Source organism: Kitasatospora sp. NPDC005856 (genome assembly GCF_040629945.1).
Lineage (GTDB): Bacteria > Actinomycetota > Actinomycetes > Streptomycetales > Streptomycetaceae > Kitasatospora.
This window is the reverse complement of sequence record NZ_JBEXWT010000030.1, coordinates 1-57671: the sequence shown is the minus strand read 5'-3', so window position 1 is coordinate 57671 and position 57671 is coordinate 1. Positions and strand designations below refer to the sequence as shown.

General features: G+C 74.7%; 45 protein-coding genes and 1 tRNA gene (1 of these 46 running past the window's edge). 30 read left to right on the top strand and 16 right to left on the bottom strand.

All coding sequences use genetic code 11. From position 1 onward, the window contains the following. From ABZ449_RS19725 to ABZ449_RS19705, 5 genes are all read right to left on the bottom strand, one after another. On the bottom strand, positions 1-23 hold the beginning of the coding sequence (locus tag ABZ449_RS19725) for a phage holin family protein (RefSeq protein ID WP_360347287.1). 454 nt of this gene lie to the left of the window's left edge; the window shows 23 of its 477 coding nt (coding positions 1-23); the start codon lies at positions 21-23; the stop codon falls past the left edge of the window. A gap of 188 nt (positions 24-211) precedes the next feature. Continuing rightward, entirely contained in the window at positions 212-1618 is a 1407-nt protein-coding gene (nhaA, locus tag ABZ449_RS19720) for a Na+/H+ antiporter NhaA (RefSeq protein ID WP_360347285.1), read from the bottom strand. Between the two features lie 429 nt (positions 1619-2047). Further along, complete coding sequence (gene acs / locus ABZ449_RS19715; protein ID WP_360347283.1) at positions 2048-4012, bottom strand: acetate--CoA ligase; 1965 nt, start codon at positions 4010-4012, stop codon at positions 2048-2050. A 242-nt stretch (positions 4013-4254) separates the two neighbouring features. Next, a complete protein-coding gene (locus ABZ449_RS19710) occupies positions 4255-6687 on the bottom strand; it encodes a bifunctional SulP family inorganic anion transporter/carbonic anhydrase (RefSeq protein ID WP_360347281.1) in 2433 nt (810 codons plus the stop codon). A 482-nt stretch (positions 6688-7169) separates the two neighbouring features. After that, positions 7170-8177, bottom strand: a complete 1008-nt coding sequence (locus ABZ449_RS19705; protein ID WP_360347279.1) for an ATP-binding protein — start codon at positions 8175-8177, stop codon at positions 7170-7172. A gap of 217 nt (positions 8178-8394) precedes the next feature. Between ABZ449_RS19705 and ABZ449_RS19700 the strand changes: the two genes are divergently transcribed. Beyond that, on the top strand, positions 8395-9285 hold the full coding sequence (locus tag ABZ449_RS19700; RefSeq protein WP_360347277.1) for an oxidoreductase: 891 nt from the start codon (positions 8395-8397) through the stop codon (positions 9283-9285). Positions 9286-9696: 411 nt separating this feature from the next. Here ABZ449_RS19700 and ABZ449_RS19695 read toward each other — a convergent pair whose 3' ends face one another. Further along, positions 9697-10494, bottom strand: coding sequence for an HAD-IB family hydrolase (locus ABZ449_RS19695; protein ID WP_360347353.1), 798 nt, complete (start codon positions 10492-10494; stop codon positions 9697-9699). Positions 10495-11317: 823 nt separating this feature from the next. On the opposite strand from ABZ449_RS19695, the gene ssd reads away from it, so the two are divergent. The 6 genes from ssd to ABZ449_RS19665 all read left to right on the top strand — a co-directional run bounded on the left by ssd (position 11318) and on the right by ABZ449_RS19665 (position 17240). Then, entirely contained in the window at positions 11318-12442 is a 1125-nt protein-coding gene (gene ssd, locus ABZ449_RS19690) for a septum site-determining protein Ssd (protein ID WP_360347275.1), read from the top strand. Continuing rightward, a complete protein-coding gene (locus ABZ449_RS19685) occupies positions 12442-13788 on the top strand; it encodes a TadA family conjugal transfer-associated ATPase (protein ID WP_360347273.1) in 1347 nt (448 codons plus the stop codon). The genes ssd and ABZ449_RS19685 overlap by 1 nt, the downstream gene beginning before the upstream one ends. Positions 13789-13930: 142 nt before the next feature. After that, positions 13931-15739, top strand: a complete 1809-nt coding sequence (locus tag ABZ449_RS19680; RefSeq protein ID WP_360347271.1) for a type II secretion system F family protein — start codon at positions 13931-13933, stop codon at positions 15737-15739. Positions 15740-15863: 124 nt separating this feature from the next. Further along, on the top strand, positions 15864-16064 hold the full coding sequence (locus ABZ449_RS19675; protein WP_360347351.1) for a DUF4244 domain-containing protein: 201 nt from the start codon (positions 15864-15866) through the stop codon (positions 16062-16064). Between the two features lie 268 nt (positions 16065-16332). Next, the gene (locus tag ABZ449_RS19670) at positions 16333-16695 is read left to right on the top strand and encodes a TadE family type IV pilus minor pilin (protein WP_360347269.1); all 363 of its coding nucleotides are present in this window, start codon (positions 16333-16335) and stop codon (positions 16693-16695) included. Then, complete coding sequence (locus ABZ449_RS19665; RefSeq protein WP_360347267.1) at positions 16683-17240, top strand: Rv3654c family TadE-like protein; 558 nt, start codon at positions 16683-16685, stop codon at positions 17238-17240. Before ABZ449_RS19670 ends, ABZ449_RS19665 begins: the two co-directional genes overlap by 13 nt. Here ABZ449_RS19665 and ABZ449_RS19660 read toward each other — a convergent pair. Next, the gene (locus ABZ449_RS19660; RefSeq protein WP_360347265.1) at positions 17235-19667 is read right to left on the bottom strand and encodes a DEAD/DEAH box helicase; all 2433 of its coding nucleotides are present in this window, start codon (positions 19665-19667) and stop codon (positions 17235-17237) included. The genes ABZ449_RS19665 and ABZ449_RS19660 overlap by 6 nt on opposite strands. A gap of 222 nt (positions 19668-19889) precedes the next feature. Between ABZ449_RS19660 and bldG the strand changes: the two genes are divergently transcribed. The 15 genes from bldG (at position 19890) to ABZ449_RS19585 (ending at position 40500) form a co-directional block, all read left to right on the top strand. Then, positions 19890-20231: an anti-sigma factor antagonist BldG gene (gene bldG / locus ABZ449_RS19655; protein WP_030240921.1), complete on the top strand. Its 342-nt coding sequence runs from the start codon at positions 19890-19892 to the stop codon at positions 20229-20231. 160 nt (positions 20232-20391) lie between these two features. Beyond that, entirely contained in the window at positions 20392-20811 is a 420-nt protein-coding gene (locus tag ABZ449_RS19650; RefSeq protein ID WP_360347263.1) for an ATP-binding protein, read from the top strand. A gap of 211 nt (positions 20812-21022) precedes the next feature. Further along, positions 21023-21823 carry a hypothetical protein gene (locus ABZ449_RS19645; RefSeq protein ID WP_360347261.1) on the top strand — a complete coding sequence of 267 codons (801 nt, stop codon included), beginning with the start codon at positions 21023-21025 and terminating at the stop codon, positions 21821-21823. A gap of 473 nt (positions 21824-22296) precedes the next feature. Beyond that, complete coding sequence (locus ABZ449_RS19640; protein WP_360347259.1) at positions 22297-23829, top strand: methyltransferase; 1533 nt, start codon at positions 22297-22299, stop codon at positions 23827-23829. Between the two features lie 322 nt (positions 23830-24151). Further along, positions 24152-24610 carry a DUF3592 domain-containing protein gene (locus ABZ449_RS19635; protein ID WP_360347257.1) on the top strand — a complete coding sequence of 153 codons (459 nt, stop codon included), beginning with the start codon at positions 24152-24154 and terminating at the stop codon, positions 24608-24610. A 362-nt stretch (positions 24611-24972) separates the two neighbouring features. Beyond that, positions 24973-27873 carry a type I DNA topoisomerase gene (topA, locus tag ABZ449_RS19630; RefSeq protein ID WP_360347255.1) on the top strand — a complete coding sequence of 967 codons (2901 nt, stop codon included), beginning with the start codon at positions 24973-24975 and terminating at the stop codon, positions 27871-27873. Positions 27874-28030: 157 nt separating this feature from the next. Beyond that, entirely contained in the window at positions 28031-31573 is a 3543-nt protein-coding gene (tmk, locus tag ABZ449_RS19625; protein ID WP_360347253.1) for a dTMP kinase, read from the top strand. Between the two features lie 273 nt (positions 31574-31846). After that, positions 31847-33058 carry a DNA polymerase III subunit delta' gene (locus tag ABZ449_RS19620; RefSeq protein WP_360347349.1) on the top strand — a complete coding sequence of 404 codons (1212 nt, stop codon included), beginning with the start codon at positions 31847-31849 and terminating at the stop codon, positions 33056-33058. A 291-nt stretch (positions 33059-33349) separates the two neighbouring features. Beyond that, on the top strand, positions 33350-34555 hold the full coding sequence (locus tag ABZ449_RS19615; RefSeq protein ID WP_360347251.1) for a hypothetical protein: 1206 nt from the start codon (positions 33350-33352) through the stop codon (positions 34553-34555). 152 nt (positions 34556-34707) lie between these two features. Further along, on the top strand, positions 34708-36414 hold the full coding sequence (locus ABZ449_RS19610; protein ID WP_360347249.1) for an alpha/beta hydrolase: 1707 nt from the start codon (positions 34708-34710) through the stop codon (positions 36412-36414). A gap of 107 nt (positions 36415-36521) precedes the next feature. Further along, positions 36522-37172: a leucine efflux protein LeuE gene (leuE, locus tag ABZ449_RS19605; protein WP_360347247.1), complete on the top strand. Its 651-nt coding sequence runs from the start codon at positions 36522-36524 to the stop codon at positions 37170-37172. 80 nt (positions 37173-37252) lie between these two features. Further along, positions 37253-37326: transfer RNA gene (locus ABZ449_RS19600), tRNA-Thr, on the top strand. Between the two features lie 284 nt (positions 37327-37610). After that, positions 37611-37994 (top strand): hypothetical protein, encoded by a 384-nt coding sequence (locus ABZ449_RS19595; protein ID WP_360347245.1) that lies wholly within the window; start codon positions 37611-37613, stop codon positions 37992-37994. An 11-nt stretch (positions 37995-38005) separates the two neighbouring features. Beyond that, entirely contained in the window at positions 38006-38908 is a 903-nt protein-coding gene (locus ABZ449_RS19590; protein WP_360347243.1) for an ABC transporter ATP-binding protein, read from the top strand. Further along, positions 38905-40500, top strand: a complete 1596-nt coding sequence (locus tag ABZ449_RS19585) for a hypothetical protein (protein WP_360347241.1) — start codon at positions 38905-38907, stop codon at positions 40498-40500. The genes ABZ449_RS19590 and ABZ449_RS19585 overlap by 4 nt, the downstream gene beginning before the upstream one ends. 136 nt (positions 40501-40636) lie before the next feature. On the opposite strand, the gene ABZ449_RS19580 is transcribed toward ABZ449_RS19585, so the two are convergent. The 3 genes from ABZ449_RS19580 to ABZ449_RS19570 form a co-directional block, all read right to left on the bottom strand. Next, a complete protein-coding gene (locus ABZ449_RS19580) occupies positions 40637-41209 on the bottom strand; it encodes a TrmH family RNA methyltransferase (RefSeq protein ID WP_360347239.1) in 573 nt (190 codons plus the stop codon). Continuing rightward, positions 41206-41850, bottom strand: coding sequence for a methyltransferase (locus ABZ449_RS19575; protein WP_360347237.1), 645 nt, complete (start codon positions 41848-41850; stop codon positions 41206-41208). Before ABZ449_RS19575 ends, ABZ449_RS19580 begins: the two co-directional genes overlap by 4 nt. Positions 41851-42024: 174 nt before the next feature. Continuing rightward, the gene (locus ABZ449_RS19570) at positions 42025-42531 is read right to left on the bottom strand and encodes a carboxymuconolactone decarboxylase family protein (protein WP_360347235.1); all 507 of its coding nucleotides are present in this window, start codon (positions 42529-42531) and stop codon (positions 42025-42027) included. Between the two features lie 212 nt (positions 42532-42743). Here ABZ449_RS19570 and ABZ449_RS19565 point away from each other — a divergent pair, with 212 nt between their 5' ends. Beyond that, positions 42744-42944 carry a hypothetical protein gene (locus ABZ449_RS19565; RefSeq protein ID WP_360347233.1) on the top strand — a complete coding sequence of 67 codons (201 nt, stop codon included), beginning with the start codon at positions 42744-42746 and terminating at the stop codon, positions 42942-42944. An 80-nt stretch (positions 42945-43024) separates the two neighbouring features. On the opposite strand, the gene ABZ449_RS19560 is transcribed toward ABZ449_RS19565, so the two are convergent. Then, positions 43025-45820, bottom strand: coding sequence for a lysylphosphatidylglycerol synthase domain-containing protein (locus tag ABZ449_RS19560; protein ID WP_360347231.1), 2796 nt, complete (start codon positions 45818-45820; stop codon positions 43025-43027). A 66-nt stretch (positions 45821-45886) separates the two neighbouring features. Continuing rightward, entirely contained in the window at positions 45887-46648 is a 762-nt protein-coding gene (locus ABZ449_RS19555; RefSeq protein ID WP_360347229.1) for an SDR family oxidoreductase, read from the bottom strand. A gap of 332 nt (positions 46649-46980) precedes the next feature. Here ABZ449_RS19555 and ABZ449_RS19550 point away from each other — a divergent pair, with 332 nt between their 5' ends. The 5 genes from ABZ449_RS19550 (at position 46981) to ABZ449_RS19530 (ending at position 51466) form a co-directional block, all read left to right on the top strand. After that, entirely contained in the window at positions 46981-47247 is a 267-nt protein-coding gene (locus ABZ449_RS19550; protein WP_360347227.1) for a UBP-type zinc finger domain-containing protein, read from the top strand. Between the two features lie 258 nt (positions 47248-47505). Then, positions 47506-47778: a hypothetical protein gene (locus tag ABZ449_RS19545; RefSeq protein ID WP_360347225.1), complete on the top strand. Its 273-nt coding sequence runs from the start codon at positions 47506-47508 to the stop codon at positions 47776-47778. A 296-nt stretch (positions 47779-48074) separates the two neighbouring features. Next, complete coding sequence (locus tag ABZ449_RS19540; protein WP_360347223.1) at positions 48075-49346, top strand: serine hydrolase domain-containing protein; 1272 nt, start codon at positions 48075-48077, stop codon at positions 49344-49346. Positions 49347-49474: 128 nt separating this feature from the next. After that, entirely contained in the window at positions 49475-50581 is a 1107-nt protein-coding gene (locus ABZ449_RS19535; RefSeq protein ID WP_360347221.1) for a sigma-70 family RNA polymerase sigma factor, read from the top strand. Between the two features lie 393 nt (positions 50582-50974). Then, positions 50975-51466: an NUDIX hydrolase gene (locus ABZ449_RS19530; RefSeq protein ID WP_360347219.1), complete on the top strand. Its 492-nt coding sequence runs from the start codon at positions 50975-50977 to the stop codon at positions 51464-51466. 55 nt (positions 51467-51521) lie between these two features. Here ABZ449_RS19530 and ABZ449_RS19525 read toward each other — a convergent pair whose 3' ends face one another. The 4 genes from ABZ449_RS19525 to ABZ449_RS19510 all read right to left on the bottom strand — a co-directional run bounded on the left by ABZ449_RS19525 (position 51522) and on the right by ABZ449_RS19510 (position 54995). Continuing rightward, complete coding sequence (locus ABZ449_RS19525; protein ID WP_360347217.1) at positions 51522-52280, bottom strand: Clp protease N-terminal domain-containing protein; 759 nt, start codon at positions 52278-52280, stop codon at positions 51522-51524. A gap of 109 nt (positions 52281-52389) precedes the next feature. Further along, entirely contained in the window at positions 52390-53133 is a 744-nt protein-coding gene (locus ABZ449_RS19520; protein ID WP_360347215.1) for a tyrosine-protein phosphatase, read from the bottom strand. A 175-nt stretch (positions 53134-53308) separates the two neighbouring features. Next, positions 53309-54091 carry a VC0807 family protein gene (locus ABZ449_RS19515; RefSeq protein WP_360347213.1) on the bottom strand — a complete coding sequence of 261 codons (783 nt, stop codon included), beginning with the start codon at positions 54089-54091 and terminating at the stop codon, positions 53309-53311. A gap of 157 nt (positions 54092-54248) precedes the next feature. Next, positions 54249-54995: a hypothetical protein gene (locus tag ABZ449_RS19510; RefSeq protein ID WP_360347211.1), complete on the bottom strand. Its 747-nt coding sequence runs from the start codon at positions 54993-54995 to the stop codon at positions 54249-54251. Positions 54996-55517: 522 nt separating this feature from the next. On the opposite strand from ABZ449_RS19510, the gene ABZ449_RS19505 reads away from it, so the two are divergent. Next, positions 55518-56333 (top strand): RNA polymerase sigma factor, encoded by an 816-nt coding sequence (locus tag ABZ449_RS19505; protein ID WP_360347347.1) that lies wholly within the window; start codon positions 55518-55520, stop codon positions 56331-56333. After that, positions 56330-57397 (top strand): hypothetical protein, encoded by a 1068-nt coding sequence (locus ABZ449_RS19500; protein WP_360347209.1) that lies wholly within the window; start codon positions 56330-56332, stop codon positions 57395-57397. Before ABZ449_RS19505 ends, ABZ449_RS19500 begins: the two co-directional genes overlap by 4 nt. Positions 57398-57671: the final 274 nt, after the last annotated feature.

Genomic DNA, 57671 nt, shown 5'->3' with positions numbered 1-57671 from the left:
GGGTCTGCGGCTCCTGCGGGCATCAGCGGTTCTCCTCTGCGGCTGTGCGGCGTGACGCCGCCGCGGGTGTGCGGTTCCGGGGCCGGTGGGGGGTCCGGAGGCGTCTGTGGGTTGTCGACAGCTCAGAATCATGCCTCTACCGGTCAGTCGGACACCACTCCGGGGCCCCGGCGGAGGGATGTGTCCCGGCCATCGGGGGCGCTCCGGAGCCTCAGCCGGGGTGTCCGGGCCGCCCCTGGCGGCCGGTGCCGGAGCCGCGCTCCTCGCCGGTCGTGGGGCGGGCCGACTCTCCGGCCCTCGCCTGCCAGGCCGGGTCGTCCTCCTGGTAGATGTCGGGGATGCCGTCCCCGTCCACGTCCCGGTCCTCCTCCTCGCACAGCTCGCGGTAGTGCCGGTTGCGCAGCTTCAGCAGGACGGTGGCGACCACCGCGGCGAGCACCGAGCCGACCAGCACCGCCGTCTTGGCCCGGGCGGCGAGCGCCGGGTCGTCCGGGAAGGCCAGCTCGCTGATCAGCAGCGAGACGGTGAAACCTATGCCCGCGAGCACCGAGACCGCGACCATGTCGGCCCACTTGAGCCGCGGGTTCAGTTCGGCCCTGGTGAACCGGGCGGTCAGCCAGGCGCCGCCGAACACGCCCACCGACTTGCCGACCAGCAGGCCGATCACGATGCCCAGCGGGGCGGCCTGGGTGAACACCTCGCGCAGCTTCGGGCCGGAGACGGCCACTCCGGCCGAGAACAGCGCGAACAGCGGTACGGCGAGACCGGCCGAGAGCGGGCGGACCAGGTGCTCGATGTGCTCGCCGGGGGAGTGCTGCTCGTCGCCCTCCCGGTGGCAGCGCAGCATCAGGCCCATCGCGACGCCCGCCACCGTGGCGTGGATGCCGCTCTCGTGCATCAGCGCCCAGGTCACGAAGGCCAACGGCACGAAGAGGTACCAGCCGTGGACGCCGCGCCGGTGCAGGAACCAGAACAGCGCCAGCCCGACGAAGGCGAGGCCGAGCGCCCAGAACTTGATGCCGTGGCTGTAGAAGATCGCGATGATCAGGATCGCGATCAGGTCGTCGACCACCGCCAGGGTGAGCAGGAAGGCGCGCAGCGCGGACGGCAGGTGGCTGCCGACCACGGCCAGCACGCCGAGCGCGAAGGCGATGTCGGTGGCGGTCGGGATCGCCCAGCCGCCGAGGTGCCCGCCGCTGCCGGAGTTCACCAGGGCGTAGAGGATCGCGGGCAGCGCCACCCCGCAGACGGCGGCGACCACGGGCAGCAGCGCGGCACTGGGCGTGCGCAGCTCACCCGCGACGAACTCGCGCTTGAGCTCGATCCCGGCGACGAAGAAGAAGATCGCCAGCAGGCCGTCCTGGGCCCAGGTGGCCAGGGACAGGTGGAGGTGGAGCGGGGCGGAGGGGCCGACGGTGTAGTCGAGCACGCTCTGGTAGGCCTGCGGCCAGACGTTGGCCCAGATCAGCGCGATGACGGCGGCGCCCAGCAGCAGCACGCCGCCGACCGTCTCGGTGCGCAGGGCGTCGGTGATGAAGGTGCGCTCGGGCAGTGACAGCCGGCCGAGGAACTGCCGGCGGCGGGTCGTCGGCTCGTGGACGGGCGGCTGGTCGGTCACGCGGGACCTCCTGGGGCTGGGAGCGGCAACGGATGCACGGGTGGTGCAGTTGCCGACCAGACTTCCCGGCGCGCCCTGTGACGCCCGCGACTCCCGTCAGGGATCTTGATGCGTCCTTAGCAGTCTAGCGGGACGGTTGGGTGACATCCGGATTGTCCTAACAAAGGACTTAATCCCTGCGGGCCGGTTCCGCACTCCGGAGGAGCAGCGGCCCCGTACTCGAACGGCGCCGACAGCGGCTCGACGCCCGGATGGCGGCCGACGAAACGGCTGTGCCCAGGGCGGTGATCACCGCCCTGGGCACAGCCGTCGTCTCAGTGGCGCTCAGCCGTTGCCGGCGCCGTGGGCTCGGCCGTTGTCAGTTCTGTGGGCTCAACGGTTGCCGGTGTTGTGGGTTCAGCTGTTGCCGTTGCCGTTGCCGTTGTGGGCTCAGCCGTTGCCGTTGCTGTTGTCCGGGGAGGGCAGCTGGGCCTGGATCTGACTCATGACGGTGCTGTCGGCCAGGGTGGTGGTGTCGCCGACCTCGCGGCCCTCGGCGATGTCGCGCAGCAGGCGGCGCATGATCTTGCCGGAGCGGGTCTTCGGGAGTTCGCCGACGACCTTGATCTGCTTGGGCTTGGCGATCGGGCCGAGGGTGCGGCCGACGTGCGCGCGCAGTTCCTCGACCAGTTCGGGGCTCTCGGTGATGCCGCCGCGCAGGATCACGAAGGCGACGATGGCCTGGCCGGTGGTGGCGTCGGTCGCGCCGACCACGGCGGACTCGGCCACCGAGGGGTGGCCGACCAGGGCCGACTCGACCTCGGTGGTGGAGATGTTGTGGCCCGAGACGAGCATGACGTCGTCCACCCGGCCGAGCAGCCAGATGTCTCCGTCGTCGTCCTTCTTGGCGCCGTCGCCGGCGAAGTAGCGGCCTTCGAAGCGCGACCAGTAGGTGTCGATGTAGCGCTGGTCGTCGCCCCAGATGGTGCGGAGCATGGAGGGCCAGGGCTCGGTGAGCACCAGGTAGCCGCCGGAGCCGTTCGGCACCTCGACGGCGTTGTCGTCCACCACGGTGGCCGCGATGCCCGGCAGGGCGCGCTGGGCCGAGCCCGGCTTGGTCTCGGTGACGCCCGGCAGCGGGCTGATCATGATGGCGCCGGTCTCGGTCTGCCACCAGGTGTCCACGATCGGGCACGTGCCGGCGCCGATGTGCTCGCGGTACCAGATCCAGGCCTCGGGGTTGATCGGCTCGCCGACGCTGCCCAGCACCCGCAGACTGGACAGGTCGAACTTGGCGGGGATGTCGTCGCCCCACTTCATGAAGGTGCGGATCGCGGTCGGTGCCGTGTAGAGGATCGTCACGCCGTACTTCTGGACGATCTCCCAGAACCGGCCCTGGTGCGGGGTGTCCGGGGTGCCCTCGTAGATGACCTGGGTGGCGCCGTTGGAGAGCGGGCCGTAGACGATGTACGAGTGGCCGGTGACCCAGCCGATGTCGGCGGTGCACCAGTAGACGTCGGTCTCCGGCTTGAGGTCGAAGACCGCGTGGTGGGTGTAGCTGGCCTGGGTGAGGTAGCCGCCCGAGGTGTGCAGGATGCCCTTGGGCTTACCGGTGGTGCCCGAGGTGTAGAGGATGAACAGCGGGTGCTCGGCGTCGTGCGCCTCGGGGGTGTGCTCGGTGGACTGGCGCGCGGTGATCTCGTGCCACCAGACGTCGCGGCCCTCGGTCCACGGGATGTCCTGTTCGGTGCGGCGGACCACCAGGACGTGCTCGACGCCGTCGACCTTGGTGAGCGCCTCGTCGATGGCCGGCTTCAGGGCGGAGGGCTTGCCGCGGCGGTAGCCGCCGTCGGCGGTGATGACCAGCTTGGCCTGGGCGTCCTGGATGCGGGAGGCGACGGCGTCGGAGGAGAAGCCGCCGAAGACCACCGAGTGGGTGGCGCCGACCCGGGCGCAGGCGAGCATCGCGATGACCGCCTCGGCGATCATCGGCAGGTAGACGGCGACCCGGTCGCCCTTGCGGACGCCGAGTTCCAGCAGGGCGTTGGCCGCCTGCGAGACCTCGTCCTTGAGCTGGGCGTAGGTGATCGAGCGGCCGTCGCCGGGCTCGCCCTCGAAGTGGATCGCGACCCGGTCGCCCAGGCCGTTCTCCACGTGGCGGTCGACGCAGTTGTACGCGACGTTGAGCTTGCCGTCGGCGAACCACTTGGCGAAGGGAGGGTTGGACCAGTCGAGGGTCTCGGTCGGCTCGACGGCCCAGGTGAGGCGGCGGGCCTGCTCGGCCCAGAAGCCCAGACGGTCCTCGGAGGCCTGCGCGTACGCGGCCGCGGTGACGTTGGCGGCTGCGGCGAGCTCTGTCGGCGGGGCGAAGCGCCGCTCCTCCTTGAGCAGGTTGGCCAGGCTCTCGTTGCTCAACGCGCACTCCTCATCGAGTCATGATCGGGGGCGTTCCCGTGCGTGGGGATTGTCCCGTGTGTCCCAGCGCACAGCTCACCAGGCGAACGGGGCAGTTGACAAGAGGCTCCTGGGAATTGGTGTAGACCTTTGACCGATGGCCGACCGGTCCCCCGCGCGGTCCGCAGGGTGGGACCGGACGGCCGTTCGGGGGAGGGTGGGCCCGTGCCCCGGCCCGCCCGGCGGGGACACGGACCCGGCTCTCAGGCGGCCAGCCGGGGGCCCTCCTCGCTGCCCTCGGCCGGAACCCGATCTCCCTCCCTCACCCGTTCGGCCGATGCTGTGTTCGGCTGGACATCGGGGCCGGTTGCGAGGGGGGCATCGGCGTGGTGTTCGATTCCGTTCGTCCGCTTGCCGGTGCGGGCCTCGACCGGGCTGAACGTCCCGGCGGCCCGGTCCAGGACGTAGGCCTGGGCCGTCGCGAAGTCGAAGTACATCCCGACCAGCCGCAGGGTGTCCTCCTCGACCCGGCGCTCCACCGCCGGGTTCGCCATCAACTGGTCCAGCTGCTGAACCACGTTGGTGATGCAGAGCTGCTCCACGACGTCCACCGCGGGCCGGGTGGCGAACTCCGCCGGGGCCCGTCGGAGCCGGTCCAGCGAGCCGCGGCCGTTGCGCAACCAGCGGGCCAGCGGGGTGGGCGGCCCGGGGCGCTCGTGCACGCCGTCCAGCAGGGCCTGCATCGCGCCGCAGCCGGAGTGGCCGCAGACCGTGATCGAGCGGACCTCCAGCACCTCCACCGCGTACTGCACCGCGGCGGCCACCGAGTCGTCCGCCGCTCCGGGTTCGTGCGGGGCGGGCACCAGGTTGCCCACGTTGCGCACGGTGAACAGGTCACCGGGACCGCTGTTGGTGATCATGCTGGTGACCATCCGGGAGTCCGCGCAGGTCAGGAAGAGCTGGGAGGGCGTCTGCCCCTCGCGCGCCAGCCTGGCGAGTTCCGGCCTGATCAGCGGGGCGGTGTGCAGTTGGAACACCCGGACGCCGTCCAGCAGCCGGCCGTGCGGGTCCTCCTGCTGCTCGATGCAGTGGTGGCCGACCCAGGGCGTCCAGGCCCGGCAGCGGTGCGGGCTCGCCGAACTGCCCGCGCGCACGGTGCCGTCCGGGTCGAGCACCTCGTCGTCCTGGCGGCGCGTCACCATCGAGACCCGGCCGCCCGCGTCCTGGTGCCCGGCCCGCCAGGTGTGCAGCGTCTCGTAGGCGGCGTGGTCCAGGAAGGAGCCGTCGTGGACCACCGTGACCTCGGCCCCGGTGGGAACTCCCGCCAGCGCCCGGCTGAGCCGGGGCACGGCGGTGAAGGTGAGCGGCCCGTGCGTCTGGACGGTGACCGTGCCGTCGGGGCCGCTCTCCACGTCCACGTGGGCGCGGGTCAGCCGGTAGAGGGCGAGCAGTATGGCGGTGCCGGCGCCGATCGCGACGCCCCACAGCACGCCGGCGGCCACCACACCGAGCACGGTGATCAGGTAGACGGGGAACTCGCGGTGCCGGTGCACCTTGCGGATGTGCGCGAAGCTCACCATCTGCAGTCCGACCACCAGCACCAGCGCGCCGAGCGCGGCCAGCGGGATGTGGCGCAGCCCGCCGGTCAGCGCCAGCGCGGCGGCCAGCACCCAGACGCCGTGCAGCACCGAGGCCCACCTGGTCCGGCCGCCGGCCCGCACGTTGGCGGTGCTGCGCACCGCGCCCCCGGCCACCGGCAGCCCGCCGACCAGTCCGCTCACCAGGTTGGCGAGGCCCTGGCCGCGCAGTTCGCGGTCGAGGTCGCCGGTGCGCCGGGACATCCGGTCGATCGCGACGGCGGACAGCAGCGACTCCACGCTGGCCACGGCGGTGATGGTGAGGACGGCGGCGATCAGCCCGAGGACCGGGCCGTGCGGCAGGGCGGGCAGGAGCGACTGCGGCCGCCAGGCGGGCAGCTCGATGTGGGCGAGCCGCAGGTCCAGGGCGAACACGAGTGCGGTGGCCAGCGCGATCCCGGCCAGTGGCGCGGGCACCCTGGCCAGCCGGCCGCCGAACTCGCCGGCACGGCCGGGGAGTCGGCCGAGCCTGGGCCAGCCGACCAGGACGGCCACGGTCACCGCGCCGGCCAGCACCGCGGGTGGGTGCGGGCCCGCCAACTGGCGGGGCAGGGCCAGGATGTCGGCGATCGCGGAGCTCTGCGGGGAGCCGCCGAGGACGACGTGGAGCTGCGCGATGGCGATGGTGATCCCGACACCGGCCAGCATGCCGTGCACGATCGCGGGCGAGACGGCGAGTGCCGTCCGGGCCACCCGGCGTGCGCCGAGCAGGAGTTGGAGTAGGCCGGCGGCCATGGTGATGGCGCAGGTGGCCTGCCAGCCGTACCGGGCGATCAGCCCGGTGGTGACCACCGTCAGTGCCGCCGAGGGGCCGCTGACCTGGAGCGGTGTGCCGCCGAACAGCCCGACCACGATCCCGCCCACGGCCGCGGCGGCCAGACCGGCGGTGAGCGGGGCGCCGGTGGCGAGCGCGATGCCGAGGGAGAACGGCACGGCGATGAGGAAGACCACCAGGGACGCGGAGAGGTCCTGGGCCCACCGGACCCGGGGGCTCTGGCCCGGCGGCGCGTGGTCGGTGGTGTCGGAGGCGATGGGGGCACTGGAGATGTCGAGGGGCATGGTCTTCCCGTCTGTCCGGGGGAACGAACGCAGTCAGGTCCGGTGGTGGGTCCGGGGTGGGGCTCCGGGGCGGATCGGCTGTCGTGGGTCGCGACGGTGTGGCGGGATGGCGTGGGCGCGGCGGGGGAGTGCGGGTGTTACCGGCCGGCGTTGACCATCAGGCCCGCCAGGGCTCCGGGCGAGGTGCGGGACGTCTCACCGGGGGCCGCCGGGCGAACCATCAAGACTCGGTAAACCGAGGGTAATGAAAGCTTTGCACAGCGTGGTTCCGGGAGGGAAGCGGAAAACCCCCTGATTCACCCCAATGGGTGGTGGTCGAACGGTCGGGAATCTGCTGGTGGCAGCGGGCGCGGCATCCTCCGGCCCGCAGGCCGGGCCGGGGGCCGGGGTGGGGGCCGGGGTGGGCACGGGCAGGGCATGGCGAACGGGCCGCGGCCTCCCGGATGGGGAGGCCGCGGCCCGTTCGGCTGCGGTGGTGCGGGTCAGGCGTGGGCGCCCGCCGGGGCCGTGCGCCCGCCGTCGTCCGCGAGCTCGCCCAGGACGAAATCCCCGTCCACCTGTGTCGCGAGGTCGATGCCGACCTTGGAGTTGGCCCAGCTCTCCGCGTTGCGGCGGTGGAAGAGCACCGCCTGCTCGGTGTAGCGGCGCGCGTCCCGCCGCCCGTGCGCCGCGTCGGCCTCGACCCGCAGCTCCTCCAGCACGGCCCGGTTGGCCGGCTCCAGGGACTTCAGCGGCGGCTCGGTGCCCTGCTCCAGGCGGCGCACCCAGTCCGACTGCCCGAAGGTGGTGAGCAGGTCGCCGCCGACCTCGCGGCGCAGGAAGGCCAGGTCGTCCGGGCCCTGCACCTTGTTGCCGACCACGCGCAGCTGCACGCCGAAGTCGCGGGCGTAGTCCCGGTACTGGCGGTAGACCGAGACGCCCTTGCGGGTCGGCTCGGCGACCAGGAAGGTCAGGTCGAAGCGAGTGAAGAGGCCGGAGGCGAAGGAGTCCGAGCCCGCGGTCATGTCGGTCACCAGGTACTCGCCCGGACCGTCCAGGAGGTGGTTGAGCAGCAGTTCCACCGCGCCGACCTTGGAGTGGTAGCACGACACCCCGAGGTCCTCCTCGGTGAACGCACCGGTGGCCAGCAGCCGTACCGAGCCCTCGTCCAGGGCGATCGGGCGGGCGCAGGAGGCGTAGACCGGGTTCTCCTCGACGATCCGCAGCAGCCGCGAACCGCGGCCGGGCGGCGTGGTTTTGATCATCTCGTCGGAGGAGCGGATCAGCGGGTTGCTGCCGCGCAGGTACTCCTTGATCTCCGGCAGGTGGCCGCCCAGCGGGGGCAGTTCGGCGGCCTGATCGTCCGTCAGCCCAAGGGCGGGGCCCAGGTGCTGGTTGATGTCGGCGTCCACGGCGATGACGGGTCGGCCCATGGCCGCCAGGTGGCGGATGAACAGCGCGGACAGCGTGGTCTTCCCGCTGCCGCCCTTGCCGACGAAGGCGATCTTCATCTGGGGACTCCGGCTCTCGCTCAGGGCCCTCGCTGCGGGGCCGCCTGCCCAGGGTGCGCGCGTCGCGGGCCCTAGTTGGAAATCGTTATCGTCTCCGATAGTGGTCATGCTAGCCGGGGTTTGGGTTCCGCCGTGGGCGGGAAGTGAGGATTGCCTCTAACGGGTGATGCGGGGTTGCTGTTCCGGGAGGGGCGGCCCGTTCATTACCCTCGGGTAGGTGAGCACTGGAACTGATCCCCTCGCCCCGCTGGCCCAGCTCCCCGGGGTCCCCGACGCGGTGGCCGAGGTGCGCAAGGCCGTCGACCGGCTCTACGGCCACCGGGTGATGCGCCGCCGCGCGGCCGAGGTCACCTCCGAGTCCGCGCTGCGCGGCGCCCGTGCGTCGGCGGCCCTGGCCGGGGCCGACTGGCCGCTGGAGGAGGTCCGCCGCCGCAGCGACTTCGGCGCGGACCCGGAAGCCCGGACGGTCGGCGCGGCCCTGCGGATCGCCGCCGAGGCCGGCCAGCTGCTGAGCATCTGGCGGCACTCGCCGCTCCAGGTGCTGGCCCGGCTGCACCTGCTCGCGGTCGGCGACGGCGATCCGGCCGCCGGGCGCCCGCGGCGGGTCGGCGAGGGCGCCGAGGAGCTGTTCCCGCTGGAACTGGAGCCGGTGGAGAGCGTCGAGGTCGACGCCGTGGACGGGCCGCTGCCCGTGCTGCCGCCCGCTCCGGGCGCGGAGGAGGTGGCGGCCCGGCTCGACCAGCTCTCCCGGCTGCTGGTGGCCCGGGCGGAGGGCCAGGGCGTGGGCACGCCGGCCCTCGTCGTGGCCTCGGTGGTGCACGGCGAGCTGCTCGCGCTGCGGCCGTTCGGCAGTCACAACGGCGTGATCGCGCGGGCCGCCCAGCGGATCGTGCTGATCGCCGAGGGGCTCGACCCGAAGTCGATCTGTCCGGCCGAGGTCGGCCTGGCGGAGCTCGGCACCGCCGCCCACCGCCGGGCCCTGGCCGGTTACCTGGCGGGCACCCCCGAAGGGATGGCGTCCTGGATCGCGCACTGCGGCCGGGCGCTGCGGCTCGGCGTCCGGGAGAGCACGGCGGTCTGCGAGGCGATGCAGCGCGGGATGGTCTGAGTGGTCGGACCGCGGCGGCCCGCGCCCCACGAGGGGGCGCGGGCGCTCGGCGGGGGCGCGTGAAGAGGGTGCGCGAAGACGAGGATGCGGCGGCACCTGATCCTGCCGGGTGCCGCCGCTGGTGCAGATACCGGGTGACCATGCATGCACCGGAAGTGCCGATCAGACGGGGATCCTGCCCGTTCGTCTGGTCCGGCGGCCCGACAGCGGGTCGGCTGCATGTGGGTGCCCGGATATCTGTACGTGCGGTCCGTGGGGCCTGAACTGCGTTGTCGGTTTGACCTCTTAGGTCCTGACCGGGTCTCGCGGGCCGTGCTTCATTTGTATCGCGTTTCGGGCGAAAGGGGAACCCGAAACGAGAAGTCTGTCCCGGTTGACCGTTTTGTCCAAGGAGGGCGGGGCGGCACGGCCTCAGGCGACGGGGCGGCGCCGGCGGGCGAGGTACCAGATCACCCCGGCGGTCAGCACCGCCGTCCCGGCCGCCACGGCGGTCAGCACCGAACCGCTCGGGGCGGAGAACTCGGGCAGCCGGCGCCGCAGTTCCACCGGCTTCTCGAAGACCAGCACCGGCCAGTCCCGGGCCTGCGCCTCCTTCCGCAGCGCGCGGTCGGGGTTGACCGCCGACGGGTGGCCGACCGCCTCCAGCAGGGGCAGGTCGGTGGAGGAGTCGCTGTAGGCGTAGGACGAGGCCAGGTCGTAGCCCTCGGTGGCGGCCAACTCCCGGATGGCGGCGGCCTTGTTCTCGGCGTAGGCGTAGTACTCGATCTCGCCGGTGTAGCAGCCGTCCTCGACCTTGAGCCGGGTGGCGATGACGTGGTCCGCGCCGAGCAGTCGGCCGATCGGCTCGACCACCTCGGAGCCGGAACTGCTGACGATCACCACGTCCCGGCCGGCCGCGTGGTGCTGCTCGATGAGCGAGGCCGCCTCGTCGTAGATGATCGGGTCGATCAGGTTGTGCAGGGTCTCGGCGACGATCTCGCGGACCTGCTGGACGTTCCAGCCCCGGGTCAGGGCGGAGAGGTACTCGCGCATCTTCTCCATCTGGTCGTGGTCCGCGCCGCCGACCAGGAAGACGAACTGGGCGTACGCGCTGCGCAGTACGGCCCGACGGTTGATCAGTCCGCCCTGGTAGAAGGGGCGGCTGAAGGCCAGCGCGCTGGACTTGGCGATGATGGTCTTGTCGAGGTCGAAGAAGGCCGCCGTGCGCAGCCCGCCGGGTCGAGGGCGAACGGGCGGGCGGAGCTCTTCGGGCCCGGTGGTGTCGCCCTGGGACTCGTCGGCGTAGTCGTCGGCGTTCTCGGTGGTGTCCACGGGAACCGAGGATAGAGGGAGCCGCAAAACACCCCGCCATTCGGCGTACTCGTGGGCGTGCGGGTTTGTGTTTCTGGCCGCTCGGGTACACCATGGAAGTCACGGATCGTTCGCGACCGTGCTAACCCGGTCCGGCTCCTCCCCCCCGAGCCGGGCTGTGGATAGACGACCCCCGCTCTCCCCCCCGGCGGGGGTCGTCGCACGTCCGGGGCCATTTTCAGGGCTTGAACGCCCCTCGCGGTGCGTTCGCCGCCGCCGTGCCGGCGGCTTACAGGGGGTGTCGTCACCTCGGCCCGGCGATCGACTTTCGTCACTCTGCGTTGCCATTTGCTCATGTGCGGCGGGGATCGAACGGCTGGTTCCGATCGGTGGCGCGGGCCGCTCGGAAGCGGTCTCCGGAAGGTGTCGAGCACCGGTCGGGAGTGCTTCGAACGGGATGCGACGGGTCGCCGGTTCATCTCGGTGACCCCCTTTCGTCAATTCTTCGCCGATTAGCCCCCCGCTCGGGTGAACGATTTCTCCACAGCCCACGAGTTATCCACAGGCAATCGGAACTCGGATGACGGATTCCTGATCTCCCCCCACCGTGATATCCGGCGGCGGTCGCCGGACAGGGCCTCACCCCTTCCACCCCCGGAGGTCTGTCGGGCGGCCGTCGTCGGAACCGTCCGACGTGCGCCGTCGGCCACCCCGGTGGTCGGCGGCGCGGAGGGGAGAATCCATGTCGACGCCGATCGCCGACCACATCACCGCCGAGGGCCCCGCGGTCGCCGGGCCGCTCGTCGTCACCGAGGACGAAGGCCTGGCCGAGCACCTGCTGCGGATCTGCGCGGCGGCGGGCACCGAGCCGAGGCTGGTCCGCGGCGCACCGCCGACGCGGGAGCTCTGGGAAGGGGCCGCGCTGGTCCTGGTCGGGGACGACCAGGCCGTCCACTGCTCCGGGCTGGGCCGGCGCGGCGGGGTGCTGCTGCTCGGGCTGGACCTGGACGACCCCGGGGTGTGGGTCAGAGCCGTCCAACTCGGGGCCGAGCACGTGCTGTTCCTGCCCGACGCCGAGGCCTGGCTGCTCGACCGGATCGCCGACGCGGCCGAGGGCGTCGGCAGCCCGGCGGTCACCGTCGCGGTGCTCGGCGGGTCCGGCGGGGCCGGAGCCTCGACCCTGGCCTGCGCGCTGGCGGTGACGGCCGCGCGGGCGGGCCGGCGGACGATGCTGCTGGACGGCGATCCGCTGGGCGGCGGCCTGGACATCCTGCTCGGCGGCGAGCGGGTCAGCGGGCTGCGCTGGCCCGATCTGGCCGGCTCCCGCGGGCGGGTCAGCGGAGCCGAGCTGGCCAGGGCGCTGCCGGCGCTCAAACGGCTCTCCGCGCTGTCCTGCCTGTCCTGGGACCGCGGCGACACCCTGACGGTGCCGCCGGAGGCCATGCGCAGCGTGCTGGCCGCCTCCAGACGGCGCGGCGGGCTGGTGGTCGTCGACGTGCCCCGCCACCTGGACGCGGCCGCCGGGCAGGCGCTGGAGCAGTCCGACCTGGCGCTGCTGGTGGTCTCGGCCGAGCTGCGCGCGGTGGCCGCCGCCGACCGGGTCGCGGCGGCGGCCCGGATGCGGCTCGGGGACGTCCGGGCCGTGGTGCGGCCGGCGCGGGCCGGTGGGCTCCCGGCCCGGCAGATCGTCCGCGGGCTGCGGTTGCCGCTGGCCGGAGAGCTGGAGCCTGAGCCGGGCCTGGCGCAGGACGTGGTGAAGGGCGTCCCGCCCGGGAGCCGGGAGAGCGGTCCGCTCGCGCGCTTCTGCGCGAGCTTCCTGAACGAAGTGCTGCCGCCGGTGCCGGCGGTCGGGGGAGGTGTGTACTGATGGTCCGTCTGCGCAGAACGGTTCTCCGGAGCGGCTCGCCCGGCCCGGGCGGCGGCGGTGCGCGGGAGCACCGGCCGCTGCGGAGCGTGCCGCCGCCCGGTGGGCCGCCGGAGCCCGGGCACGGGTCCGGGCCCTGCCCGTACGGCCGCACGGCCCGCGAGCAGCGCACGGCGGCCCTGGTGGACGCGGTCCGGCTGCGGCTGGCCGAGTCGGGGGCCGCGCCGACGGCCGGCTCGGTCGCCGCCGCGCTGCGGGCCACCCGCCCGCCGCTCGGCGGGGACGAGGTCCTGGACACCGTGCGCTCGCTGCGCGCCGAACTGGTGGGTGCGGGCCCGCTGGACCGGCTGCTGGCGGCGCCCGACGTCACGGACGTCCTGGTGAACGGTCCGGACGAGGTGTGGGTCGACCGTGGCGGCGGCCTGCAGCGAGCCACCGGAGTCCGCTTCGCCGACGCCGAGGCGGTGCGGCGGCTGGCCCACCGGCTGGCCACCGCGGCCGGCCGGCGGTTGGACGACGCCCGTCCGTGGGCGGACGCCCGACTGCCGGACGGCACCAGGCTGCACGCGGTGCTGCCGCCGATCGCGGCCGGCTGCACGCACATCTCGCTGCGGGTCTGCCGTCCCCGGCCGTTCACGCTCGACGAGTTGGTGGCGGGTGGGTCGCTGCCGCCGGAAGGCGCCGAGCTGCTGGCGGGCATCGTGCGGGCCCGGCTGTCGATGCTGGTGTCCGGTGGGACGGGCTCCGGGAAGACCACGCTCCTGTCGGCCCTGCTCGGCCTGGTCGGGCCGGACGAGCGGATCGTGGTCGCCGAGGACTCCGCCGAACTGCAACCGGCCCACCCGCACGTGGTCCGGTTGCAGAGCCGGCCGCCCAACCAGGAGGGGCTCGGCGAGTTCACCCTGCGGGACCTCGTCCGCCAGGCGCTGCGGATGCGCCCGGACCGGCTGGTGATCGGTGAGGTCCGCGGTGCCGAGGTGTCGGACCTGCTGGCCGCGCTGAACACGGGACACGAGGGTGGCTGCGGCACGGTCCACGCCAACACGGCGGCGGACGTGCCGGTCCGACTGGAGGCCCTGGGCTCGCTCGCCGGTCTCGACCGGCCGGCGCTGCACAGCCAACTGCGGGCCGCGCTCGACGTGGTGGTGCACCTGGTCCGTGATCCGGGCTCGGGGCGGCGCCGGGTGGCGGAGATCCACACGCTGACCGGAGCCGGTGACGGGTCGGCCGTGACCACACCCGCGGTGGCCTTCCCGGTGTCCGGCGGCCTGAGCCCCGGTGCGGGCTGGGAGCGGCTGATCGGACTGCTGGCGGCGCGTGGGGTGTCGCTCGGGTCGGGGCGCTCGTGATCGCGGTGGTGGTGGCGGCGAGCGTGGAGGCACGGGTGGTGGGACTCGCCTTCGCCCTGCTGCTGGGCGGGTGCGCCGTGGGTGCCCTGGTGCTGCTCGGTGGCGTGGGACGGAAAGGTCGAGGACGACGGAGGTGGCGTACATGACGCAAGGTCAGCAGGCTTTCTGCTGGGCGATGGTGCTGTGTCTGGTGGCCGTCGCCGCGTGGCGCGCACTGCAGGATCAGCTGCCGGGCGGGCGACGCTCCAGGCTGGTGCTGGCGGGCAGCGGGCCCGCGGTCCTGAGAGCGGGCCCGGACGTGGTGGTGCGGGCCGGGGCCCGGGGCCGGCTGCCGGAGTTCCTGGCGCCCGAACTGCTGCTCCTGCCGGTTGGGTTGGCCGCCGGGCAGGCCACCGTCTCGCCGGTGCCGGTGCTCGCGGCGGCCCTGGCGGTCCTGCCGCTGCGCAGTTGGCGGGTGCGGCGACGCCTGGCGGCGGAGGCGCGACACCGGGCCGCGGCCGTCGTGGAGCTCTGCGCGGGCCTGGCGGGGGAGTTGCGCGGCGGGGCGACGCCGGAGCAGGCGCTGCACCTGGTGACCGCGCGGCTCGCCGCCGACCCGGAGGGGCTGCGCAGACTCGGCGAGGAGCCGGTGGCCCGGCTCGCGGCCGGCCGCTACGGCGGCGACGTGCCCGCCGCGCTGCACCTGCTGGCCGACCTGCCGGGCGGTAGCGGAGCAGCGGCCATCGCGGCCTGCTGGCGGGTGGCCGCGGACAGCGGGTCGGGGCTGGCCGCCGCGCTGGACCGGGTCGCCGAGGCGCTGCGCGGCGAGCGGGCGCTCGCGGAGGAGATCGCCGGGGAACTGGCCGGGCCGCGCGCGACGATCGCCGTCCTGGCCGCGCTGCCGGGTGTCGGGCTGCTCCTCGGTGCGGCCCTCGGGGCGCACCCGCTGGAGGTCCTGCTGCACACCCCGGTCGGGTTGGGCTGCCTCGTGGCGGGGGCGGCCCTGGAGGGGCTGGGCGTGCTCTGGACGGCCCGCATCGTCCGGGCGGCGGCCCACGGCGCGCTGGAGGCTCCTCCGGGGCGCCATGAGCGGAGTCGGGCCTTCGGCCGTACGGTGCCCGCTCTTCGGGCGAGCGAGCCGGCCTGCGGGTTGTCGCGGGTGCGCGCGGGCGCTCGGGGCGGGGGTGAGGTGATGCGAGGCATCGCGTGCGTGGCAGTAGCCCTCACGGCGGGCGCGGCTGCGGCCGCGTGGACTCCGGTGCGTGGCCGGGTGAGGCGCCGACGGGTACTCGCCCGGGCCCGGGCCCGAGCCGGAGCGGAGGCGGAGAGGCGAAGCGGGCTGACGGCCTCGGGCGTCGGGCGTCGACGGCGGGTGGTGACGGCGGCCGTCGCCGGGCTCGCGGTGGCGGTGCTGGTCGGTGGCGGTGCCGGACTGGTCGTCGGGGTTCTGCTGGCGGTGGGCGTCCACCGGTGGTCGGCCCGGGCACGGTCGCCGGCTGACCGCCGATCGGCCCGTGACGAGGAGCTGCTGACCAGGCAACTCCCCCTGAGTGCGGAGCTGTTGGCAGCCTGCCTCGGCTCGGCGGCGCTGCCCTCGGATGCCGTGTCGGCGGTGGGCCGGAGCGTGGGCGCGCCGCTGGGCCCCCGGCTGGTGGCGATCGGGGCCGAACTCGCCCTGGGCGCTCCGCCGGAGCTGTGCTGGAGCCGCTTGGGCGAGCAGCACCCGTCGCTGGCGTCGCTGGCGCGCTGTCTGGAGCGCAGCAGCCTCGGCGGCACCCCCGCCGCCGGCCCGCTGATCGGGCTGGCGCAGGGGCAGCGCACTGCCGCCGCCCGCGCGGCCCACGCCCGGGTTCGCCGGGCCGCGGTGCTCGCCACCGCGCCGCTGGGGCTCTGTTTCCTCCCGGCCTTCGTCCTGATCGGAGTGGTGCCGGTGGTCGTAGGCCTCACCAGCCGTTTTGCCCAAGGGATGTGACCGAGAGTCGGTTGCACGGACATCGACGGACAACGAACGACAGGAGAATCTCATGACCGCAGTGATCGCGATCGGTCCCGGTGCCGGGCGTCCGCTCCGCCCGTCGGCCGGGACGTGGCGGCGGATGAGCCGCCGGGCGGCCTGCCGGGTGCGCAGGGTGGCCCGGCTCCGGGGCCGCTCGGACGCCGGGATGACCACGGCCGAGTACGCCGTGGGAACGCTGGGCGCCTGCGCCCTCGCGGCCGGGCTGTACAAGGTGGTGACCAGCGAGGCCATCACGGGGGCGTTGACCGACATGCTGGTGCGGGCGCTCCATGCCACCTAGGACGGGTCGTGGGACCCCTGCCGGCGGGCCTCCCACGGCCGGGAGGGCCCTGGGCGCGGGAGCGCCCCGTGGGGTTGCCGTCGGCCGCCGACGGCAACCGGCCTGGCGGCCGGGAGGCGCCCCCGCCGCCACGCGCGGCACCCGCCTCGACGCCGTCCCGTCCGCGCTCCCGGTGGGCGACAGGCGCCCGAGGAAGGGTTCCGGCCGGTCGGGGGAACGCGGTGCCGGCCGGGCGTGGGCGTCGCGGCCGCGCGGCGACGCGGGCTTCGTGACCGCGGAGACGGCGGTGGCGCTGCCCGCGCTCCTCCTGCTCGCGGCGATGCTGATCTGGGGCGTGCTCGCCGCGGCCGCGCAGATCCGCTGCGTGGACGCCGCCCGGGTCGGCGCGAGGGCGGCCGCGCGCGGGGAAGCGGACGCCGCCGAACTCGCCCGCGCGGCGGCCCCGCCGGGCGCACAGGTCCGGGTGGCCCTGGCGGCCGACACGGTGCGGGTCGACGTGGAGGCGCCGTGCACGGGGCCGGGCCGGCTCGGCGGGCTGCTCGCCGTCCGGCTCGGCGCGACGGCCGTGGCGGCCCGGGAGGACGTCCTGGTGGCGGTCACGGAGGGAGGCGGTGGCCCGTGGCCGTCCTGACCGGGCTGCGGGAGACGGCGGTGCGGGCGGGGCGTGCCCGTGCGGCCCGAGCCGTGGCGGCGGGCGGACGGGGGCCGGACGCCGGTTCGGCGACGGTCTGGCTGCTCGCCCTGGTGATGCTGGGCACGGCGGTGTTCGCCGGGACGATCGCGGTCGGCTCGGTGGTCGCCGCACGGCACCGGGCCGAGTCGGCGGCCGACCTCGCGGCCCTCGCCGCGGCGGACCGACTGCTGCTGGACCAGGACGGCGGCTGTGCCCGGGCCGCCGGGATCGCCGCCGCGCAGGGCGCCGGGCTGGTGTCCTGCGCGGTCGACCGGCCGGCGGACGCCGTCGAGGTGGTGGCCGAGGTGGAGGTCCGCGGGCTCCCGGCCCGACTGCGGGTCGGCCCGGCGCGGGCGAGGGCCCGGGCCGGGCCGGTACGGGCCCCGGTCACCGGCCCCGAGGACGTCCCGGACACCGGGCCGGGCGGGGCTCCCACGGAAACCCCGGCCGGGTCGGGCGAGGCTTCCGCCGGAACCCCGAGCGCTCCGGCGGCGGGCTCATGAACCGGCGGGCGTTCCACCGTCCGGCTCCGAGGCCGCCGCCTCGGGCCCGGCGACCGGATCCGGCCCGTCCGGCGTCTCCGGCGCCTTCGGTCCGTCCGGCGTCTGCGCGGTGTCGGGCGCCCCGGCCAGCAGGACGTCCAGGAGCCGTACGGCGGCGGCCTTGTCCAGCGGGTCGTTGCCGTTGCCGCACTTGGGCGACTGGACGCAGGACGGGCAGCCGCGCTCGCACTCGCAGGAGGCGATCGCCGTCCGGGTGGCCGTCAGCCACTGGACCGCCCTCCGGAAGCCGCGTTCGGCGAAGCCGGCCCCGCCCGGGTGGCCGTCGTAGACGAACACGGTCGGCAGGCCGGTGTCCGGGTGCAGCGGTACGGAGACACCGCCGATGTCCCAGCGGTCGCAGGTGGCGAACAGCGGCAGCAGGCCGATCGAGGAGTGCTCGGCGGCGTGGGCGGCGCCGGGCAACTGGTCGAGGGGGATGTCCGCGTCGAGCAGCTGGTCCTCGGTGACGGTCCACCAGACCGCGCGGGTGCGCAGCGTGCGGGGCGGCAGGTCGAGCTTGGTCTCGCCCATGATCTCCCCGGTGGAGATCCGTTTGCGGAGGTAGCCGACCACCTGGTTGACCACCTCCACCGAGCCGAAGCAGAGCCGGCCCTCGCCCCACTCCACGGTGGTGTCGGTGTCCAGGACGGAGACGGAGGTGATGTCACGGGCGGCCGTGGTGTACGGCGGGTCGGCCGGTTCGACCAGGGCCACGGAGTCCTCCAGGTCGAACTCCCGGACCAGGTAGGTGCGGCCCTGGTGCAGGTGGACGGCCCCGGTGTGAACGGTGGTGTGGGCGGCCGCGGCGTCCACCGTGCCGAGCAGTCGGCCGGTGTCGGCCTCGACGATCTGTACCGGGCTGCCGCCACTGCCGCGCAGGTCCACCGCGTCGGCCGCGCGCTCGCGACGGGTCCAGTACCAGGAGCCGTCGCTGCGCCGGCGCAGCAGGCCGCGCCGCTCCAGGACCGGCAGCAGCGGCGCGGTGGACGGCCCGAAGAGCTCCAGGTCCGCATCGGTGAGCGGGAGTTCGGCGGCGGCCGCGCACAGGTGCGGGGCGAGCACGTGCGGGTTGTCGGGGTCGAGCACGGTGGCCTCGACGGGTGCCGCGAAGAGCGCCTCCGGGTGGTGCACGAGGTAGGTGTCCAGCGGGTCGTCCCGGGCGATCAGGACGGCCAGCGCGCCCTGGGCCTCCCGGCCCGCCCGGCCCGCCTGCTGCCAGAGCGAGGCCCGGGTGCCGGGGTAGCCGGCCATCAGGACGGCGTCGAGGCCGGAGATGTCGACGCCCAGTTCGAGAGCGGAGGTGGAGGCGAGGCCGAGCAGTCGGCCGGAGTGCAAGTCGCGTTCCAGCGCGCGGCGTTCGTCGGCGAGGTAGCCGCCGCGGTAGGCGGCCACCCGTCCGGCGAGCGGGCGGTCGAGCTGGTCCTGGGCCTGGAGCGCCACGAGCTCGGCGGCGCGCCGGGAGCGGACGAAGACGACGGTGCGGATCTCCCGTTCGACCAGGTCGGTCAGCAGGTGCGCGGCCTCGGCGGTCGCGGTGCGGCGCACGGGCGCGCCGTGCTCGCCGATGTTCTCGGTCAGCGGCGGCTCCCAGAGGCCGAAGACCATCGGTCCGCGCGGTGAGGCGTCCTCGGTGACGGCCACGGCGGGAAGGCCGGTCAGCCGCCGGGCGGTCGCGGCCGGGTCGGCCGTGGTGGCGGAGGCCAGCAGGAAGGTGGGTGACGAGCCGTAACGGGCGCAGACGCGGCGCAGTCGCCGCAGCACCTGGGCGACGTGCGAGCCGAACACGCCCCGGTAGCTGTGGCACTCGTCGACGACCACGTAGCGCAACGCCTTGAGGAAGGAGGACCAGCGGGCGTGGCCGGGCAGGATGCCCCGGTGGAGCATGTCCGGGTTGGTGAGCACGTAGGAGGCGTACTGGCGGACCCACTCGCGCTCCTCGGGCGGGGTGTCGCCGTCGTACAGGGCGGCGCGGACCCTCGGCGGGGCCAGTTCGGCCGCCCGGCGGCGCTGGTCGGCGGCGAGCGCCTTGGTCGGAGCCAGGTAGAGGGCGGTGGCGCCGCGGCCGTTGCGGGCCTCGGTGCCGTCCAGCAGGTCGCTGAGCACCGGCGCCAGGTAGCCCAGCGACTTGCCCGAGGCGGTGCCTGTGGCGATCACCACAGTCTGGCCGCTTTTGGCCAGATTCATCGCTTCTGCCTGGTGCGCCCACGGCTGTTCCGCCCCGAGGGCGCGTGCCGCGGCGACGACCTCCGGACGGATCGAGTCGGGCCACGGTGAATAACGTGCAGGCCGGGCGGGAAGGTGCTCCGTATGGGTGAGCCGGTCGGACCGCCCCCGGCTGGTGGCCAGGGTCGTGAGCAGTGCCTCGGGCGGGCTGTGTCGGGGCGGCATGGGGACCCAGTGTGTCACCGGCGTGACGGAGAATCGTCGTAAGCCATCGTGCGGGCATGGTCGCAGGTGGTTGAATGTGGCCGTGACGGCCGTATGGCCGTGGGTCGCAGCGCTGAGGCTTGCCACGCGTTGGCTGGGCGCGCCCGGGCTCGCGACCATGCGGTGGCGGCCGTCCGGCCGAGGATCGCACATGACGTAGCAAGGCAAGGTGCTGGAGGTTCCGTGGACCTGTCCCTGTCGACCCGTTCAGTCGGCGATCGTACGGTCGTCGAGGTTGGCGGCGAGATCGATGTGTACACCGCCCCGAAGCTGCGGGAGCAGCTGGTCGAGCTCGTCAACGACGGCAAGTACCACCTCGTCGTCGACATGGAGGGCGTTGACTTCCTCGACTCGACCGGCCTCGGTGTGCTGGTGGGCGGTCTGAAGCGGGTGCGCGCTCACGAGGGCTCGCTGCGCCTCGTCTGCAACCAGGAGCGCATCCTGAAGATCTTCCGCATCACCGGCCTGACCAAGGTCTTCCCGATCCACACCTCGGTGGACGACGCGGTCAGCGCGACCGACTGACGCGACCGGGCCGGCCCGTGCGGTCGGCCCGCTCGTTTCCTCGCGTCCGGGCGCCCGGGCCCCGTGCGGCCCGGTGCGTCCCCGGGCGCCCCTGGGCCGGTTCCGCCGGCCCGCAGGGGCCGGACCTCCGGCCCCGGTCGGAGCACCCCGAGGGGGAGAGATGGCAACCGTCGAACTTCGATTCAGCGCGCTTCCCGAGCATGTGCGGACGGCCCGGTTGGTCGCCGCGGCCGTCGCCAGACGGGCCGGGGTCGACGAGTCGGTGCTCGACGAGGTCCGGCTCGCGGTCGGCGAGGCGTGTTCCCGCGCGGTCGGGCTGCACCAGCGCGGCGGCATCGGCGGCACCGTCCGAGTCGCGCTGACCGATCAGGAGAAGCGTTTCCTCATCGAGGTCGAGGACGAGGCCGGCCCCGCCGCCGTCCCGGCCTCCGGTGCCGACGAGGGAGTCGAGCCGGACGAGGACACGCTGGGCCTCGCCGTGATCACCGGCCTGGTCGAGGACCTCGAGGTCACCAACGGTACGGACGGTGGCCTGATCCGGATGAGCTGGCCGGTCTCGGTCGCCTCCGTCGCGGTCTGAGAGGCCGCTTCCGCGCTGCCGCACGCACCCGAGGGCCGGGCATGGTCGTCCGGCGGACCGGCAGCGCCTCCGTACGGCGAAGAGCGTAGGCGTGAGACGCGGGCCGGCGGCCGGCGGGCACGCGGTGAGGCGTAGCGGGCACGCGGTGGGGAGCAGGGGCGGGGAACCGGGAACCGGGGAGCGGGCATCGGCCGTGTAGGTTCGACGACCGATGACGACCGAAACCGAAAGGCTCTTCCCGGTGAACAAGCGACTGCTGGCCGTACCCGCCCTCGGCGTGCTGCTCGCGTTCGGTGCCGTCGGCTGTGGCGGCGACGACAACAGCAAGCAGCTGGATTCCTGGGCGTCGAACGTCTGCGGTGCCGCCAAGGACCCGATCACCCAGGCGCAGGCCGCGCTCGCCGACACCGGCCAGGTGAAGACCGGCGAAGCCCCCGCCGACCTCCAGAAGCGGCTCTCCACGGACATCGGGCGACTGGCCAAGACCAACCAGGACATAGCCGCCGCCATCGACGGGGCCGGCGCGCCCAAGGTGCAGGACGGTGCGGCCCTCCAGAAGGACACCGTCGACGAGCTGAAGAAGGCGGCCGACGGCTACGTCGAGGTCCAGAAGAAGCTGGACGCGCTGCCCAACACCGATCAGGCCAAGTTCGCCGACGGGCTGCGCAGCGTGGCCGACCAGGTGCAGCAGCTGGCCTCGCTCTCCACCCAGGCGCAGAGCAAGCTCCAGCGCGGCGAGCTCGGTGCGGCGATGGCCAAGCAGGAGGGCTGCAAGCCGTCCCCGACCACCGCCCCGACCAGCGGTGCGACGGGTGGTGCGGGTGCCGGCGCGAGCGGCACCCCGGCTCCGGGCGGTACGGGCACGACCCCCGCCCCCGGCGCCACCGACACCCCTGGTGCCCCGGCCACCACCCCTGCACCCGGCGCGACCGACGGCGCGAGCCCGGCCGCCGCCGGCGCGACCACCGCCCCGGCCAGCACCCCGGCGAACCCCGCCCCCAGCGCGAGCTGAGCCCGGGCGGACCGGACGATTCGAGGTACCCCGGCCCGGACATCGGGCCGGGTTGCTGGTTCCGTCACCGGCCCTGACCCGGGCCGGTGACGGGCGACCCGTCAGTCACCAGGACCGGCGCGGGGGCCCGCACGCGGGGCCGGGGGAGCGCCGCTGTCAGAGCCGACGTCCTCACGCGCCGCCGTCCCCAGCGCGGGCTGAGCCCGGGCGCGCCGTGAGCCCGGGCGCGCCGGATGATCCGACAGCGCGCCCGTCGCCGGGACCGGCGCGTGAGCCCGCATGCCTTCGGGGGAACGCCGCTGTCCGAGTCGCTGCCACGACCGACGCCTGCGGAGGGCGGTCGGACGACTCGGCGTTCCCGGTGGGGCGGCGCGCGGCGGCTTCCGGGGGCGCGCGCGGTGGTGCGGGCTTCCGTCCGATGGCCGCGGGGCGCAGCGGCGGCCGCGGGGCGGGCGGCGGGGGACAATGGCGGGGTGATCAGTAGCCCCGTTCTCGACCAGACCCGCCTCGCCAAGTTCCGCGAGGCGCTGCTCGCCGCCTCGTTCACCGCCGACGGGTGCCTGGACCTGCTCGGGCCCACCGGCTATTCGGCGTTGGCCCGCAGCGAGGCGGTCCCGGCACTGCGGGCGACCCGCGGTGGCAGCCCGCTGGAGACGCTGGTGCGGCTGTTCCTGCTCCAGCAGCCGGTCCCGTACCGGGCGGCTGCCGCCGCGCTGCCGGTGGAGGACTGCCTGGCGGACGGCTGGCTGCGCCCGGACGGCGATCTGGTGCGGGCCACCGTCGACGTCCGGCCGTACGCCAACGAGGTGGCCGGGATGCCCAGTTCGGACGCCTGGGTGGTCTCCGACCTGGGCTGCGCGGTGGGCGGTGCGGGTGGCATCGGCTCCGGTGAGACCGCGCACGGGGTGGCCCGCAAGGACCTGGTGCTGGGCGTCGGCGGTGCCTCCACCACGCTGGCCAACATCACCGTGCGCCGCCCCGTCCGGGCCGCGCTGGACCTCGGCTCGGGCTCCGGCGTCCAGGCGCTGCACGCGGCCCGCCACGCCGGGACCGTCACCGCCACCGACCTCAACCCGCGCGCGCTGCGCTTCACCGAGCTGACCCTGGCGCTGTCGGGTTTCGACAACACCGAGGTGTCCACCGGAAGCCTCTTCGAGCCGGTCGGGGAGCGGAAGTTCGACCTGATCGTCTCCAACCCGCCGTTCGTCATCTCACCGGCCGGCCGGTTCACCTACCGCGACGGCGGCATGGCCGGCGACGACCTGTGCCGCAGCCTGGTCCGCTCGGCCGCCGACCACCTGGAGCCCGGCGGCTACTGCCAGTTGCTCGCCAACTGGCAGCACGTCAAGGGCGAGGACTGGCAGGAGCGGCTGGCCGGTTGGGTCGCGGGCACCGGCCTGGACGCCTGGATCGTCCAGCGCGAGGTCCAGGACGTGGCCCAGTACGCCGAGTTGTGGCTGCGCGACGGCGGCGACCACCGAGGCCCCGGCGGCGACTACCAGGCCCGGTACGGCGAGTGGATGGACGCCTTCGAGGCGGGCCGGGTCGAGGGCATCGGGATGGGTTGGATCACCCTGCGGGCGAGCGGCGCCGAGCGTCCGACCGTCCGGGTGGAGGAGTGGCCGCACCCGGTGGAGCAGCCGCTGGGCCCGCACATCGAGGCCTGGTTCGACCGGCAGGACTTCCTCCGCTCGCACGACGACGCCGGCCTGCTCGCGGCCCGCTACGTGCTGGCCGACGAGGTGGTCCAGGAGCAGGTCGGCGCGCCGGGCGCGGAGGACCCGGAGCACGTGATCCTGCGTCACAACCGGGGCATGCGGCGGGCCACCAAGGTGGACACCGTGGGTGCCGGCTTCGTCGGGGTCTGCGACGGGACGCTGTCGGCGGGCGAGATCGTGGATGCCATCGCGCAGCTGCTCGGCGAGGACCGGGTAGTCCTGCGGGACCGGGTGCCGGAGTCGCTGCGCCTGCTGACCGAGCAGGGGTTCATCGACCCGGTCCGCTGAGGCGCGCGCCGCTGAGGGCGGTCCGCTGAGACGCGGTCCGCAGGGACACGGGCCGCCGAGACCCGGCCGGACGGGACCGGCCTCGTCGGGGGTGGGCCGCTTCGCCGTGCGCCCGGCCCGGCGAGGTGGCCCGCCCCGGCGTGCCCGCGCACCCGTTGTGGCCGTGCACCCGCCGTGACCGCACCCGCCGTGATCGGGCCGGTTCACCGGCCCGTACCCCCTGGTTCGTCCGGCCGCCGCCGGGCGGCCGTCTCCCGTTGGCTCTCCGCTGTGAAGCTCTGTCCACAGGCTGTGGACAGAGCTGGGGAGCCGGGGGCCAGGAGTGGACACGACGACGGCGATGGTGGGCGGGTCGGTGCTCGCCCTCTTCGGTGGCGTGCTGCTGCTCTGGTGCGCCGCCGAAGTGAGCCTGCGCCTGCGGGTGCGCCGCCAAGGGACGGCGGCGGTGGCCACCGTGGTGGCCGAGGACGACGTGCTCGGCCGACTGGACAGTGCCCCGCTGCTCTCCTTCTCGGTTCCGCCCTCGGTCGGCGGCCCCGACGCGTACGGGTTCGCCGGGCTCGTGATCGCCCGCCCGCGCGGGCACACCCCACTGCGCCGTCCGGACCGTTTCGCGCCCGGTGCCCCGGTGCGGATCTGTTACGACCCGCAGCGCCCGAGCCGGGTGGTGCTGGCGGCCGGGGAGGTCGGACGGGCGGTCGTCCTGGACCTGTTGTGGAGCGTCCTGGGCGTGGGCTGCCTGGCGGCGGGCGCCGGGCTCCTGACCGTGGCCGGCGGCTGAGCCGCGCACCATTCGGACATCCCCGCGTACCCGGCGGAATGTCGCCCCTCCCCGCGCCCGCCCGTCGATTTTCTGTTGACAGATCTTGAAATCCGTCATTCCATCCTCCGGAACCTGCCGAAGGCCCCCCTCCACGGGGCGCGAACCTCCGGGATCGGGTTACCGTTCGAGTGGCGTCGGTGAGCCCGGCAAGTGAAAAAGCGGGATCCGTCCGTTTGACAAGGGTGGCCGGGGTACGGTCACACTCCGCTGGTGGGGGTGTCGTGCCGCGGCATCCCCGGGACGGTGGAGGGGTCGGGCGGAGCGCAGCCCGTGCTGCCGGCGCCGACCAGCCACATAAGGACCGGGAGAGAAGAGCGAAGGTGTCCCCGAGCAGCGAGACCGCGCACGGACAGCGACTCGTCATTGTCGAGTCGCCGGCCAAGGCGAAGACGATCAAGGGCTACCTGGGCCCCGGCTACATCGTCGAGGCGAGCGTCGGGCACATCCGCGACCTCCCGAGCACCGCGGCCGAGGTGCCGGACAAGTACACCGGCGAGGTGCGCCGCCTCGGGGTGGACGTCGATCACGACTTCGCGCCCATCTACGTGGTCAACGCGGACAAGAAGTCCCAGGTCAGCAAGTTGAAGTCGCTGCTCGCGGAGTCCGACGAGCTCTTCCTCGCCACCGATGAGGACCGCGAGGGCGAGGCCATCGCGTGGCACCTCCAGCAGGTGCTCAAGCCCAAGGTGCCGGTGCACCGCATGGTGTTCCACGAGATCACCAAGTCGGCGATCCAGGAGGCCGTGGCCAACCCGCGCGAGCTCAACCAGCGCCTGGTCGACGCCCAGGAGACCCGCCGCATCCTCGACCGGCTGTACGGCTTCGAGGTCTCGCCGGTGCTGTGGAAGAAGGTCATGCCGAAGCTCTCGGCGGGCCGCGTGCAGTCCGTCGCCACCCGGCTGGTGGTCGAGCGCGAGCGCGAGCGGATGGCCTTCCGCGCCGCCTCGTACTGGGACCTGGTCGGCACCTTCGGCACCGGCCGCACCCCGGTCGACGCCGCCAACCCCGAGACCTTCGGGGCCCGGCTGGCCGCCGTCGACGGCAAGCGGATCGCCAGCGGCCGCGACTTCGGCCAGGACGGCCGGCTGAAGGCCGCCAGCGTGAACACGCTGCACCTGGACGAGCAGGCGGCCCGTCAGCTGGCCGCCGCGCTGGAGCAGACGGCGTTCGCCGTCCGCAGCGTCGAGTCCAAGCCGTACCGCCGCTCGCCGTACGCGCCGTTCCGCACCACCACGCTCCAGCAGGAGGCCAGCCGCAAGCTGGGCTTCGGCGCCAAGCGGACCATGCAGGTGGCCCAGAAGCTGTACGAGAACGGCTTCATCACCTATATGCGTACCGACTCCACCACGCTGTCGGACACCGCGGTCACCGCCGCCCGGGCGCAGGTCACCCAGCTGTACGGCGCCGACTACCTGCCGGCCGCCCCGCGCACCTACGCCAGCAAGGTCAAGAACGCGCAGGAGGCGCACGAGGCCGTCCGCCCGTCCGGCGACCGCTTCCGCACCCCGGCCGAGACCGGTCTGACCGGTGACGACTTCAAGCTGTACGAGCTGATCTGGATGCGCACCGTCGCCTCCCAGATGAAGGACGCGGTCGGCCAGTCCGTCACCGTCCGGGCCGGCGGCACCTCCGCCGACGGCCGGGACGTCGAGTTCTCCGCCTCCGGCAAGATCATCACCTTCCACGGCTTCCTCAAGGCCTACGTCGAGGGCGCCGACGACCCGAACGCGGAGCTCGACGACCGCGAGCGCCGGCTGCCGCAGGTCTCCCAGGGCGACCCGCTGGGCGCCGAGCGGATCACCCCGGAGGGCCACGCCACCAAGCCGCCGGCCCGCTACACCGAGGCCTCGCTGGTCAAGGAGCTGGAGGACCGGGAGATCGGCCGCCCCTCCACCTACGCGTCGATCATCGACACGATCATCCAGCGCCGGTACGTCTTCAAGAAGGGGACGGCGCTCGTCCCGTCCTTCCTCTCCTTCGCCGTGGTCAACCTGCTGGAGAAGCACTTCGGCCGACTGGTCGACTACGACTTCACCGCCAAGATGGAGGACGACCTCGACCGGATCGCCGCCGGTGAGGCGCAGTCCGTGCCGTGGCTGAAGCGCTTCTACTTCGGTGAGGGCGAGGGCCATGCCGCGGGCGGCGCCGCCGAGGCCGGCAACGGCGACGGCGACCACCTGGGCGGCCTGAAGGAGCTGGTCACCGACCTCGGCGCGATCGACGCCCGGGAGATCAGCTCGTTCAGGGTCAGCGACGACATCACCCTGCGGGTCGGCCGCTACGGCCCGTACGTCGAGCGCGCCTCGGCCGTCGAGGGCGAGCCGGGCCAGCGTGCCGACATCCCGGACGAGCTGCCGCCGGACGAGCTCACCGTCGAGCTGGCCGAGGAGCTGCTGGCCAAGCCCAGCGGCGACTTCGAGCTCGGCCCGGACCCGGTCAGCGGCAACATGCTGGTCGCCAAGGACGGCCGCTACGGCCCGTACGTGACCGAGATCCTGCCCGAGGGCACGCCGAAGACCGGCAAGAACGCGGTCAAGCCGCGCACCGCCTCGCTGTTCAAGACGATGTCGCTGGACACCGTCACGCTCGAGGACGCGCTGCGGCTGCTCTCGCTGCCGCGGGTCGTCGGCACCGACGCCGAGGGCGCGGAGATCACCGCGCAGAACGGCCGCTACGGCCCGTACCTCAAGCGCGGCACCGACTCCCGTTCGCTCACCAGCGAGGACCAGCTCTTCACGATCACCCTCGACGAGGCGCTGGCGATCTACGCCCAGCCCAAGCAGCGCGGCCGGGCGGCCGCCGCCCCGCCGCTCAAGGAGCTGGGCAACGACCCGGTCAGCGAGCGCCCGGTGGTGGTCAAGGACGGCCGCTTCGGCCCGTACGTGACCGACGGCGAGACCAACGCCACGCTCCGCAAGGACGACGACGTCGAGACCATCACGCCGGAGCGCGCGTACGAGCTGCTCGCCGAGAAGCGGGCGCGCGGACCGGTGAAGAAGGCGGCGAAGAAGGCCCCGGCGAAGAAGGCCGCGGCCAAGAAGACGACCACGGCCAAGACGGCGGCGACCAAGACCGCGGCCGCGAAGAAGACCGCCGCGAAGAAGACCACCACCACCAAGACGGCGGCGGCGAAGAAGACGGCGGCCAAGAAGACCGCCACGAGCGGGACCGCCGCGAGCGGGACGGCGGCCGACAAGGCCCCGGCCCCCGACGAGGGCTGATCCCAGGTCACCGCGGCCGGGCCCGTGCCCCCGATCCCGGGGGTGCGGGCCCGGGGCGCGCCAGGTCTGTGCGGAGTACGTCACAACCCGGTGATGAGGGCGATCCGGAAGCCCGTTCGCTCCGTTCCGGCCAGGCCCCGCCCGCTACGCTGACCGTATGACGAGCGAGGAGCAGCCCACCCCCAGCGCCGCCCCGGCCGCCAGAGCCGGGGGGTCCGACCTGCCCGAGGTCGCGCCCGCCGGGACTCCGGCGGACCGGGCCCGGGCGCTGCTGCGGACACGTGCCTACCGGCGCCTGTGGACCACCCAGCTGATCGGCGGCACCGCCGACCGGCTCGGTCTGCTGGTGCTGCTCGCGCTCACCGTGATCGCCGCCGCCCAGGGCGGCCAGTTCGGCAGCCTGCCGCGCAGCCTCGCCTTCGCCCTCGCCGCGGTCCTCGCCGTCCGGGTGCTGGCCACCGGACTGGTCGGCGTCGCGCTGCTCGGCCCGGTGCACCGGCTGGTCGCGGGCCGGCTGGACCGGCGCTGGACGCTGTTCGGCGCCGACGCGCTGCGCGCCCTGCTGATCGGCCTCGCCCCCTGGTGGAGCGTCTGGCTGGGCTCCGCCGCCGAGCCCTCCGGCGCCGCCACCTACGTCCTGCTCGCCACCGTGTTCGTGACCGGTGCCGCCGAGCGGGTCCGGGGCATCGCCAAGGCCGCCGCCGTTCCCGGCCTGCTGCCGCCGGCCAACCCGCACGCACCGGCCGCCGAGCAGCGTCCGGCCGCGGCCAACCTGGAGAGCGTCCGGAGCATCGACCGCTTCACCGGCTGGGTCACCGTGCCGCTCGGCGCGCTCGGCCTGGTGGCCTTCACCCTGCTCAACAACATCGGCGCGGCCCTCGGCTCCGACTGGCTGCGTGCCCACCAGCTCACCTTCGCGGCGCTCGGCGCGGCCGGGCTGTTCGCCGCCTCGGCCGTCCGCGACCACCTCCAGCAGCTGCCCGGCGGCCCGGTCTCCGTCGCCCCCGTCTCGCCGTTCCAGGGCCTGCGCGCGCCGACCGACGCGGCCCCCGGCCCCGCGCTGGGCAAGGGCCGCACCGGCAGCGCCCCCTACTTCACCTTCGCCGTCGCGGCCGGCTACGCCGCGATGGCGGGCGTCGCCGCGCTCGCGCTGCTCACCGCCGCCGAGCACCGCGCCGGGCCGATCGGCTACGGCCTGCTGGTGCTCGCCGCCGCCGGAACGCCCGCCCTGGGTGCCCGGCTCACCCGGGCCACGCTGCCCTCGCTCACCCGCCGCCGACTGCTCGCGCTGGCGCTGCTCATCCAGGGCGTCGCACTGATCCTGGCCGGGCTGGTGCTGGACTTCGTGCTGGTCCTGCTGCTCACCGTGCTGGCCGGCCTGGCCGCCGGGATCGTGGTCTCGGCCGGTCGCACCCTGCTCGCCCAGGAGGTCGAGGAGGCCCGGCTGCCGAAGGTCACCGAGCACCTGTTCGCGGTGCTCCGGGCCGTGGTCGCCGCCGCGCTGGTCGTCGTCCCGCTGATCGCCGCCGCCTACGGGGACGTCGAGTACGGCACCGTCGAGCCCGGCTCCTTCACCTTCATCCACGGCGGCGCGGCCCTGGCCGTCGCCACCTCCGGGCTGCTCACGCTGGTGCTCGCCGCGGTCGTGCTGGTGCGCACCGACGACCGGCGCGGCACCGCGCCGTTCGTCCGGGACCTGGTGGACTCGGTGCGCGGCCCGGGCGGACCGGTGCCGCACCGGGGCGCGGGCACCGGCTTCTTCATCGCCCTGGAGGGCGGCGACGGCGCCGGCAAGTCCACCCAGGCCCAGGCGCTCGCCGAGTGGATCCGCGGCAAGGGGCACGAGGTCGTGCTCACCCGCGAGCCCGGCGGCAGCCCGGTCGGCCAGCGGCTGCGAGGCCTCGTCCTGGACGTCGGCAACACCGGCCTGTCGCACCGCGCCGAGGCCCTGATCTACGCCGCCGACCGCGCCGAGCACGTCGAGAACGTCATCCGGCCGGCCCTCGCCCGCGGCGCCGTGGTGATCACCGACCGGTACATGGACTCCTCCATCGCCTACCAGGGGGCCGGGCGCGACCTGGCCGCGACCGAGGTCGCCCGGATCTCCCGCTGGGCCACCGGCGGGCTGCTGCCCGACCTGACCGTCGTCCTGGACGTCGACCCGACCAAGGCCCGCGAGCGCTTCACCGAGGCGCTGGACCGGCTGGAGTCCGAGCCCACCGAGTTCCACCTGCGGGTCCGGGCCGGCTTCCTCGCCCTCGCCGCCGCCGACCCGGCGCGCTACCTGGTCGTGGACGGCAGCCAGGCCCCCGACTTCGTCACCACCGCCATCCGGCACCGGCTCGACCGCGAGCTGCCGCTCTCCGAGCAGGAGAAGGCCGCCCGCGCCGAGCGGGAGCGGCTGGCCAAGGAGGAGGCCGAGCGCCGCGCCGCCGAGGAGGCCCGCAAGAAGGCCGAGGAGGAGGCCGCCGAGCGCAAGCGGCAGGAGGTGCTGGCGCAGCTGCGGGCCGAGCAGGCGGAGAAGGAGCGGCTGGCCAAGGAGGAGGCCGAGCGGGCCGCCGCCGAGGCCCGGCGCAAGGCCGAGGAGGAAGCGCGCCGCCGGGCGGAGGAGGAAGCCAGGCGCCGCGCCGAGGAGGAGGCCGAGCGCCGCGCGGCCGAGGAGGCCCGGCTGGCGGCCGAGGCCGCCGAGCGCAAGCGGATCGCCGACGAGGCGGCCGCCCAGGCCGAGCTCCAGCGGCAGCGCGACCTGGCCCGCGAGGAGCAGCGCCGCCGGGCGGAGGAGGCGCTCCAGCGGGCCGAGGAGGCACGGCTGGCGCAGGCCGCCGCGCTCGCGGCCGCGGCTGCGGCGGCGGAGTCCGCGGCGGGGCGGGCCGAGGGGCGGCCGGGTTCGGGTAGCGGTACGGCGTCGGCGTCGGACGCGGGTACGGCTTCGGGGCCGGGTTCGGTGGCCGGGGAGTCGGCTGCGGAGACGACCACGGAGCTGCGGGCGGTCCGGGACGTCCCGAAGGGTGCCGCGCAGGACGGGGCTCGGTCGTCGGCGCAGGCTCCGTCGGGCGGGCTCGGGGACGAGGCGACGCGCGAGCTGTCACCGCGGGACCGGCAGGCGGCCGTCCGGGCGGCGGAGGCCGCCGAGGCACGGAAGGCTGCGGAGGCGCGGAAGGCCGCCGAGGCCGCCGGTGCGGTGGACGAGACCGCCAAGCTGCCGGTGGTGCCGGCCTCGGCGGTGGACGAGACGGCCGTGCTGCCGAGGGTCCCGGCGGAGGCCGACCGGACCGAGGTGCTGCCGCGGATCGAGCCGGGCCGTGCCGAGGGCCGGCCGGAGGGCCGTACGGAAGGCCGGCCGGCGCAGGGGGCGCGGCGCGCGGAGCCGGTGGACAGCACCCGCGAGCTGCCGGTGGTCGGCGGGGAGCAGGCTGCCGAGCCGCGGACGCCGTCCCAGGCTCAGCCTCAGCCCCAGTCGGGCGGCGAGCGGCCGCGGCCGGAGTGGGCCGAGGAGACGCCGCTGGACGACCTGCCGAGCCTCACCGACACCCTGCTCGGCTCGCACGACGAGTGGGCGCGCTGGGAGCGCGGCGGTCCGGGCCAGGACGCTCCGGGCGGTGGCCCGCAGGGCGGCGCGGAGCGGCCCGACGGCCGCGGGGACGCACAGGACAAGGGCGACGACAAGGGCAAGGGCCGCCGCTGGGGACGCCGGGGCTGACCGGACACGCGTGGGCGGCGCCGTCGGGGCGGGTCCCCGGCGGCGCCGTCGCGTTCCGTCGGGGAGCGTTCCGTCGGGCCGTGGGCCGTGGGGCAGCGGACCGCCGGGCCGTGGGCCGTGGGCCGTGGGTCGTGGGTCGTCGGGCCCTGACGGCCCGCCTCTCCGTCCCGCCGTGACCCGGACGGAGCAGTGGGTGTCGGAGCGGAGACGTATGCTCGACGGCGGGGAAGAGGCGCCACGACGGGCGCTGCCGTACGGAGCTTGGGAGCAGCAGTGGCCGTCTGGGACGACCTGGTGGGCCAGGAGCGGGTGGTCGAGCAGCTGACCGCCGCCGCCCGGGCGGCCGGGGCGACGGTCGAGGCCGGTCGCGGGGCCGCCCCGGTCGAGGGCGCGAACGCCTCCCTGATGACGCACGCGTGGCTGTTCACCGGCCCGCCCGGCGCCGGGCAGGTCACCGCCGCACGCGCCTTCGCCGCCGCCCTCCAGTGCACCAGCCCCGACCTCGCGCTCGGCGGCACGCCCGGCTGCGGGTTCTGCGACGGCTGCCACACCGTGCTGGCCGGCAGCCACGCCGACGTGAAGTACGTCCGCACCGACGGCCTCTCCATCGGTGTCGGCGACATGCGCGACCTGGTGATGCGCGCCTCCAGCTACCCGACCGGCGGCCGCTGGTCGGTGATCCTGGTGGACGCCGCCCACCGGCTCACCGAGGCCGCCGCGAACGCGCTGCTCAAGGGCGTGGAGGAGCCCTCCCCGCGCACCGTCTGGCTGCTGTGCGCCCCCTCCGTCCAGGACGTCCTGCCGACCATCCGCTCGCGCTGCCGCCTGCTGGTGCTGCGCACCCCCGCGGCCGAGGCGGTCGCCGACACGCTGGTCCGCCGCGACGGCGTCGACCCGGAGACCGCCCGGCTCGCCGCGCTCGCCGGACAGGGTGACATCGAGCGCTCGCGCCGCCTCGCCGTCGACGAACAGGCCCGCACGCGCCGGACGGAGGTGCTGCGCATCCCGCTGGAGGTCGGCGACATCGGCGGCTGCCTGACCGCCGCCCAGCGCCTGGTCGACACCGCCAAGGCCGACGCCGAGGCGCTCGCCGAGACCCAGGACGCCAAGGAGACGGACGACCTCAAGGCCGCCTACGGCGCCTCCGAGGGAGGAAAGGCGCCGCGCGGCATGGCCGGCGCGGTCAAGGAACTCGAGAAGCGGCAGAAGAGCCGGGCCACCCGCACCCGCCGGGAGACCCTCGGCGTCGCCCTGCTCGACCTGCTGGGCTTCTACCGGGACGTGCTCGCCATCCAGCTGGGCTCCACCGGCGCGCTCGCCAACGAGGACCAGCGGCAGGCGCTGAACCGGGTGGCCCAGGCCGGGCCGGCGGAGAGCACGCTGCGGCGGATCGAGGCGGTGCTGGCCTGCCGCCAGGCGCTGGACCGCAACGTCGACCCGCTGCTCGCGGTCGAGGCGATGACGGTAGCGCTGCGCGCGGGCTGAGTGCCGGCCGGGGCCGGTTCCGGTTCGGGGCCTACGCGTCTCCGGCTTCGGGCTCCCACGCGTCTCCGGCTTCGGACTCCCACGCCTCTCCGGCTCCGGGGTTCTACGCCTCCCGGAGCCGGTGCGCCATCCCACTTTCGAGTGAACGAGCGACACTCGCCGGGCACACCGTCGTGTGACCGTCCACCCGTTGTGCACGCTGGGGGCCGACTGCGCCCGCTGCCGGGGCGGTCGGCTCCCGTACGCGCCGGGTCCGGTTCGGCGCGACCCCCTCCAGAGGTGGTGCGTCCCGTGGTTCGTTCGCTCCTCGTCATCCCCTTGCTGGCCGCCGCCCTCGGCGGGATCTGGCTGGCCCGGGGTGCCCAACAGCGCTGGCGCGACCTGCGTGCCGCCGAGACCTACGAGCTGGCCGGCGATCGCTGGCCGATGCTGCTGCGGGCGGCCGGGGCGATGCTCTGCGGAGTGTGCGTCACCGCCCTGACGGTGCTCACCGCGCTCGGTGCCTTCGGCGGCCCGGGCCGGGACACCCAGGAGCCGGACCGGGCGGAGCCGGTCGTGGACGCGGCGGGTTCGGTCTCGGGTTCGGGCGCGGAAGCGGGTGCCGGGACCGGTTCGGGGACGGCGGGCCGCCAGCAGCAGGCGGCGCCGCCCGTGGCCACCGAGCCGGCCGCCGCCCCCGCTGCCGCGCCTTCCGCCGCCGCAGCTGCCGCGGCCCCCGCTGCGGCCCCCGCCATGGTCAGCCGCTTCGACAGCGTCGGCCACCCCGGCGGGGGCGAGCTGCTCCAGTCCGCCGTGCTCGGCCCCGACGGCCACCCCCGCAACATCCGGGTCTGGCTTCCGCCGCAGTACGCCAAGGAGCCGAACGCCCGCTTCCCGGTCGTCGTGATGCAGGCCGCCACACCCCTGAAGACCGCCGACGCCGAGGTCCCGGACGTCTTCGAGGGCATCGGTTCGGCCCTCCAGGGCGGCAAGTCCCACCCGTTCATCCTGGTCGCCCCCGAGGCTCCGAACGGCACCGCGCACCCCTGCGAGCTGGTCGCCGCCGCCCCGGCCGCCGTCGCCGACGACGCGACGCTGCGCACCACCATCGCGACCTCCTTCCGGACCCTGCCGCCTGGCCCGGCCTCCTGGGGCACCCTCGGGGTCGAGGGCGGCGCACCCTGCGCGGCCGCCGCCGGACTGTCCCGGCCCGACCTGTACGGCGCGGCCGCGGCGGTGTCCGGCCGGTACGACGCCACCGCGCTCACCCAGACCGGCGCCGAGGCCCCGGCCGGCAGCGCCGCCAAGCTGCTGCTGGCCGCCGCCAGGGGCGACTCCGCCGGGCTGGACGCGGCCCGCAAGCTCCAGGCCGCGCTGAAGGCCGGCCCCGGACCGGCGGGCAGGGCCGAGGTGCGGATCTCGGACAACGTGCAGGACTTCACGCCGGAGCGCGAGCGGCTGCGGCTGGTCCGTCAGGCGGCGCAATTCCTGGCCGAGGCGCTGGCCAAGGCGTCCTGAGGGCAGGTCCGGCGGCGCTACGCTGCCCGGTACCCCGGGGCGGGTGCCGGGCAGTGGCGTTTCCTCCGGTGCTCCTCTTCGGAGCTCCTTCGGGTTTCCTTCGGTGTTCCTTCGGTTCTTCCACGTGCTGGTCGACTGCGGAGAGGTGGCGGATGAGGGCGTTCGGGCGGACACAGACGCAGACGCAGGCGCGGGCATCGGCACGGGCGCTGGCTGCGGCGCGACCCCGGGCACGGGCGCTGGCTGCGGCGCTGGTCGTCGTCGGGCTGCTGGCGGGCGGTTGCAGCGCGGATCCGTCCGGGCCACCGACGGCTTCCTCTTCGGATCCGGCGGCCTCCGGCACGCCCTCGGCCGGCGCGGTCGAGCGGCCCGGCGCCACTCCGCTGGAGCCGCTGCCCGCCGCCGTCCCGGCCGCACTCGCGCCGTACTACGCGCAACGTCCCGTCTGGCAACCCTGCGACAGCGGGTTCGAGTGCACGACGTTCCGGGTGCCGCTGGACTACGACCACCCGGGGGACGGGGACCTCACCCTCGCCGCCGCCCGCGCGGCGGCGGAGACGTCGGGCCCAGGGAACGCTTCCCCCGCCCCCTCGGCCTCCGCCTCCCAGGGCGCGCGGCTCGGATCCCTGCTGCTCAACCCGGGCGGCCCCGGTGGCTCGGCGATCGAGTACCTGGAGGCCGCCGCCCGGACGTACGACCACGGTGTGCGGGCCCGCTACGACCTGGTCGGCCTCGACCCGCGCGGGGTGGGCCGCAGCAACCCCGTCAGCTGCCTGAGCGGCGACCGGATGGACGCCTACACCGCCATCGGCCTGACGCCCGGCGACCAGCAGGGGATCGACGCGCTGATCGCGGCCGACAAGGAGTTCGCCGAGGGCTGCCGGAAGCAGGCCGGGGCGGCGCTCGGCCACCTCAGCACCGTCGAGGGCGCTCGCGACATGGACGTGCTGCGCGCCCTGCTCGGCGACGAGAAGCTGAACTTCGTCGGCAAGTCCTACGGCACCTTCCTCGGCGCCACCTACGCCGGGCTGTTCCCGAGCCGGGTCGGGCGGCTGGTGCTGGACGGCGCGATGGACCCGGCGCTCGACTCCGTCACCGGCAACCGCACCCAGGCGGGCGGCTTCGAGACCGCCTGGGCCGCCTTCGCCCAGGACTGCGCCAAGCGCGAGGACTGCCCGCTCGGCCGCACCGAGCAGCAGGTCGGCGAGCAGCTCACGGCCCTGCTCGGGGGAGTCCGCACCGCCTCGATGCCCACCACCGAGGCCGGCCGTCGGCTCACCGAGTCCCAGGCGACCACCGGCGTCATCGAGGCCATGTACGCCGACTTCCTGTGGCCCAAGCTGCGCGCCGCGCTCACCGACGCCAAGGCCGGCGACGGCACCGGCCTGCTGAAGCTCTCCGACGACTACTACGGGCGCGAGCCGGACGGCTCGTACCCCAACCTGATGTTCGCCAACACCGCGGTGAACTGCCTCGACCTGCCCGCCCCGTTCCACGGGCCGGAGGACGTCCAGCGGGCGGTGCCGGAGTTCGAGCGGGTCTCGCCGCACTTCGGGCGCGACATGGCCTGGATGGCCTTGACCTGCACCTACTGGCCGGTCCCGGCCACCGGTGCGGCGCACACCATCCGGGCTGCCGGCGCCGCCCCGATCGTCGTCATCGGCACCACCCGCGACCCGGCCACCCCGTACGCCTGGGCGCAGTCGCTGGCCGGCCAGCTGGAGTCCGGCCGCCTGCTCACCTTCGACGGCGACGGCCACACCGCGTACGGCCGGCACAGCAGCTGCGTGGACGACGCGGTGAACCGTTTCCTGCTGACCGGGGAGGCTCCGGAGCAGGGCAGGCGCTGCGAGCGGTAGGGCGCGCCCGGCACCGGCCGATCAACAGGTGGTTTTGACTTCAACCGATTGCCGGTGCGACGTTACGATGAGCGCCCCCTCCACCCTCTCCCGCCCCGGAGCTCATCGTGCTCGGAGTCAACGACCTGGCGACGTACGTCCTCGGCGCCCTCGTCATCATCCTGCTGCCCGGCCCCAACTCCCTGTACGTCCTGTCCGTCGCGGCCCGCAAGGGCATCCGCACCGGCTACCGGGCCGCGGCCGGCGTCTTCATCGGCGACCTCACCCTGATCAGCCTCACCTCGCTGGGCGCGGCCTCCCTGCTCAAGGCCAACCCGGCCGTCTTCGCGGTGGTCAAGTTCGGCGGCGCCGCCTACCTCCTCTGGATCGGCTACGGCATGCTCCGCGCCGCCCGCCAGCTCTGGCGCGAGCGTCGCGCCGCGGCCGACCCCACCGCCGAGCCGGCCCCCGAGAGCACCGAGAACCCCTTCCGCCGCGCCCTGGTGATCAGCCTCCTCAACCCGAAGGCCATCCTCTTCCTGCTCTCCTTCTTCACCCAGTTCGTCGATCCGTCCTACGGCCGGCCCGCCCTCTCCTTCGCCCTCCTCGGCGGCATCCTCCAGACCTTCAGCTTCCTCTACCTCTCCCTCCTGATCTTCGCGGGCACCACCCTCGCCACCGCCTTCCGCCGCCGCAAGCGCCTCTCCGCCACCCTCACCAGCGGCGTCGCCGTCCTCTTCGCCGGCTTCGCCGCCAAGCTCGCCGTCTCCTCCGCCTGACCCCGGCCCCGGATACCGAGTACGGATCACCCGCGAACCTGTGTAGACTGGCCCGCGTTGCCGCCACACACGGCAACGGTGCCGCCTTAGCTCAGTTGGCCAGAGCAACGCACTCGTAATGCGTAGGTCGCGGGTTCGAATCCCGCAGGCGGCTCAGGAATCGGAAGGCCCGGTCAGTTCGCTGACCGGGCCTTCCGTCGTCTTCGTCGTGCGGCGGCGGGCGCGAGCCGCTGCCCCGTCCTGGCCGCTGTCGCCATCGCCCTTGCCGCTGCCCCCGCCTGGGCCGAATCGGCCAGCCGGCCGGCCGGTCCGTCGCGGATCTATGCCGAACGGCAGATGGCAGGAGTCCTCGGATCGGCCAGGCTTGCGAGCGTGTTCACGTGCCTCAGGAAAGGCGCCCGGAGTGGCGCATCCGACCACGGCCGCAAGGAGGGTGAGGTGGACCGACGTGCGAGATCGGGATACGGGCTGGTCGTTCTCGGGGTGGCCGCGCTGGTGTCGCTGACCGGTTGTGCCGATGCCATGGACGCCACGCCGGAGGACAAGACGTTCGAGTTCGCGGGGCGGAGTCTGGACGTGAAGTCGCACGGTGCTCCGGCGGACCTCGTCGCGGTGGACCGGAAGGACGTGAAGGTCACCCGGTGGTTCGACACGAGCGGGAAGGTCGGCAGCGCCAAGGAGTCCTGGACGTTGCGGGACGGCGTCCTAGAGCTCCGTGCGGGGTGCTCGGGGCTGGCCAACTGCGATGCGAAGTACCGGGTCGAGGTGCCCAAGGGGGTCGCGGTGCTGCGGGACGGGCGCGAGACGGAGCTCAAGGGGTGAAGGCGGGGAGCATGCTCGAACTGGTCGACGTCACCAAGGTCTACAAGGGCGGCAAGCGGGCCGTCGACGGCATCACGATGCGGCTCGGGCCCGGGATGGTGGGGCTGTTGGGGCCGAACGGGGCGGGGAAGTCGTCGTTGATGCGCATCGTGGCGACGGTCACCCGGCCCACCGGTGGGCAGCTTCGGTACGAGGGTGTCGACGTGGTGGCGGAGCCGGACCGGTTGCGTCGGGAACTCGGCTACCTGCCACAGGACTTCGGGGTCTACCCGAACCTGACCTCGCGGGAGTTCCTGTCGTACCTGGCGGCGGCCAAGGGGATCGGTGCCCGGTCCGCCCGGGCGAGGATCGACGAGCTGATCGAGCTGGTCAACCTGACCGAGGCGGTCAAGCGTCCGCTCGGCACGTACTCGGGCGGCATGCTCCGTCGGGTCGGCATCGCGCAGGCACTGCTGGCCGATCCGAGGGTGATCGTGGTCGACGAGCCGACCGCCGGGCTGGACCCGGAGGAGCGGGTGCGCTTTCGCAACCTGCTCAGTGAACTCGCGGCCGAGCGGGTCGTGATGCTGTCGACCCACATCGTCTCCGACGTGGAGTCGGTGGCCTCCGACATCGCCGTGGTCGCACACGGTCGGCTGCTGCGCCGGGGGGCGCCCGACGAGTTGCTCCGGGAGATCGACGGGCAGGTGTGGGAGGCCGTGGTCGATCCGGCCGAGGTGCAGGCCGTGCAGGCGCGCCACGTGGTCAGCCGGATGGTGCGGACGGGGAGCGGCGTGCGGCTGCGGGTGATCGCCGCCGGGCAGCCGTGGGTGGACGCGGTCCCGGTGGTGCCCGATCTGGAGGACGCCTACCTGGGCGTCATCCACCGCTCGGGCGAGCGGATCCGGGCCGAGCAGGGGGCGGTGCGCCGATGATCGCAGGACTGGCGGTCGGCGACTTCCGCGACCGGGTGCGCCGGCCGGTGTACGCGGTGACGCTGCTCGCCGCGGTCGGGCTCGGCTACCTGGCCGTACCGGACGCGGGCGGCCACTGGACGATCATGGACGTGGCCGGGAACCGGGGCGTCTACAACAGCGCCTACGTCGGTGCGGTCACGGCGCTGGCCGGTGCGCTCTGGCTCACCTTCGGCGGTTTCCACGTGGTGCGCAGCGGCATCGCGCGGGACGAGACGACCGGGGTCGGACAGATCCTCGCCGCCACCCCGCTGCGCACCTCCCGCTACCTCCTGGCCAAGTTCCTGAGCAATCTGCTGGTGCTGGCCTCCATGGTCGGCGTGCTGGTTGTCACCGCGCTGCTGATGCAGCTCGCCAGGGGTGAGGACCGCACCGTCGACCCGATAGTCCTGGTGGAGCCGTTCCTGCTGCTCGCGCTGCCCCTGATGGCGGTCACGGCGGCGGCGGCGCTGCTGTTCGAGACGGTGCCGCTGCTGCGGGGCGGCGTCGGGAACGTCGTCTGGTTCGTGCTGGCCATGGTGCTCGCGATCGGCGGGCAGTCGGCCTCCGCGCCGCTCGACGGACTCGGTGTGCACCAGGTCGCGGGATCGATGGGTGCGGCGCTGGAGGCCCAGCACGGGACGGTCGACCCGGGCGGGTTCAGCCTCGGGCTGACCAAGGTCGACAAGCCGCTGGACACCTTCCGGTGGGAGGGGTTCGACCCGTCCTCGGGCTTTGTCCTCGGTCGGCTGGCGCTGGTGCTGGCGGCGTTCGTCGTGGCGCTGCTGCCGGCCCTGTGGTTCGGCAGGTTCGATCCTGCGCGTGGTTCCGGGACGGCTGCCGCCCCGGTGCCAGACGCCCGACGGGCGGCCGGAGAAGCGTCCGTGTCGGACGGGACGGAGCCCGCGGGGGCACGCTGGGGGAGCGCACCGGGCGTCCTGCCGCAGACCGAACCGCGGCGGGCCGGGGCGTTCGGGCGGCTGCTGGCGGGCGAGCTCCGCATCCTGGTGCAGGGCGTCTCGCGCTGGTGGTGGCTGGTCGCGGCCGGGCTGACGGTTGCCGGGCTGGCACTGCCGATGAACGCCGTCACCGGGCTGCTGCTGCCCCTGGCCTGGCTGTGGCCGGTGCTGATCTGGTCCCGGCTCGGCAGCCAGCAGGCCGAGAGCGGCCTGGAGGTGCTGCTCGGCGCCTACCCGTCCGCCCGGCGCCGGCTGCTCGCCGAGTGGGCGTCCGGGCTGGTGCTCACGGCGGTGACGGGTGCGGCCCCGCTGATACGCATGCTGGTGGCGGGCGACGGTGCGGGAACGGCCAGTTGGGTCGGCGGCGCGCTGTTCGTCCCGTCGCTGGCCATGGCGCTCGGCGTGGTGAGCCGGAGCCACCGGCTCTTCCAGGCGGTCTACCTGCCGCTCTGGTGGGTGCTCGTCAACAACGTCGCCGCGCTCGACTTCATGGGCGCCGTGCGCGTGAACGGCAGCCCGGCAGGCCCCGCTCCGCTGCTGGTCGGGACGCTGTCCGCGGCGCTGCTCGCAGGGGTGTTCCTGGTCGGCGCGGCCCGACGGAACGTCAAGGGCTGAGCCGGAGAGGGGAGGGGAGGGGAGGGGAGGGGAGGGGAGGGGAGGGGAGGGGCTGAGGCAGGGACCGACCTTGGCCGGGAGCCCGGGCCATCGGCGGACGGCCCGGGCTCACCTGGTGCTCAGGGGTGTTGCGCGGCTACTCGTCGTCGCCGAGATCGCCCGCGAGGTCGCCCTCCGGGGCGCCGCTGATCGCGTAGCCCTGCCGGCGCGCCTCGTAGCAGGCCACCGTCGCGGCCGCCGAGACGTTCAGCGAACCGACCCGGCCCAGCTGCGGCACGAACACCACCTGGTCGCAGAGCGCCAGCGCCTCGGGCGTGATCCCGCGGTCCTCGTGCCCGAGCACGAAGGCCACCGCCGGGGTCAGCTCCGCGGCGAACATCGGCACCGCCTCGTCCGCCAGCTCCAGGCCGACGACCTTGAAGCCGTCCGCCTTGGCCGCAGCGACGGCCTCGGCGACGGTCGGGAAGTGCTCCACCTTCAGGTACTTGTCGGTGCCCATCGCGGCCTTCTGCGCGCCGGACGAGCGCACCGACGGGGTGTCCCCGATCAGGTACAGCTTCTCGGCGCCCATCGCCGCGCCGGTGCGGACCACCGAGCCGACGTTGAACGGCGACTGGAGGTTCTCCAGGATCATCGCGAGCCGGAACTCGTTGCTGCGCCGCCACGAGCGGTGCAGACGCTTCAGTTCGGTCCCGCGCAGCTGCTTCACGTCGTCGTACCTCGTCCACTCTCGGAGCCCTCGCCCACCTCGGGGCGGGGCCGCGCTTCCAGAATCCGGCACCCGTTGACCGACGTGACCCGCGTGGTCGGGTAGCCCTGCTCGTTCAGCCACTTCTGGAGCGAGTCCGAGCCCAGGTGCTTCTGCACCACCAGGAACGCCGAGCCGTCCGGGGTCAGCCGGTCGAGCCAGTGCGTGAGCAGGCGGCGCAGCGCGGCCTTGCCGATCCGGATCGGCGGGTTGGAGTAGATGGTGGCGAAGCGGACGTCCTCGGGGACGTCGTCGGGCAGGGCGGCCTGGACGTTGCCGAGCCCCAGCGACTCGGCGTTCAGCCGGACCAGCTCCAGGGCGCGCTCGTTGACGTCCACCGCCCAGACCGGGAGGCGCTTGCGGCGGCTCGCCCACGTCAGTGCGATCGGACCGTAGCCGCAGCCGATGTCCAGGATCGGGCCGCGCACCCGCGGCTGCGGGGCGTGCTCCAGCAGGATCCGGGTGCACGGGTCGAGCCGGCTGCGGGAGAACACCCCGGTGTCGGTGGTCAGTTCCAGGGTGAGGTCCGGCAGGGAGACCGTGATCGGCCGGCGGTCGCTGGCCACCTCGGGTGCACCGGTGAAGTAGTGCGAGCCGGACATGATTTCCCCGTCGTTCGTAAGGGCCTCGGGGCCACCGGGTGGGTGTGGGTTAGCCCTTTGTACGGCACCGATCGTACCCCCGGTGGCCAGGACGGCGTTTCGGACCGTGTTCCGGACGGGGGTGCGGACGGGGTGCGGACGGCGGCCGGACCTGCGGCGCGGGAGCTGGTGCGGTCAGGCGGTGCCGGGGGTCTTGCGGGTGGCCACGTTGATGCGGTTCCAGGCGTTGATCGTGAAGCAGACCGAGATCAGCTGCGCCAGCTCGGCCTCCGCGAAGTGCGCGGCGGCCCGGGCGTACACCGCGTCCGAGACGCCTCCGCCGATCCGGGTGATCTCCTCGGCCAGCGCCAGGGCGGCCCGCTCGCGCTCGGTGTACACCCCGGCCGGGGCCTCCGGCCAGACCGGCAGCAGGTAGATCCGCTCGTCGGTCTCGCCGGCCTTGCGGGCGTCCTTGGCGTGCATGTCCAGGCAGTACGCGCAGCCGTTCAGCTGGGAGGTGCGCATCTGGACGAGCTCGACCAGGGCCGGGTCCAGGCCCTCGCGAGCGGCGGCGTCCAGGGCGATCATCGCGCGGAACGCCTTGGGAGCGGTGCGGGCGTAGTCGAGGCGGGCGGGGGCCTCGGGAGTGGCGGCAGTGGCGGTGGTGGCCGGGGTGGTCCGGGGGCTCTCGTTCGTCGTCATGGCTCTGACCCTAGGCGCGGAATGAACCCGTTCCCTGGGTCATTCAGGACGCGGTTCCGTGGGTCAATCAGGCCGGTCGGGCCAGGGGATCGCGGAGGCCCCGGCAACACGCCGGAGCGGTGTCGGCACGTCGCGTCCCGGCGCCGGGCGGCGGATACTGCCAGTACGCCAGCCGGGCCCGTGAAGGCCTCCGAACAGTGAGGACGGATGCCATGCCGCAGGAACAGCACGAGGAATACCTGATCGAGGAGACCACCGAGACCGTCGAGCCCGACGAGAAGGCACCCGAGGGCGACACGTACGACGAGGTGGCCGAACGCCGCTCCCTCGGTGCGGACCCCGCGACCGACGTCGCGGACGTCGTGGAACAGACGCGGGCGGTCCGGCACGACGAGGAGGAGTACCGGGAGTAGCCGACGGGCGATGGACGGGACCGGCAGTGGGCCCGGTCCCCCATCCCGCCCCGTCCCCGCCCCGTCCCGCCCCGCCCCGGCTACAGGGCCCGGCGGCGTTGCAGCCAGACGAAGGCCGCCCAGCCCGGCAGCACCGGCAGGATCAGCGTCAGCAGGCGGTACAGCGCCACCGCGGCCAGCGCGCCGCCACCTTCCATCGAGGCGGTCTGCTGGAGCAGCGTGATCAGCATCCCGTCCACCGCACCGGCTCCGCCCGGGGTCGGCGCCGCGCTGCCCACCGCGTTGCCCACCAGGAACACCACCGCGACCGAGGCGAAGGACGGCTCCCGGCCGATCGCCCGGGCACAGCAGTACAGGCAGGCGATCAGGCAGATCGACACCAGGAGCTGGCCGGTCACGCCCACCGCCAGCCGGGTCGGGCTGCGCAGCAGGTCCAGCAGGCGCGGCAGCACCTCGGCGGCCAGCGGGCGCAACCGCGTCGCCAGCCACCGCCGGGCCACCGGGATCGCCGACACCACCGCAAGCAGCGCCACCGCCCCCGCCAGTCCGGCGACCACCGCGGGCAGCGCGTCCAGCTCGGAGCCGCCGGGCTCGAAGCCCAGCAGGTAGACGAAGGCCCCCAGCTGCAGCAGGTGCAGCACCAGCCCGATCAGCGTCCCCACGCCGACGCTGGACAGCGCCTGCGCGGTGGGGATGCCCGCCCGCTGCAACAGCCGGGTGTTCAGCGCGACCCCGCCGACGCCGCCGGGCGACACCAGCTTGACGAACGACCCGGCCACCTGCGCCAGCACCGCGTTGCGGAAGTTCAGCCGCTCCGGCACGAAACCGACGAAGCCCATCGCCGCGGCGACATGGCTCGTCGTCGCCGCCACCAGCGCCAGCAGCAGCCACCAGGGATCGGCGTCCGCCAGCGCGGAGATCGGGTTGTCCTCCGCCGCGAACAGCTGCGGGATCAGCAGCCAGCCGGCCACCACTCCGCCCACGACGACCAGCAGGGTCCGTGGCCGCAGCCGCTCCAGCCGCACCGGCCGGCCCACCACCTGCGGGCGGATGCGGAGGACCTCCGCGCGGATCTCGTCGAGCAGGCCGCCGGGGGCGGGGGCACCGTGCTGGGGATCCGGCTCGGTGGCGGTGGCGGTGGCGGTGGCGGTGACAGCGGCGGTGGCGGCTGTCGCGGAGGGCGCACCTGTGGGGGCGGGCAGGGGAGCGGTGGTGGGGGCGGTTGGCCGGGCTTCTGAGGCTGCGGCCGTGGGTCGGGGGTCCGTGGCGGGGGCGCGCCCGGCGCCGTCGGCCGGGGCGGCGGTGCGTTTGGCGTGCTGTTTGAGGGCGCGGCGGGTGGTGTGGGTGAGGGCGATGGGCTGGAGGAGCGGGAGGGCGGCGCCGACCGGGTCGGGGCCGAGGACGGCGGTGGCCGTGCGGACGGAGCGGGCGGCGCCGGCGCGGAGGGCGAGGGTGGTGAGGAGCTGGGCGAGGTCGCAGCAGAGGACGAGTTCGGTGGCGGCGATGTCGCCGTCGGCGAAGTCGACCAGGTGCACGGTGCCGGAGCCGTCGATCAGGAGGGAGGAGGGGACGAGGGCGCGGTGGGCGATCTCGCGGCGTTGGAGCAGGGCGAGCTGTCGCCAGGCGTCGGTGAGCAGCTCGTCGGTGATCTCCTCGTCGTCGAGTTCGTCGAGGGTGCGTCCGGCCAGCCGCTCGTACGCGATGAGGGCGGTGTCCTGGCCGATGCCCGCGGTGGTGGCGATGCGGCGGGTGCGGACGCCGGCTGCGAGGGCCGCGTACGTGACCAGGGCCTCGTGCTCCAGTCCGGTGCGCGGGGAGCGCAGGACGCGCGGGTCGGGGGCGGTGCGCAGGCGCAGCCGGCGCCAGGCGCGCTGGACGGCGGCGGCGGTGACGGCCTGCCGGTCGAGGAGCTGGACGTCGAGGTCGGGGCGGCCGTCGGTCTGCCGGACCCGGTAGCGGTCGGGGCCGGAGGGCTGGGCCTCGACCGGGCGCAGGCCACTCTCGCGCAGGGCGCGCAGGACCTCGCCGGGCCGGGGACAGGGGTCGGGGGTGCCGACCGCGTACAGGGTGCCGTGGGCGACGGTCCAGCCGATGAGCAGTCCGAGCAGGAGCGCGGTGGGGGTGGCGTACCCGCCGATCAGTCCGGCGAGGCCGGAGAGGGCGAGGACGGTCCAGGGCAGGCGGCGCTCCCGGCTGCCGGAGGCGGTCATGAACGCGAGGACCGGCGCGAGGTAGCCGTAGACCGACTCGGTGTGCCCGAGCCCGCCGCCGGGCAGCGGCTGGGTGAGCGCGGAGAGCAGCGAGGCCGGGGCGAGGGCTTCGGCCCACAGGTCCAGTCCGAGGGTGGCGCCGTACGCGAGGACGGCGGCGAGCAGCCCGTCGGAGACCTGTTGGAGGGCGCGTCGCCGGTCGGGGCCCAGCAGCCGGCGGGCGGCGAGGCCGACCGGGAGCAGCAGGACGGCGGCGGTGCTGAGCCCGCCGGTCAGTCCGGCGAGCGGGCGCGGCACCAGGGCGGCCGCCTCGGCGACGTCGGCGGCGATGCCTTCGGTGGTGGCGCGGGCGTAGTCGGCGAGCAGCAGGGTGAGGGCGACCGCGAACAGGCCGCCGAGCAGCCGGATCAGGGCGACGGGCTGCCGGACCCGGTCGGTGGCGGGCAGCGGGCGGGCCCGGAACCGGCCGGGGCCGGCCTGCTCGGGTATCCGGGCGGGGGCCGTTCCGGCGCTGCCGTCGGTGTCCCCCGTCCCCGTCCCCGTGCCGCTTCTGCCGCTTCTGCCGCCGCTGTCACGCGTCCCCGTGCCGCGTTTCCGCTGCGCGGGCGCACCGCCGGGGTCGCCCCCGCCGGTGTCGCCGTTCGTTCTCCCCGTCACGATCGCCACGGATGGCATGCTCCCATGCCGCCCGTGGGCGCGGAGCGGGGATTCCCCAGCCGGGCCGACGTGGCCCTACGCCTGCCGGGTCGGCAGGACGACCAGGTGACGCAGGTTGACGTGCCGGGGGCGGCTGACGGTGTAGGCGATGAGGTCGGCGATGTCCTCGGCCCCGAGTGCGGGGATGGCGGCGAACATGTCGCCGAGCTGTTCGCGCAGCACCGGGTTGTCGACGTGCCCGGCGAGTTCGGTGTCGGTCAGACCGGGCTCGATCGCGCTGACCCGGACGTCGCGCGGGCCGAACTCGCTGCGCAGGGCGGCGGACAGCTGGGTGAGCGCGGCCTTGGTGGCCCCGTACACGGCGTAGTCGGGGAAGACCACGTGCGAGGCGATCGAGGAGACGTTGACCAGGTCGGCGGCGCGCCCCTCGGCGGCGGCCGCGGTGAGGTCGGGGGCGAAGGCGCGGACGATCCGCAGCGCACCGGTGAGATTGGTGTCGACCATGCGCGTCCACTCGTCGATCCGGCCGTCGGAGAGCGGGTTGGGGAGCATCACCCCGGCGTTGTTGACCACCAGGTCGGCCGGGCCGTACGCGTGGTGGACGGCCTTCGCGGCGGCGTCCACCGAGGCCTGGTCGGTGATGTCGGCGGTGACGGCCAGCGCCTGCCCGCCCGTGGCGGCGATCTCGGCGGCGAGGGCGTCCAGCCGCTCGGTGCGGCGGGCGAGCAGGGCGACGCGGGCGCCGGAGGCGGCGAGCAGCCGGGCGGTGGCCGCGCCCATGCCGCTGGCGGCTCCGGTGACGACGGCGGTGCGGGCGGCGAGGGACGGGGGGTTCACAGGGGGCTCCAGAGGATCGGTCGGGCTGGTGCCGACCACTCTGAGCGGGGCTGCGAGCGGCTGCCCAGGGCTGCGCCGCTCCCGGGTGCTCCCTGCCCGGGACCACTCGTCCCGGGGCGGGGGAGCCTGGGCCGGGGGAACCCGGGACGGGGGAACCCGGGAACGGCGGTACCAGCCTCGGAGTCGCCCGTCCGCGGCCGATCCGCCGGGCACGGAGGACACCCGGGGGCTTCCTCCGCGCAGGCCGGACCCGCACCGGGAGAGATCGGAGCCGAGGGGGCGGGAGCGCCGTGAGCGGGCGCTGCGTGCCGGGGCGGCATAGCCTTTCAGTCATGAGCGCCTGCGAAGACCTCGCTCTGGCCCCTCAGGACATCGAGCCCCGGCCGCCCGCCGACGGCTGCGCCGACTGTCTGGAGCAGGGCCGTCGGGACTGGGTGCATCTGCGGATCTGCCTGGACTGCGGCCACATCGGCTGCTGCGACTTCTCTCCGCAGCGGCACGCCACCGCGCACTTCCACAACTCCTCCCACCCGGTGATCCGCTCGTACGAGCCGGGGGAGGACTGGCGCTGGTGCTTCGTCCACGAGGTCATGGGCTGAGGCGGTCACGCGGGTGCGGCGCCCGTACGGCGCGCGCGTGCGGCGCTTGCGCCTGCCTCCCGCGCACCGCGCCCTGTCTCCCGCGCACCGCGCTCGCCTTCCGCGCACCGCGCCCGCGCTCGCCTTCCGCGCACCGCGCCCGCGCCGGCCTTCCGCAGTGGCGCGGGCTCGCAACCCGGATAAAATCCGGACATAACGCCCGTTCGGCCCCTCCGGCCGGCATCCGCCCGGCCGGTGGCCGACGAAGGGAGGCCGACGATGACCAAGCTGATGCTCGGCAGTACCGCCAAGCTCCGCCAAGGCACCCAGGAGCTGCTGGAACGCCGCGGCATGGCGAGCCCGCCCGCCCGGCTCGCGCCGATGTCGAGTGCCGGCGTGCTGTCCCACGCCGCCGCCGGGCGCGGCGCCGACGAGTCCTTCCGGCACGGCGGGAGGGACGCACCGGGCGCGACGATGCACGCGGCTCCGGCGATGCACGCCGAACTCAAGGGGCACCGGCACCGTGGCGCGGAGAAGCACTCCGCCCACTGAGCGGCATCCCGCCCCGCCGCACCCCGCCGCACCTCGCCTCACCTCACCGCAGCCACATCGCCATCCCACCGCAGGGGCGGGCGGCCGGATCGCGGCCGACCGTCCCTGATGTGCGGTCAGGAAGGTTCTCGGGGGCGGGTTCGGGGTGGCTCGGGGAGCGCTCAGGGGTGCTCCCGGATGTCATGGCCCGGCGCGTCCCGAAGACTCTCTCCCGTCCGAGCCACTGCCGGCCGGGCGGGCCGCCCACCGGGGTGGCCCGACTCCGGCCGGGCGAGCCGCCGCTGGAGAGTCTCCGCATGAACACCCGTACCCGCACCGGCCGTTTGTCCACCCTCGCGGCAGCCGGCGCGCTGCTCGCGGCCGCCATGGTCGGCTCCGCGGCCCCGGCCCTGGCCGCTCCGACGGCTCCGGCCACCACGGCCGCCACCGCCACCGCCGCCGCGCTCTCCGTCGCGCCGCCCGCGTCCGCGACGGCCCAACCCGGCCCGCTGGACCGGGATTCGCTCGCCGGGGCCCTCCGCTCCCTGCCCGCCGGTGTCACCGGCGCGCTGGTCCGGGTCGACGGTCCGGGCGCGCGGTGGCGCGGCACCTCGGGGGAGGACGTGCCGGCGAACGCGCGGTTCCGGATCGGCAGCGTCACCAAGGTGTTCACCGCGACGGTGCTGCTCCAGCTCGCCGCCGAGGGCAAGGTCGACCTGGACGGCACCGTCCAGCACTACCTGCCCGGACTGCTGCCGGCCGGCTACCCGCCGGTCACCGTACGGCAGTTGCTCAACCACACCAGTGGCCTGCCCGGAGGCGGCGGGATGATCTCCGGGGACGGCAGCACGGCGTGGTTCGCCGCGCACAGGGCGACCTACTACAGCCCGCAGCAGGTGGTGGCGGACATGCTCACCCAGCCCATGGGCTTCGCGCCCGGCACCGCCCAGCAGTACAACGGCAACAACTACTTCGTGGCCGCGCTGGTGATCGAGAAGGTCACCGGCGACGACTACGCGGACCAGGTGCGGCGGCGCATCACCGGCCCGCTCGGTCTGCGCGCCACCTACGTCCCGGCCGCCGAGGACCTGACCATCCGCGGCCCGCACGCCGCCGGCTACGTGGACGTCCGCGACGCCGACGGCAGCACCGCCCGGGTGGACGTCACCGAGCAGAGCCCGTACCCGTGGGCCGAGGGCGGCATGATCTCCTCCGCCGCCGACCTGGAGCGCTTCTTCGAGGCGCTCTACCGCGGCCGCCTGCTGCCGCCCGCCCAGCAGGCCGAGGTGTTCGCCGTCCCGGACCTGCCGAACGACCACAACAAGAACTGCGAGATCGGACCGACCGCCGGCCACGCCTGTTACAGCACCGCAGGCCTGCTGCGCACCGTCCTGCCGAACGGGACCGAGGCCTGGGGCAAGAACGGCTCCCGGCCCGGCTACACCACCGGCGTCTTCGCCACCCGCGACTTCTCCCGCAGCGTGGTCGTCGGGCTCAACCCGACCGGCATCACCGGGGAGGAGTTCCCCACCCTGTGGAAGCTGGTGACCACCGGCTTCGGCTCCGGGCAGGTGTACGACCGGCACTGAGCGGACCGGTCCCGGGAGGCCGGTGCCACCGGCGGCCGGTGGCACCGGTGTCAGTGGGGTGCGCTACGTTCGTCCCGCTCACCAGGGCAGGCACAGGCACACGGCAGGACGACGGGGGCGGGCGCACCATGGCCGACGTGATCACGGAGGAGCCGGTCGAGCTCCAGCTGGAGCGGTACCGCACCGAGCTGACCGGCTACTGCTACCGGATGCTCGGCTCGGTCTTCGAGGCCGAGGACGCGGTGCAGGAGACCATGGTCCGCGCCTGGCGCGGGCACCAGGGCTTCGAGGGGCGGGCCGCGCTGCGCTCCTGGCTGTACCGCATAGCCACCAACGTCTGCCTGGACGCGCTGAACGGCCGCAACGGCCGGGCCCGGCCGATGGACCTGGCCGGGCCCGTCACCGTGGCCACGGCGCACGACACCCGGTTGCCCGAGGTGACGTGGATCGGTCCGGCGCCGGACGGCCGGGTGCTGCCCGAGACGGGGGACCCGGCCGAGGTGGCCGCCCAGCGCGAGTCGGTCAAGCTGGCCTTCGTCGCCGTGCTGCAGCGCCTCGCGCCCCGGCAACGGGCGGTGCTGATCCTGCGTGAGGTGCTCGGCTGGAAGGCCGCCGAGGTGGCCGAACTGCTCGGCACCACGGTGGCCTCGGTCAACAGCGCGCTCCAGCGGGCGCGGGCGGTGCTCGCCGCCGACACCTCCGCGGCCCGCCCGGCTCCCGAACTGGACGAGGACCAGCGCGCGTTGCTGGACGGTTACGTCCGCGCCTTCGAGGCGTACGACATGGACGGTCTCGCCGCTCTGCTGCACGAGGACGTCACGCTCAACATGCCGCCGTTCTCGATGTGGCTGCGCGGGTGGGACGAGCTCCGGGAGTGGATGCTGGGCCCCGGACACGGCTGCCGCGGTTCCCGGCTGCTCCCGGTGACGGCCAACGGCGGCCCGGCCTTCGGCCAGTACCGGCCGAGCCCGGCGGGCGGGTACGAGCCGTGGGCGCTGATCGTGCCGGAGGTGTCAGAGGGGCGGCTCACCGGCTTCACCAACTTCCTGGACACCGACGTGCTCTTCCCGCTCTTCGGCCTCTCGCCCCGGCTGGAGGGCGAGCCCGTCGGGGAACCGGACGCCGAGCCCGCCGAGCCCGTCGAGCCCGCCGAGCCCGTCGAGCCCGCTGAGCCCGCTGAGACCGTCGAACTCGTCGAGCCCGCCGTGGTCACCGCGGACTCCGTCGCCGAGTAGCTCCGCGAGGTCCTGGGGACCGGCCGCGTCCGGCAGCAGCGCCGAGAGGCCGCTGAACGCCAGCAGTCCGCGCAGCGGGCCGTCGGCGTTCAGCAGCACCACGGTCACTCCGTGCCGGGCGGCGGCCAGCCGCAGCCGGGCGAGCGCGTCGACGACGGCCAGGTCGGGGGCGGTCAGCGCGCCCAGGTCGCAGGTCAGTACGGGGCTTTCCGGTACGGCTTCCATGGTGTCCATGCCCAACAGGACTGCCGGGGCGGCCTCGACTCATCGGTGCCGACGCATCGGCCCGGACGCATGGGCCCGGACGCATCGGCCCGAACTCGGCGGCCTGGACCCGTCGGCCGGGTGGCAGAGTGGGGGCGACCGAACCCACCCTGCCCCAGGAGGAGCACCGTGACGGCTGAGCCACTGAAGTCCTGCGAGGAATGGCTGGCCTCCTTGCCCCGGATCTACGCGGCGGCGGGGTGCCTGCTGCGGGACGAGTCCGGCCGGATCCTGATCGTGAAGGCCGGGTACCGCGAGCACTGGCAGTTCCCGGGTGGCACGATCGACCTCGGCGAGGGCCCGGTCGAGTGCGCCGCGCGCGAGCTGGAGGAGGAGACCGGCATCGTCCGGGAGGCGGGCGAGCTGCTGGCCATCTCCTGGACCCACGCCTCGGCCGAACTCGACCACCCCGCCCAGCACTTCATGTTCGACTTCGGCACCGTCCCGGACGGCACCCCCGTGACCGTCCCGGCCGGTGAGCTGGACGACTACCGCTGGGCGTCGGTCGGGGACGCCCTGGAGCTGCTCGGCCCGGCCCGGTCGGCCCGGCTGGGGGCGGCGCTGGAGGCGGCCGAGGACGGCCGGGTCCGTATCGTCACCACCCACGTCTCCGGATTCTGAGCGCGAGTGCCCCGGTCCGGGCGGGGGTTGCGCCCGGACCGGGGCACGGGGTGCCTCACTGCTGCGCGTCGGACTCCGGGTTCCGGGCGGCGATGATGGCGGCGATCGCCTCCGAGACGAAGGTCTCGGTCTCGGACTTGTCCACCCTCAGCCCGGCCAGCACGCCCTTGCCGTTCTCCAGCTCCAGCAGGGCGAGCAGGATGTGCTCGGTGCCGACGTAGTTGTGTCCGAGCTTGAGCGCCTCGCGGAAGGTCAGCTCCAGCGCCTTCTTGCTCTCGGCGTCGAACGGGATCAGCGCGGGCAGCTCGTCGACGGCGGTCGGCAGGGCGGCGGTGGCCACCGCCCGCAGGGCCTCCGTGGTGACGCCCTGGGCGGCGAGCGCCTTCGCGCCGATGCCCTCGGGCTCGGAGAGCAGGCCGAGCAGCAGGTGCTCCGTGGTGATCTCGGCGTTGCCCGCCTTGCGGGCCTCCTCCTGCGAGGCCACCACGACCTTGCGGGCCCGGGGCGTGAACCGGCTGAAGCCCTGGCTGGGGTCGAGGTCGTTCGGGGTGCCCGGGTCCTTGGGCACGAAGCGCTTCTGGGCGGCCTGCTTGCTGACGCCCATGCTGCGGCCGATGTCGGTCCAGGAGGCGCCGGAGCGGCGGGCCTGGTCGACGAAGTGGCCGATGAGGTGGTCGGCGAGCTCGCCGAGGTGGTCGGCGGCGATGACCGCGTCGGAGAGCTGGTCGAGCGCGTCGGTGTGGACCTTCTTGATCGCGGCGATCAGGTCGTCGAGGCGCAGCGGAGTGGTGTTGGGAACAACGGGATTCTCCATGCGTCAACCGTAGGTTGTCGATCCGGGGATCGTCAACCATCGGTTGACGATGGCTTCGGAGTCTTCTCGGGAGTCCTCCAGGGAGCCCCGGAGGCGCCGGAGGCCCGCGCTACGCGGCGGGCAGCAGTCGCTCCCGGACGGCGGCGATCCGCGCGGGCGTGACGCCCGCCGCCAGCAGGTAGCCGGCCGGGTCGAACCCGTCGAGCGCGGCCGCCAGGGCGGCCTCGGCGGTGGTCCCGGCCTCGGCCAGCACCGCGTCGATCCGGCGGTACGGGTCCGGCAGGCCGAGCATCCCGTACAACGGGCGGACGTTGGGGCCGCTCAGCAGGTAGTCCTCGGTGATCGCGGCCCGGTCGACGCCGGCCAGGGCGAGCAGCAGCAGGACGGCCAGGCCGGTGCGGTCACGGCCGGCGCCGCAGTGCACGACCACGCCACCAGGGCGGGCGTCGGCGAGCGCGGAGACCAGCGCGGCGGCGGCGTGCGGGCAGTGGTCCAGGTAGGGGCGGAGCGCGAGCGGGGTGCCGTCCAGCTGTCCGTGGGCCTCCCACCAGGCGGGGCCGGCCAGCTCGTCCAGCGGGACGCGGACCAGCTCGACCTCCTCGGGGAGCGGGAGGAGCGGCTTGTACTCCTCGGCGTCGCGCAGGTCGACCACGGTGCGGACGCCGTGGTCGAGCAGGGCGTCCCAGCCCTCGGCGGTGAGGCGGTCCAGGTTGTCCGCCCGGACCATCGCGCCGCGGGCGGTGAGCCGGCCGGAGGCGGTGGGCAGGCCACCCAGGTCGCGGACGTTCAGGCAGCCGTCCCAGACGAGCGTGCGGTCCTCGGTGCTGCTCGGCGCGTGCATCGTCCGGTTCATGGGCTCCCCGTTCTCCTCGAGGGGGTCCCGTTACCCCCTCGTTATGAACGACTCCCGGGAGATCCGGATGGTTCCTCGCTGTTCGAGTCCCGGGAACCGGCTGTTCAGGCAGGTGGCGGACCGGCTGTCCGGGGAAGCGGCGGACCGGCCTCCGGAGAGGCGGCGGACCGGACGTTCAGGCGGCGGTCGGGGCCTCGGCCTCGGCGCGGACCAGCCGCTCCATCGGTTCGGCCGCGATCCGGCCGAGCATCGAGCCGGCCACGATCGCGCCGATCAGGAGGACGGTGGACAACCAGGCCATGGTCGACACCGGCAGGGTGAAGGCGCCGGCCACCCGGGCCGCGCACTCGGTCAGCAGCGCGGTGCCCCAGATGCCCGAGAACAGGCGCTCGTGGCGGCGGAAGGCCCGCGACCCGGCCACCCGGCCCTCGACCAGCCGCTGCCAGGCGGCCGCGCGCTCCGGCCGGCCCTTGGTGAGGAAGGGCATCAGCACCGGGGTCATCACCGGTCGGCCGATCAGCGCGGAGACCAGGATCGCCAGCGCCACGGTGCCGCTCAGCCCGCCGTCCTTGGCGATCATCAGGCGGGCGTCGCCGGTGACGAAGGTCAGCGCCAGGCCCGCCAGGTTGACGGTCAGCATCAGGGCGGCCCACAGGTTGAGCCTGCGCTCGCCCAGCAGGCCGAGGACGGTCCGGGCGGCCGGGAAGGCGCTGCTCCAGGCCAGCGCGGCGAGCTCGCTCAGGCCGAAGGCCGTGTGCAGCAGGTAGTAGCCGGCCAGCGGGGCGGCCACGTCGAGGGCCAGCGGGCGCAGGCCCTCGACCAGCGGGTTGGGCGCCTTGGCGTGGGCGGCGCCCGTGGTGGCGGCCCGGGCGGGAGCGGAGGCCGTGGCCGTGGCTGGGGTGGCGCCGGTGAGGGCGACGGTGCTGGTGACGGCGGCGGCACTGACGGTCTGGCTCACGGTGGGTTCCTCCCCGACTGGTGGCTGCGGGCCGCTGCCCGCGTCGTGCCTCCAGTCTTCGCGCCGGACCCTCCGTCAGGGCAGTGCCGTCCGTTGCGTCATCCGCGTGACAGCTGTCATGGTGCACGCCGTGACACCGCCTCCGACCTGCGGCTTTCTACCCGCCGTCGGGGAAGGTCCACAGCTCGCGGCCCAGGGTGTCCAGGCAGCGGACGGTGCCGAAGCGCTCGTCCCCGGCGGACAGGAAGCCCCGTGCGACGCCCGCCAGGACGGTCCGGGCCACGCCGTCGCCCCGGGTCCAGGCGCCGGTCAGCACCAGTGCCCCGTCGGCCAGCTCGGCGCGCTGCACCCGGGCCACCGCGGCGGTCGGCAGCGCGGCGTTGACCGCCTCCAGCTCTGTGGGGAGGAGGTAGGCCTCCCCGGTGGGGGCGCGGTCCGCCTCGGCCCGGCGCCGCAGCTCCGGCAGGCCGTAGTGGCGCACGGCGGCGATGGCGTCGTCCAGCGGGAGCTGCCAGCGCGGCCCGGGCAGCACCTCCCACCAGACGTCCTCGCCGACCGGCAGGACCTCGCCGATCCGGGCCCGCCAGGTCTCGATGCCGTACCGGGTGCGCGGGTCGGGCCGGTGGCCGGGGAGGGCCGCGGCGGTCCAGTCGGTGCGGCGGACCACGCTGAGGTCGAAGGTGAAGGGCACCCGGCCGGCGGCGGGGCGCTCGACCAGGCCGAGCAGTAGCCAGTGGGTCCCGTCAGGGAGGCTGAAGGTCCGGCGCCACCCGAGGAGGCCCAGGGTGCGCAGGGCGGGCGCGAGGTGTTCGCGCAGGCCCTTCGCATGGAGCTCATGGACCTCGTGGTGCTCATGGCGCTCGTGGCGCTCGTGGCGCTCATGGAGCTCGTGGGCGGTCGTCATCGCGGTCGTTCCCTGGTGGTCGTGGTGTGCCGGTGGTGCCGGTGGCGGTGCCGGTCGTGCTGCCGGGGCCGGTGCCCGGGGGGCGCAGCCCGGCCCGGTGCCGGTGGTGGTCCCCGTCAGTGCTGGTCCCCGGCGGGACGGCTCAAACCGGGCAGGGGCGTGCGACCGGGATCCGTACGGGTCGTACGTGCGCCCTCGGATGCGAAGGGGCACGTCGGCGGGCCGGGTGTGTCGGCGGACCCGGCGTCGGGGGAGGGCCGGCGGCCCGAACTGCTTCGCCTACCGACAACGTAGGTCGGGCGGGCCCGTCCGGGCCGCGGGCGAACGACAGCAGTCCTCGGGACCTTGGCCCCGGCCGGGCCGGTCGTTCGGCCGGGGCCGAAGTGTTCGCCCGAATGGCGCATCATGTGGCGGGTGCAGAGTGCAGAGCGCCCCGGAGCGGGCACCGACGGCCCCGGCGGCCGGTCCGGACCAGTCACACCCGCCGACCCGCCGCCGGGCCCGGCCCCCGCTCCCCCCGATCTGACCGAGGCGGTCCGGGCCGCGCAGGACGGGGACGAGGAGGCGTTCCGGCTGCTGTTCCGGACCGTCCAACCGGGCCTGCTGCGCTACCTGCGGGTGCTGGTCGGCGGCAGACCGGAGGACGTCCAGGATGCCGAGGACATCGCCTCCGAGACCTGGCTGCAGGTCGCCCGTGACCTGCGCGGCTTCTCCGGCGACGGGGACGCCTTCCGCGGCTGGGCCGCCACCGTCGCCCGCCACCGCGCCCTCGACCACCTGCGCGCCCGGCGCCGCCGTCCGGTCGCCGACCTGCCGTTCGAGCAGCTGGTCGGGCTGGCGGCGGGGGACGACACCGCGGGCACGGCGCTGACGACGGTCGGCACCGCCGACGCGCTGGCCCTGATCTCCCGGCTGCCGCGCGACCAGGCCGAGGCCGTACTGCTGCGGGTGGTCATGGAGCTGGACGCGGAGAGCGCCGCCCGGGTGCTCGGCAAGCGGGCCGGGAGCGTCCGGATGGCCGCCCACCGGGGGCTGCGGCGGCTGGCCAAGCTGGTCGAGCCGCTCGCGTCCGGGGGCGGCATCCCGGCCGCCCGGGACGGCGGGGCGAGGGCCGGGGCCGGGGCTTCGGCCGGCGCCGCGGCCAGGGGCGGGGCCGAGGCCGGACCGGGCCCCAGGGGCGCCGACGGTTCCGGGAACACCCCCGGAACGGCAGCCGGTGCAGCAGCCGGAGGGAGCGCGGGCGAGGCCACCGGGCGCCCCGCGGGGAAACCCGCGAAAAAAAGTTCTCCGCAGGGTGTGACAGAACGCCGGGCCGCGACGCTGAAGGACATGAGATGAGCACCAACCGATCCCGTCGGATCGACCGTGATGCCGCCGAGCAGCTGCTCGGCGGTGCCGTGGGCGGCCCGTCGGCCGGGCAGGACGCCTCGCTCACCGGACCGGACGGCGGTCCCGGGCACCTCGCCCGGGTGCTGGCCGCGGCTGCCGCCCCCGCGACGGCAGGCGAACTGGCCGGGGAGGAGGCAGCCCTGGCCGCGTTCCGGGAGGCGCGTCTCACGCCCGACCCGATAGTGACCCCCGTCCGGAGACGATCGATGGCAACCGCGGCGCTGGCCAGGGCCTTCAGCACGAAGGCCACTGCCGTCGTGCTCGGCACCACCGCGCTGTGCGGTGTCGCCGTCGCCGCCGGCACCGGCAACCTGCCCGCCGCGCTGGGCGGCGGCCCGTCCGCGCCGGAGAACCGGCTCACGGACCAGGGCGGCGTCACCGGCCCGGCGTCGGGCTCGGCGGTCGCCGGGTCGTCCGCGGGCGTGGCCCCGTTCGGTGCCGCGGCGTCCGGCTCCGCCCGCCCGTCCGGCAGCGCCTCCGCCGGACCGCAGGTGGTCGTCCCGTCCGGCCCCGCGACGCCCGGCACCCCCTCCGCCGAGGCACGCGGCCGTTCGGCCGTCCCGCCCGCGCTGCTCGGCCTCTGCACCGCCTTCGCCGACCGTACGGCCAAGGGCGAGCGCCCGAGCCGACTGGCCGGCGATCCGCTGTACGGCCCGCTGGTCGCGGCGGCCGGTGGCGCGGACCACGTGACGGACTACTGCCAGGCCGCGACCGACGACCAGGACGGCGACCACCAGGGCGCCACCACCCCGACGCGCGACCCCGGCCGTACCGGCACCGCCCCCGGCGCCGGAAGCGGCACCGGCAAGGGGAACACCGGCGGCGGCCGGACCGGCGGCACCGGCGGCACCGGCGACGCCAACGGCGGCAACGGCGAGGACACCGGCGGCGCCGGGACCAGGCCGGGCAAGTCCGGCGTGACCGTCCCGCCCGTACCGACCGTCCCCGCCGCGCAGGACGGCCGCCCGAGCAAGCCCGACCGGACCGAGAACGAACAGTCGGCCGGGAGGTAGCCCCAGAACTCCGGGTGGGCGGCGAGCGACTCCCCCCGGGCTCGCCGCCCACCCGGAACAGCACCACCCGCACCACCCGCAGTGAACAGCACCACCCGCAGCACCTGCACCACCAGCAGGAAGCAGTACCACCCGAAGACTCCGGGTGGCCGGTCGGCTCCCCCGTGCCGACCGGCCACCCGGCCGGCCCCGGCCGGACCGGCAGGCGCACCCCGGACGCGTGCTGCTCGCCGCGCACGTCGGCTCCCGGCTGCACGTCTGCCACCTCTCCACG

Excerpts from the sequence above, each read along its gene's own strand:
- ABZ449_RS19545 (WP_360347225.1), top strand. The coding sequence starts at position 47,506 with ATGACCAAGCTGATGCTCGGCAGTACCGCCAAGCTCCGCCAAGGCACC.
- ABZ449_RS19510 (WP_360347211.1), bottom strand. The coding sequence starts at position 54,995 with ATGACGACCGCCCACGAGCTCCATGAGCGCCACGAGCGCCACGAGCGC.
- ABZ449_RS19575 (WP_360347237.1), bottom strand. The coding sequence starts at position 41,850 with ATGTCCGGCTCGCACTACTTCACCGGTGCACCCGAGGTGGCCAGCGAC.
- ABZ449_RS19565 (WP_360347233.1), top strand. The coding sequence starts at position 42,744 with ATGCCGCAGGAACAGCACGAGGAATACCTGATCGAGGAGACCACCGAG.
- ABZ449_RS19680 (WP_360347271.1), top strand. The coding sequence starts at position 13,931 with ATGACGCAAGGTCAGCAGGCTTTCTGCTGGGCGATGGTGCTGTGTCTG.
- ABZ449_RS19585 (WP_360347241.1), top strand. The coding sequence starts at position 38,905 with ATGATCGCAGGACTGGCGGTCGGCGACTTCCGCGACCGGGTGCGCCGG.
- ABZ449_RS19520 (WP_360347215.1), bottom strand. The coding sequence starts at position 53,133 with ATGAACCGGACGATGCACGCGCCGAGCAGCACCGAGGACCGCACGCTC.
- ABZ449_RS19675 (WP_360347351.1), top strand. The coding sequence starts at position 15,864 with ATGAGCCGCCGGGCGGCCTGCCGGGTGCGCAGGGTGGCCCGGCTCCGG.
- ssd (WP_360347275.1), top strand. The coding sequence starts at position 11,318 with ATGTCGACGCCGATCGCCGACCACATCACCGCCGAGGGCCCCGCGGTC.
- ABZ449_RS19610 (WP_360347249.1), top strand. The coding sequence starts at position 34,708 with ATGAGGGCGTTCGGGCGGACACAGACGCAGACGCAGGCGCGGGCATCG.
- ABZ449_RS19535 (WP_360347221.1), top strand. The coding sequence starts at position 49,475 with ATGGCCGACGTGATCACGGAGGAGCCGGTCGAGCTCCAGCTGGAGCGG.
- ABZ449_RS19650 (WP_360347263.1), top strand. The coding sequence starts at position 20,392 with ATGGCAACCGTCGAACTTCGATTCAGCGCGCTTCCCGAGCATGTGCGG.
- ABZ449_RS19705 (WP_360347279.1), bottom strand. The coding sequence starts at position 8,177 with ATGAAGATCGCCTTCGTCGGCAAGGGCGGCAGCGGGAAGACCACGCTG.
- ABZ449_RS19660 (WP_360347265.1), bottom strand. The coding sequence starts at position 19,667 with ATGCCGCCCCGACACAGCCCGCCCGAGGCACTGCTCACGACCCTGGCC.
- ABZ449_RS19710 (WP_360347281.1), bottom strand. The coding sequence starts at position 6,687 with ATGCCCCTCGACATCTCCAGTGCCCCCATCGCCTCCGACACCACCGAC.
- ABZ449_RS19590 (WP_360347243.1), top strand. The coding sequence starts at position 38,006 with ATGCTCGAACTGGTCGACGTCACCAAGGTCTACAAGGGCGGCAAGCGG.
- ABZ449_RS19550 (WP_360347227.1), top strand. The coding sequence starts at position 46,981 with ATGAGCGCCTGCGAAGACCTCGCTCTGGCCCCTCAGGACATCGAGCCC.
- ABZ449_RS19525 (WP_360347217.1), bottom strand. The coding sequence starts at position 52,280 with ATGGAGAATCCCGTTGTTCCCAACACCACTCCGCTGCGCCTCGACGAC.
- tmk (WP_360347253.1), top strand. The coding sequence starts at position 28,031 with ATGACGAGCGAGGAGCAGCCCACCCCCAGCGCCGCCCCGGCCGCCAGA.
- ABZ449_RS19500 (WP_360347209.1), top strand. The coding sequence starts at position 56,330 with ATGAGCACCAACCGATCCCGTCGGATCGACCGTGATGCCGCCGAGCAG.
- ABZ449_RS19645 (WP_360347261.1), top strand. The coding sequence starts at position 21,023 with ATGACGACCGAAACCGAAAGGCTCTTCCCGGTGAACAAGCGACTGCTG.
- ABZ449_RS19685 (WP_360347273.1), top strand. The coding sequence starts at position 12,442 with ATGGTCCGTCTGCGCAGAACGGTTCTCCGGAGCGGCTCGCCCGGCCCG.
- ABZ449_RS19570 (WP_360347235.1), bottom strand. The coding sequence starts at position 42,531 with ATGACGACGAACGAGAGCCCCCGGACCACCCCGGCCACCACCGCCACT.
- ABZ449_RS19540 (WP_360347223.1), top strand. The coding sequence starts at position 48,075 with ATGAACACCCGTACCCGCACCGGCCGTTTGTCCACCCTCGCGGCAGCC.